The 50,906-nt window shown below is 59.7% G+C and carries 42 protein-coding genes and 4 tRNA genes; 18 read left to right on the forward strand and 28 right to left on the reverse strand.

Annotation, left to right across the window (positions count from 1 at the left end):
• Positions 1-159 precede the first annotated feature (159 nt).
• The 8 genes from OXI69_13470 to OXI69_13505 all read right to left on the reverse strand — a co-directional run bounded on the left by OXI69_13470 (position 160) and on the right by OXI69_13505 (position 4,801).
• Positions 160-233, reverse strand: a tRNA-Thr gene (locus tag OXI69_13470).
• A 7-nt stretch (positions 234-240) separates the two neighbouring features.
• A tRNA-Gly gene (locus OXI69_13475) sits at positions 241-315 on the reverse strand.
• 18 nt (positions 316-333) lie between these two features.
• A tRNA-Tyr gene (locus tag OXI69_13480) sits at positions 334-422 on the reverse strand.
• A 16-nt stretch (positions 423-438) separates the two neighbouring features.
• A tRNA-Thr gene (locus OXI69_13485) sits at positions 439-514 on the reverse strand.
• A gap of 269 nt (positions 515-783) precedes the next feature.
• Entirely contained in the window at positions 784-1,524 is a 741-nt protein-coding gene (rlmB, locus tag OXI69_13490; GenBank protein MDE2667152.1) for a 23S rRNA (guanosine(2251)-2'-O)-methyltransferase RlmB, read from the reverse strand.
• Positions 1,524-3,038, reverse strand: a complete 1,515-nt coding sequence (gltX, locus tag OXI69_13495; GenBank protein MDE2667153.1) for a glutamate--tRNA ligase — start codon at positions 3,036-3,038, stop codon at positions 1,524-1,526. The genes rlmB and gltX overlap by 1 nt, the downstream gene beginning before the upstream one ends.
• Positions 3,039-3,164: 126 nt before the next feature.
• Positions 3,165-3,866, reverse strand: coding sequence for a 2-C-methyl-D-erythritol 4-phosphate cytidylyltransferase (gene ispD, locus OXI69_13500; protein MDE2667154.1), 702 nt, complete (start codon positions 3,864-3,866; stop codon positions 3,165-3,167).
• Entirely contained in the window at positions 3,863-4,801 is a 939-nt protein-coding gene (locus tag OXI69_13505) for a PIN domain nuclease (protein MDE2667155.1), read from the reverse strand. The genes ispD and OXI69_13505 overlap by 4 nt, the downstream gene beginning before the upstream one ends.
• A gap of 448 nt (positions 4,802-5,249) precedes the next feature.
• On the opposite strand from OXI69_13505, the gene OXI69_13510 reads away from it, so the two are divergent.
• The 4 genes from OXI69_13510 to OXI69_13525 all read left to right on the forward strand — a co-directional run bounded on the left by OXI69_13510 (position 5,250) and on the right by OXI69_13525 (position 11,789).
• Positions 5,250-7,691 carry a DUF1592 domain-containing protein gene (locus OXI69_13510; protein MDE2667156.1) on the forward strand — a complete coding sequence of 814 codons (2,442 nt, stop codon included), beginning with the start codon at positions 5,250-5,252 and terminating at the stop codon, positions 7,689-7,691.
• Complete coding sequence (locus OXI69_13515; GenBank protein ID MDE2667157.1) at positions 7,688-9,031, forward strand: DUF1552 domain-containing protein; 1,344 nt, start codon at positions 7,688-7,690, stop codon at positions 9,029-9,031. Before OXI69_13510 ends, OXI69_13515 begins: the two co-directional genes overlap by 4 nt.
• 61 nt (positions 9,032-9,092) lie before the next feature.
• A complete protein-coding gene (locus OXI69_13520) occupies positions 9,093-10,172 on the forward strand; it encodes a hypothetical protein (protein MDE2667158.1) in 1,080 nt (359 codons plus the stop codon).
• A gap of 102 nt (positions 10,173-10,274) precedes the next feature.
• On the forward strand, positions 10,275-11,789 hold the full coding sequence (locus OXI69_13525; GenBank protein MDE2667159.1) for a DUF3179 domain-containing protein: 1,515 nt from the start codon (positions 10,275-10,277) through the stop codon (positions 11,787-11,789).
• Between the two features lie 246 nt (positions 11,790-12,035).
• On the opposite strand, the gene OXI69_13530 is transcribed toward OXI69_13525, so the two are convergent.
• Positions 12,036-13,286: an amidohydrolase family protein gene (locus tag OXI69_13530; GenBank protein MDE2667160.1), complete on the reverse strand. Its 1,251-nt coding sequence runs from the start codon at positions 13,284-13,286 to the stop codon at positions 12,036-12,038.
• Positions 13,287-13,451: 165 nt separating this feature from the next.
• On the opposite strand from OXI69_13530, the gene OXI69_13535 reads away from it, so the two are divergent.
• Positions 13,452-14,390 (forward strand): phytanoyl-CoA dioxygenase family protein, encoded by a 939-nt coding sequence (locus OXI69_13535; protein ID MDE2667161.1) that lies wholly within the window; start codon positions 13,452-13,454, stop codon positions 14,388-14,390.
• Between the two features lie 21 nt (positions 14,391-14,411).
• Here OXI69_13535 and OXI69_13540 read toward each other — a convergent pair whose 3' ends face one another.
• Complete coding sequence (locus OXI69_13540) at positions 14,412-14,963, reverse strand: hypothetical protein (protein ID MDE2667162.1); 552 nt, start codon at positions 14,961-14,963, stop codon at positions 14,412-14,414.
• 699 nt (positions 14,964-15,662) lie between these two features.
• On the opposite strand from OXI69_13540, the gene OXI69_13545 reads away from it, so the two are divergent.
• From OXI69_13545 to OXI69_13565, 5 genes are all read left to right on the forward strand, one after another.
• Positions 15,663-17,027: an Nramp family divalent metal transporter gene (locus tag OXI69_13545; GenBank protein ID MDE2667163.1), complete on the forward strand. Its 1,365-nt coding sequence runs from the start codon at positions 15,663-15,665 to the stop codon at positions 17,025-17,027.
• Positions 17,028-17,212: 185 nt separating this feature from the next.
• Complete coding sequence (locus tag OXI69_13550) at positions 17,213-17,443, forward strand: addiction module antitoxin (protein ID MDE2667164.1); 231 nt, start codon at positions 17,213-17,215, stop codon at positions 17,441-17,443.
• Positions 17,430-17,750: a type II toxin-antitoxin system PemK/MazF family toxin gene (locus OXI69_13555; protein ID MDE2667165.1), complete on the forward strand. Its 321-nt coding sequence runs from the start codon at positions 17,430-17,432 to the stop codon at positions 17,748-17,750. Before OXI69_13550 ends, OXI69_13555 begins: the two co-directional genes overlap by 14 nt.
• Before the next feature lie 585 nt (positions 17,751-18,335).
• Positions 18,336-20,072, forward strand: a complete 1,737-nt coding sequence (locus tag OXI69_13560) for an AAA family ATPase (GenBank protein ID MDE2667166.1) — start codon at positions 18,336-18,338, stop codon at positions 20,070-20,072.
• An 11-nt stretch (positions 20,073-20,083) separates the two neighbouring features.
• Entirely contained in the window at positions 20,084-21,007 is a 924-nt protein-coding gene (locus OXI69_13565) for a TIGR01777 family oxidoreductase (protein MDE2667167.1), read from the forward strand.
• 13 nt (positions 21,008-21,020) lie between these two features.
• On the opposite strand, the gene OXI69_13570 is transcribed toward OXI69_13565, so the two are convergent.
• The 8 genes from OXI69_13570 to OXI69_13605 all read right to left on the reverse strand — a co-directional run bounded on the left by OXI69_13570 (position 21,021) and on the right by OXI69_13605 (position 29,888).
• Positions 21,021-22,217, reverse strand: coding sequence for a pyridoxal phosphate-dependent aminotransferase (locus OXI69_13570; protein ID MDE2667168.1), 1,197 nt, complete (start codon positions 22,215-22,217; stop codon positions 21,021-21,023).
• Between the two features lie 198 nt (positions 22,218-22,415).
• Positions 22,416-22,940, reverse strand: a complete 525-nt coding sequence (locus OXI69_13575) for a peroxiredoxin (protein MDE2667169.1) — start codon at positions 22,938-22,940, stop codon at positions 22,416-22,418.
• Between the two features lie 138 nt (positions 22,941-23,078).
• Positions 23,079-23,450 (reverse strand): rhodanese-like domain-containing protein, encoded by a 372-nt coding sequence (locus OXI69_13580; protein MDE2667170.1) that lies wholly within the window; start codon positions 23,448-23,450, stop codon positions 23,079-23,081.
• Positions 23,451-23,540: 90 nt separating this feature from the next.
• Positions 23,541-24,380, reverse strand: a complete 840-nt coding sequence (gene ttcA / locus OXI69_13585) for a tRNA 2-thiocytidine(32) synthetase TtcA (GenBank protein MDE2667171.1) — start codon at positions 24,378-24,380, stop codon at positions 23,541-23,543.
• 28 nt (positions 24,381-24,408) lie between these two features.
• On the reverse strand, positions 24,409-25,506 hold the full coding sequence (gene mqnC / locus OXI69_13590) for a dehypoxanthine futalosine cyclase (GenBank protein ID MDE2667172.1): 1,098 nt from the start codon (positions 25,504-25,506) through the stop codon (positions 24,409-24,411).
• 8 nt (positions 25,507-25,514) lie between these two features.
• Positions 25,515-27,374 (reverse strand): M28 family peptidase, encoded by a 1,860-nt coding sequence (locus OXI69_13595; GenBank protein ID MDE2667173.1) that lies wholly within the window; start codon positions 27,372-27,374, stop codon positions 25,515-25,517.
• A 75-nt stretch (positions 27,375-27,449) separates the two neighbouring features.
• Complete coding sequence (locus OXI69_13600; GenBank protein MDE2667174.1) at positions 27,450-28,499, reverse strand: FAD:protein FMN transferase; 1,050 nt, start codon at positions 28,497-28,499, stop codon at positions 27,450-27,452.
• A gap of 9 nt (positions 28,500-28,508) precedes the next feature.
• A complete protein-coding gene (locus tag OXI69_13605) occupies positions 28,509-29,888 on the reverse strand; it encodes a Gfo/Idh/MocA family oxidoreductase (GenBank protein ID MDE2667175.1) in 1,380 nt (459 codons plus the stop codon).
• 146 nt (positions 29,889-30,034) lie between these two features.
• On the opposite strand from OXI69_13605, the gene OXI69_13610 reads away from it, so the two are divergent.
• Positions 30,035-31,210 carry a M20/M25/M40 family metallo-hydrolase gene (locus OXI69_13610; GenBank protein MDE2667176.1) on the forward strand — a complete coding sequence of 392 codons (1,176 nt, stop codon included), beginning with the start codon at positions 30,035-30,037 and terminating at the stop codon, positions 31,208-31,210.
• On the opposite strand, the gene OXI69_13615 is transcribed toward OXI69_13610, so the two are convergent.
• The 9 genes from OXI69_13615 to kdsB all read right to left on the reverse strand — a co-directional run bounded on the left by OXI69_13615 (position 31,207) and on the right by kdsB (position 42,475).
• Positions 31,207-32,181 (reverse strand): polyprenyl synthetase family protein, encoded by a 975-nt coding sequence (locus OXI69_13615; GenBank protein ID MDE2667177.1) that lies wholly within the window; start codon positions 32,179-32,181, stop codon positions 31,207-31,209. The two genes, OXI69_13610 and OXI69_13615, sit on opposite strands and share 4 nt — an antisense overlap.
• Complete coding sequence (locus tag OXI69_13620) at positions 32,182-33,009, reverse strand: TatD family hydrolase (protein MDE2667178.1); 828 nt, start codon at positions 33,007-33,009, stop codon at positions 32,182-32,184.
• Positions 33,009-33,659 (reverse strand): VTT domain-containing protein, encoded by a 651-nt coding sequence (locus tag OXI69_13625; protein MDE2667179.1) that lies wholly within the window; start codon positions 33,657-33,659, stop codon positions 33,009-33,011. Before OXI69_13625 ends, OXI69_13620 begins: the two co-directional genes overlap by 1 nt.
• Positions 33,660-33,672: 13 nt before the next feature.
• On the reverse strand, positions 33,673-35,682 hold the full coding sequence (gene metG, locus OXI69_13630; protein ID MDE2667180.1) for a methionine--tRNA ligase: 2,010 nt from the start codon (positions 35,680-35,682) through the stop codon (positions 33,673-33,675).
• A gap of 34 nt (positions 35,683-35,716) precedes the next feature.
• Positions 35,717-36,925 (reverse strand): nickel pincer cofactor biosynthesis protein LarC, encoded by a 1,209-nt coding sequence (larC, locus tag OXI69_13635; protein MDE2667181.1) that lies wholly within the window; start codon positions 36,923-36,925, stop codon positions 35,717-35,719.
• Positions 36,926-37,169: 244 nt separating this feature from the next.
• Positions 37,170-38,339: a radical SAM family heme chaperone HemW gene (hemW, locus tag OXI69_13640; GenBank protein MDE2667182.1), complete on the reverse strand. Its 1,170-nt coding sequence runs from the start codon at positions 38,337-38,339 to the stop codon at positions 37,170-37,172.
• A 10-nt stretch (positions 38,340-38,349) separates the two neighbouring features.
• On the reverse strand, positions 38,350-40,044 hold the full coding sequence (gene bshC / locus OXI69_13645) for a bacillithiol biosynthesis cysteine-adding enzyme BshC (protein MDE2667183.1): 1,695 nt from the start codon (positions 40,042-40,044) through the stop codon (positions 38,350-38,352).
• Entirely contained in the window at positions 39,998-41,659 is a 1,662-nt protein-coding gene (locus tag OXI69_13650; protein ID MDE2667184.1) for a CTP synthase, read from the reverse strand. The genes bshC and OXI69_13650 overlap by 47 nt, the downstream gene beginning before the upstream one ends.
• 54 nt (positions 41,660-41,713) lie before the next feature.
• Complete coding sequence (gene kdsB / locus OXI69_13655; protein MDE2667185.1) at positions 41,714-42,475, reverse strand: 3-deoxy-manno-octulosonate cytidylyltransferase; 762 nt, start codon at positions 42,473-42,475, stop codon at positions 41,714-41,716.
• Positions 42,476-42,947: 472 nt separating this feature from the next.
• Here kdsB and OXI69_13660 point away from each other — a divergent pair, with 472 nt between their 5' ends.
• Genes OXI69_13660 through OXI69_13670 form a run of 3 tightly spaced genes read left to right on the forward strand, consistent with a single transcriptional unit; the run spans position 42,948 to position 45,020 of the window.
• Positions 42,948-43,817, forward strand: coding sequence for a VWA domain-containing protein (locus OXI69_13660; protein MDE2667186.1), 870 nt, complete (start codon positions 42,948-42,950; stop codon positions 43,815-43,817).
• A gap of 4 nt (positions 43,818-43,821) precedes the next feature.
• Positions 43,822-44,769 (forward strand): VWA domain-containing protein, encoded by a 948-nt coding sequence (locus OXI69_13665; GenBank protein MDE2667187.1) that lies wholly within the window; start codon positions 43,822-43,824, stop codon positions 44,767-44,769.
• A 20-nt stretch (positions 44,770-44,789) separates the two neighbouring features.
• Positions 44,790-45,020, forward strand: coding sequence for a hypothetical protein (locus OXI69_13670; protein MDE2667188.1), 231 nt, complete (start codon positions 44,790-44,792; stop codon positions 45,018-45,020).
• Between the two features lie 196 nt (positions 45,021-45,216).
• On the opposite strand, the gene dtd is transcribed toward OXI69_13670, so the two are convergent.
• Entirely contained in the window at positions 45,217-45,666 is a 450-nt protein-coding gene (dtd, locus tag OXI69_13675) for a D-aminoacyl-tRNA deacylase (GenBank protein ID MDE2667189.1), read from the reverse strand.
• A gap of 113 nt (positions 45,667-45,779) precedes the next feature.
• Here dtd and OXI69_13680 point away from each other — a divergent pair, with 113 nt between their 5' ends.
• The 4 genes from OXI69_13680 (at position 45,780) to OXI69_13695 (ending at position 50,765) form a co-directional block, all read left to right on the forward strand.
• Complete coding sequence (locus OXI69_13680) at positions 45,780-47,459, forward strand: methylmalonyl-CoA mutase family protein (protein ID MDE2667190.1); 1,680 nt, start codon at positions 45,780-45,782, stop codon at positions 47,457-47,459.
• Between the two features lie 55 nt (positions 47,460-47,514).
• Positions 47,515-47,922 carry a cobalamin B12-binding domain-containing protein gene (locus OXI69_13685; GenBank protein MDE2667191.1) on the forward strand — a complete coding sequence of 136 codons (408 nt, stop codon included), beginning with the start codon at positions 47,515-47,517 and terminating at the stop codon, positions 47,920-47,922.
• Positions 47,923-48,046: 124 nt separating this feature from the next.
• The gene (locus tag OXI69_13690) at positions 48,047-49,030 is read left to right on the forward strand and encodes a VWA domain-containing protein (protein ID MDE2667192.1); all 984 of its coding nucleotides are present in this window, start codon (positions 48,047-48,049) and stop codon (positions 49,028-49,030) included.
• 223 nt (positions 49,031-49,253) lie between these two features.
• Complete coding sequence (locus OXI69_13695; protein MDE2667193.1) at positions 49,254-50,765, forward strand: sodium:solute symporter family protein; 1,512 nt, start codon at positions 49,254-49,256, stop codon at positions 50,763-50,765.
• The last annotated feature ends 141 nt before the right edge of the window (positions 50,766-50,906 follow it).

Genomic DNA, 50,906 nt, shown 5'->3' on the forward strand with positions numbered 1-50,906 from the left:
GATCGTCCCGATGTTGATGTGCGGCTTGCTTCGATCGAATTTCTCCTTCGCCATCTCTTACTCTCCTTGCATGCACGGGACAAGCCTCAGGAGCCATCCCAACATGAACGTGAAATCGGACCTCTTTCGGGTGTAGACGGAATGTTCAACGGAAGGCAGAGCCCACGACCAGGCTTGAACTGGTGACCTCGTCCTTACCAAGGACGCGCTCGTACCATCTGAGCTACGTGGGCATAACTCTGGAGCGGGAGACGGGGCTCGAACCCGCGACCAACAGCTTGGAAGGCTGTGACTCTACCACTGAGTTACTCCCGCCTCTAGCTTCAATCAATGTGGTGGAGAGAGGAGGATTCGAACCTCCGTAGCTCGCAAGGAGCGGCAGATTTACAGTCTGCTGCCATTAACCACTCGGCCATCTCTCCCAACGAACCCAATCGCTGGAGCTGGCGAAGGGACTTGAACCCCCGACCCTCTGATTACAAATCAGATGCTCTACCAACTGAGCTACGCCAGCCCGTTGGCAAACACCCAAACATAGCAAAAAGACACTCCCCGCGCAAGAACAAATACCGGAGGCGCTTGCAAATTTCGGCAGCGGGATCGTTGCCCGGAATGGCCACAATAGGCACAAAAACACAAATGGTGCCATTTGTGCTTTTTGTGTTTAGACAGCATTTTTTAACCAGGTCGAACCCAATATTGAGAAAGGCAGAACATCACGTTTACCGGCAAGATGAGCTGCCCCGCTGCCAATATTGCAATAAGCTCACCGGGCTATCCGTTTCAATTGCTTTGGCTGCGCCTTCGCTGACGGATGGCCTCGTAAAGCACAATACCGGCAGCAACCGACACGTTTAGCGACCGGATGGGCCCCGGGGTGGGAATCGAAGCCAGAAAATCGCATTTTTCCCGCACCAGCCGCCTCAACCCCGCTCCTTCGTTCCCCAGAACCAGTGCTGTGGCCACGGTTAAATCCAGATCCTGACAGCCGAGAGGCTGACCCGTTTCCACGCCTGCAACCCATATTCCTTTCGTCTTGAGTCGATCGATGGCTCTGGCGAGATTGCTCACGCGAGCGATGGACAGGTATTCCAGTCCACCCGCTGCCGCTTTGGAGACGGTGGCCGACACTCCAGCGGCATGGTCCTTGGTGACAATCACCCCATCCACCCCGGCGGCCGCGCAGCACCTCAAGACGGCGCCCAGGTTTCGCGGATCCTCGACCGAATCCAATGCGACCACCAGAGGCGCCGCCCCCAAACCGTCCAGGAGATCTTCCAACTCGACGTAGGGCCGGGCGGCACAGACCGCCACCACTCCCTGGTGGTTGGCCCCGCCCACGCGCTGATCCAGAAGGTTACGCGGTTCAAACCGGATGGCGTATCCCCGGCGCCTGGCAAGCTGGAGGATGGCCTTGAGTCCCGGACTGCCGGCATCCCGCGCCACAAAGAGGCACGAAACCGGTCTGGCGCCGGATCTCAGACACTCTCTCACCGGATGGATGCCGTAGATCAGTTGCTCCATCAAACAGTCGGTATCAGTCCCTGGGAAAGCATGGCGCTATGAAACTCGTCGACCCTGGCCCGACAGTCTTTGACTCGATGGGGCAACTCGAGCTGACTGCCCCCCTCGAATATGGGCACCAGCTTGTCCAGCTCCGGCCCTGAATCCTTGCCCGTCAGCGCCACCCGAATGGGATGAAAAAGCTTTCTCCCTTTTTGACCGCTGGCCGCCTTCACGCTCCGCACGATGGACGACCACTCCCGGACCACGTCGCACTCCTCATGAGAAAGCTGATTTCGGAGTTCGTCAACGACTCTTGCGGCCCCGGGCAGGGACAGCACCTGGCGTACTCCCTCATCCCGAACGGCCTTTTCCGCCTCAAAAGACCATAACTGGGGAGCCTTTTGGGAAATCTGGCTCAAGTGGTCCAGCCCGGGCAGAAAGGCCTCGACCACCAGTCCTACCCATTGGCGTACCGCGGAATCCACCTCTTTCAACAGTCCCTCCTGCCTCAGACAGGCAATGGCCCACTCGACAGCACGGGAGGGCTCGTATTCTTTCAGGTAGTGCCGGTTGAAAAAATACAGCTTTTGGATGTCGAAAACGGCCGAACTCTTCGACACTCGCTCGATGTCGAAGCTTGCAACCAGCTCTTCCGGCGAGAGGATTTCATCCTGGTCTTCTCCGGGCGCCCATCCCAGAAGGGTCAGGTAGTTTAGCAAGGCCTCCGGAAGAACTCCCAGATCCAGAAAATGTTGCAGCGAAGTTGCCCCGTGTCTCTTCGAAAGACGGTTTCGGTCGGGACCGAGAATGGTCGACAAATGAGCGAAGACCGGCAGGGGCCATCCCAGGGCCTCGTATATCAGAACCTGTCGAGGGGTGTTGGACAGGTGGTCGTCGCCCCGCACGACATGGCTGATCTTCATCGAGCCATCGTCCACAACCACCGCGTAGTTATAGGTGGGCATTCCGTTGGACCGGACCAGAATGGGGTCTCCCAAGACGGCGCTGTCGAACTTCATCTCGCCATGGACCAGATCCTGAAAGAAAACGCTGCCGGAACGGACCCTCAGGCGAATCACCGACGGATGCGAATCCTTCAGCCGTTGAGCCACCTCCCCGGCAGAAAGATTCCGGCAGGTTCCAGGATACTTCCAGGCGACTCCCGCCCGCCGTGCCTCCCGGGCCTGCCGCCCCAATTCCTCCTCACTGCAAAAACAGCGGTAGGCGGACCCGTTCTCCAACAGGGACTCGGAATGACGTGCATAAATTGCCGTGCGGCTGCTTTGACGATAGGGGCCGAACGGCCCGCCGCAATCCGGCCCCTCCTGCCAATCCAGGCCCAGCCACTTCAGATTTCGGCAAATAAGATCCTCAAAACGACTATCGGAACGAGCCCGGTCGGTGTCTTCGATTCGAATGACAAGGGTGCCTCCATACTTTTTCGCGAACAGCCAGTTGAAGACGGCGGTCCGGGCGTTTCCGACGTGCAGTTCACCGGTCGGGCTCGGAGCAAAGCGTAGACGATTGGGCATTATTGACCCACCCGCTGGAAAGCCGACAGGTTGGAAGTTTCGGGATCAGGAAGCGCCACGGATGGTTGGAATGTCGCAAGCTTCCCATGGGCTAACGCCCACGGCAAGCTGCTGCTGCCTCGCTGCTCAACTCCCAGCTCCCGGGCTGGCAGACTGCCGGACGAAGAGCTCGGCCAGCGGCAGATCGGCAGGTTTGGTGATCTTGATGTTCCGCTCGCTACCCAGCAGCACCGTTACCGGATAACCCAGACGCTCTACGAGACAGGACTCGTCGCTTGCGTAATAGTGGTCGGCACGGGCCCTTTCGAACGCTTCCTCGAGTATGTGGTAGCGAAAGGCTTGCGGAGTCTGAACCATGACAATTTTTTCACGCGGCAAAGTGGCCACCACCTGCTGTCGTTCAACTTGCTTGACCGTATCGATGCAGGGGAGGGCCACGATGGCGCTGCCCTTCTCAGCCGCCGCATCAATGACGGCCTCAATCATGTCCACCTCCACAAAGGGCCTGACACCGTCGTGAACCACCACGATATCGGTGCCGGAATCAAGAGCCCTGAAGGCGTTGTAGACCGATTCCTGGCGATGAGCTCCGCCCGCCACCAAGTGGGCAAACTCCGACAGACCCCGCTGCTCCAACTCCTGGCGGAATACGGGCATGTCCGACTCTCGGAGCGAGACGCAGGCATTCAGCACCCGGGTGCAGGCCGCGAACTTTTCCAGTGTATGGATGAGGACCGAACCGTCCCCCAGCGGAATGAACTGTTTGGGGCTGGGCGACTTCATCCGCGTCCCCACTCCCGCCGCCGGAATGATGGCAGCCACATTCATGGTCCAACGGCTTCCATCTTGTGAGAACGGTCGTGGTAGCGACCGAATATCATCTTGCCGGCCGTGGTCTGCAGGACGCTGGTGACCGAGGTGTCAATGGTCTTTCCGATCATCTTTCTGGCGTTGTCCACCACCACCATGGTGCCGTCGTCGAGGTAGGCCACCCCCTGGTTGTACTCCTTGCCCTCCTTGAGAATGAATACCTTCATGACCTCGCCGGGCAGGACGACCGGCTTGAGCGAGTTGGCCAGCTCATTGATGTTCAACACGGGAACATCTTGCAATTGAGCTATCTTGTTGAGGTTGAAGTCGTTGGTAACAATCTTGGCTTCCAGTTCCTTGGCCAGCTCGATGAGCTTCAAATCCACTTCCCGAATCTGGGGAAAGTCCTTCTCCAGGATCTGCACCTCAATCCCGGCCATTTTCTGTATCCGCTGGAGAATATCCAGACCGCGCCGTCCCCGATTCCGCTTCAGGGAATCCGCGGAATCGGCTACCTGCTGGAGCTCTCGCAGCACGAACTGGGGAATGAGCAGAATCCCGTCTATGAAGCCGGTCTCACAGACGTCAGCCACGCGTCCGTCGATGATCACGCTGGTATCCAGGATCTTGTAGTTCTTCCCGCTGCGTCTCTCTCCGGCAAAAAACCCGCCCAAAGCCGACAGGTTGAGGAGATCTCCCTTGTTGGCTCCCATCACCAGGCCGACGTAGCCCATGAAGAGGAACAGTCCAATTTGAAGAAACGACTTGGTTTGAGGGTCAATGGTAGTCTCGACCAGCATGATGCCGATCATGGCGGCTCCGCCGATGCCCATAATGGACCCGATGGCTGCACCGATGAGCTGCTTCAACGAGGTCTTTCTCAGGCGGACCTCGAAAATGATGATCGCCGCGGAAGTCACCGCACCGACGACCGCCGCCAGAGGCTTGGTCAAATCAAAAGGCTGGAAGTAGTAACAACTGAAAATGAAAACCGCACAAAACACTACCCGAATAAAGGTTGTCTCCAACAAATGGTCTCACCCCCTTCGAATCAGGACAGAACGCCCGCAACTTGGCTGGGAAAAGCCTTGATACTTGAAACGACAAATGACAAGGGAGTCACTGGCACAGGCAGGCTTTCGGCGAGAAGAAGCTCGGAGGAAACATCAACAGGCTGCCTGCCGACGTTGGTCATTTTGGAACCCCATTTCATTCGCGGCGACACCGAATCAGCTTGCCGAATCGACGAATGCCATGGGCGTTGCAGGAAGCCACATCCTGCACGGGTGCAGTATACCACTGTCCCTTTGCCTCATTCAACCGCAGCGACGTTTCGCCGGGAAGGTCTTGTCCCAGCAAGCTCAAACACTTATACTCGATGCGATCTGATTCTAGTTGAGCATGCTCGCGGTGACCCTCACCCTCTTTAGCCCCGAAGTTCGTCTCAAGGCGATTCCGGCGGCAGCCGGTCTTGGACGGCGTCCTGGGTGCCTGCCGTTTCTACTGGCGTTTCTGGCCCTTGTCGGATCCCCTTCCCTTCAGGCTTCCACCTTCGAGGGGGAGGTGAAACCCTTCCTGGCCGAACACTGCCTGCAATGCCACAACGCCAACCTCAGTACCGCCGAAATCAACCTGAGCGGCTTCGACCCCGAGCATCCGGTCCGCGATCGGCAGGACCTGTGGCAGTCCGTGTTGCGGGAGCTTCGCACCGGTCGCATGCCTCCGCCGGGAAATCCACGTCCGACCGTCGCGCAATTGAGGGAAGTGGAACGGTGGATCGAAGCCCGGCTCGAGGAAGAGGCTGCCAGCGTGGCTCCCAGCCCCGGAAGGGTTACGGCCCGGCGGCTCAACCGCAGTGAGTACGACAATACGATTCGGGACTGGTTGGGCCTCGATCTCGGTTTGTCGGAGGACTTTCCAATCGATGATACCGGTTACGGCTTCGACAACATCGGGGATGTGCTCTCGCTCTCTCCGCTGCTGATGGAAAAATACCTGGCGGCTGCCGAAGAGATTGCCGGTCGGGCCGTGGTGGTTCGGCGAAAAATCAAGCCGGTGCTGGCCCGTTACCTGGCCTCCCGAAGCCAGGCTCCCCCCTCTATCCCGGAAGGCACCCACACCGTTCCTTACTCGCTCGAAGGCAGGCTTCTCGCCCAACATTCCTTCCCCTCTCCGGGAGAGTACGAACTGCGGGTGCGGGTTGTGGACAGAAGGAGATCGCCGCCGGCCGAAGCCGGACAGTGGATACCTGCCGAGCTGCCTTCGGCCACCCTGTCCCTCCTGCTTGACGACAGGCCCCTTCAGACCTTTCACATTGCAACCGACGCATACCACAGGGGCACCTTCGACATTCGCATCAGGGTCGACTCGGGCGCGCATCGGCTGGAGGCGTCGCCCCGGTTGGATTCCGAGTCACTGGGCACCGCGCTCAACCACGCGGTTTTCGAGCACAGGGTGGAGCCCCCCCCGGAACGCCTGGTCTATGCCGATTCCATGGAAATCCTGGGTCCGTTCCAGGTGAAGCCAAAGCCCCTGACCGACAGCCATCGCCGGGTCCTGATCTGCGGGCATGACCCGGGGAAACACCTGGCGGGCTGCACCGATTCGATTCTGCGGAACCTGGCGCTGCGAGCCTACCGCCGGCCGGCAACCGAGCAGGAGATCGACCGATTGCGGGGGCTGGCAGCCTCGGCTCAAAGGCAAGGGGAACCCCTGGAACGCGGAATCCAGATGGCTCTCCAGGCCGTCCTGGTGTCACCCCATTTCCTCTTCCGACTTGAATTCGATCCGGAGGACGACCCTGCCGGCTCGGCCCACCCCCTGGGGCCCTATGAGCTCGCCTCTCGTCTTTCCTACTTTCTCTGGAGCAGCCTTCCGGACGACGAGCTGTTCGGTTTGGCCCAAAGAGCCGAACTTGACGATCCTCGAGTCCTGAGACAACAGGTGGAACGGATGCTCAAGGATCCCAGGTCCGAGGCCCTGGTGGAAAACTTTGCCGGGCAATGGCTGCAACTACGGAATCTGGAGAGCGCCCAACCCGACCCTGACCGGTTTCCTGACTTTGATGAACCGTTGCGGGAGGCCATGCGTCGCGAAACGGAGCTCTTCTTCCGTTCGATCCTGGAGGAAGACCGCAGCCTGATCGATTTTCTGGACGCCGACTACACCTTCCTCAACCAGCGACTGGCTCGACACTACGGGCATTCAGGCGTCGAAGGCCCGCACTTCCGGAGGATTGAGATTGCCGGTGAACAGCGTGGAGGACTGATTGCTCAAGCCAGCATATTGACGGTTTCCTCCTACCCGACTCGTACTTCCCCGGTCTTGCGAGGCAAATGGATCCTGGAAACCCTGCTGGGCACCCCACCTCCGCCGCCCCCCGAGATGGAGACACTCGAGGAGGAACCAAACGGTGCGCACATGACACTCCGGGAGCGGCTGGAGAAGCACCGGAGCCAGCCGGCCTGCGCCGCCTGCCACCTGAAGATGGACGCCCTGGGCTTCGGATTGGAAAACTATGATGCTGTGGGAGCCTGGCGGACGGATGACGGCGGGGTTCCGGTGGACACCGCCGGAGAGTTGCCGGGTGGACGCTCCTTTCAGGGACCGAAGGATCTCAAGGCGCTGCTGGCCGACACGGAGCGCGATGCATTCGTTCGCTGTCTCACCGAAAAAATGTTAACCTACGCCCTGGGAAGAGGCCTGGAACCCTACGACAAGCCTGCGGTGGACCGGATCTGCCTGGAGTTGGAAAACAACGGCTTCAGATTCAGCCAACTGGTCCAATCGATCGTCGAGAGCCTGCCGTTCCAAATGAGGACCACCAACGGAGGAGGATCATGACGCCACGACATCTTCCACGCCGAACCTTTCTGCGTGGGATGGGAGTAGCCATCGGACTTCCCTGGCTGGATGCCATGGTGCCCGCCTTTGCAGCCAAGGTGCCGGTCTCGGCCGATTCACCGACCCGCCTGGCCTTTGTCTATGTTCCCAACGGGATCATCATGTCCGACTGGACGCCGGCCAGCGAGGGTTCCGACTTCGAACTGCCGTCCATCCTTCAGCCTCTGAAAGATTACCGGGACGACTGTCTGTGGCTCAGCGGACTGACCCACAACAACGGCCGTGCCCTCGGCGACGGTCCGGGCGACCATGCGCGGGCCGCGGCTTCCTATCTCACCGGAGTCCATCCCAGGAAGACCCAGGGAGCGGATATCCGAAACGGCATCTCGGTAGACCAGATTGCGGCTCAGGCCGTCGGTGGCCAGACCCGGTTTGCCTCTCTGGAATTGGGGCTTGAACATACCCGACTGGTCGGCAATTGCGATTCCGGCTACAGTTGCGCCTACAACAACAGCATTTCCTGGCGCAGCCCCACCAGTCCCATGCCGCCCGAGGTCAGTCCGCGCTCGATCTTCAATCGCCTCTTCGGCGCCCCTCGGGATGCGGACCAGACCCGCAAAACCAGCGCCAAGGACCGGGCCAGCATTCTGGACCTGGTCCAGGACGAGACGCGCAGTCTCTTCAATCGCCTGGGTCCGGTGGACCGGCGCAAGCTGGACGAATACCTGTTTGCTGTCCGCGACATCGAGAAACGGATCGAGTCGCTCGAGAACGCACCGGCCGCGCTGGTGCCGGACATGGACATACCCGCAGGCATCCCCATCGATTTTGCAGAGCACCTGCGGCTCCTGTTCGATCTGCAGACGGTGGCGTTCCGGACGGACCTGACCCGCATAACGACTCTGATGATGGGGCGGGAAGGCAGCAATCGCACCTACCGGGAGATTGGCGTGTCCAATGCTCACCACGGACTCACTCACCACCAGGGGAACCAGTCCAAGATCGAGCAGATCATCAGGATCAATCGCTACCACACGCAACAGTTTGCCTACTGGCTGGGACAACTCAAGTCGATTCCCGACGGCGACGGCAGCCTGCTGGACAGCCTGATGATTGTCTACGGCAGCGGTCTCAGCGACGGCAACGAACACCTGCATCACGACCTGCCGGTGATGGTCGCCGGACGGGGTTCGGGCAGTCTCCATCCCGGCCGCCACATCCGCTATCCCGACGAGACCCCGTTGACCAACCTTTACATGACCCTGCTGAGCCACATGGGCATCCATCCCGAATCGATCGGCGACAGCAACGGCCAACTAAAGCTTCTGTCGGAGATTTGATCCTGGTCCACCGGTGGCGAATTCCGCACTCAACAGATTCCGAGCCGTGACCGGGAGCGCCGTGGTTATCACGCTCCTGGCCGTCAGCGCGCCAATGCACGCCGAAACCCTCTTCAACGGCCGTCCTTCCCTGATTCTGGAGGGCCGGGCCGCTCGGTTGGTGGTGGATCTCGGGGGAGGTTCATTGGTGGACTTCCGCCTGAGCGGTCACTCCGTCAACCCTCTCCAGTGGGACCCGGGGGAATCGGTGGTCTTGAAGCCCCTGGGCCACTTTCTCTGCCTGGATCGCTGGGGCGCGCCCTCGGAAGCCGAAGAACGCAACGGAATGTTCTTTCACGGGGAGGCCAGCCGCGTGGAGTGGACGGTTCTGGAGGGACCGGCTCGCAAGGGTGGCGCCGTGGAAGCGACTATGTCGGCCCTGCTTCCCATGGCTGGACTCGAGGTCTTGCGGACCGTTCGCCTGTCCGACTCGTCGGCGAGCTGCATCGTCTCCGAAAGCGTCACCAACAGAAACAAGCTGGGTCGTATCTACAACATGGTCCAGCACCCGACGATCGGCCCCCCGTTCCTGGACGAGGGCACTCTGGTCGACAGCAACGCACGCAAGGGCTTCATGCAGACCAGCCCCCTGCCCAATCCGGAGGAGCCGGCGGTTTATTGGCCCCAGGCGCTCAAGCAGGGCCAACCCCTGTCGCTGCGCCGACTGGCGGACGACTCCGACCCCAACGTGGTCTCTTTCGTCTTTGACGAGGACCTTGGCTGGATCACCGCCAGCAGCCCCTCGCAAGGGTTGCTGATCGGGTACCTGTGGAGCACTGCGGAATACCCCTGGCTCAACATCTGGCGCCACTCGGAGAACGGCAAACCGCAAGCGCGGGGCCTGGAGTTCGGAACCAGCGGACTGCACCACCCCTTCCCCATCCTGGTCGAGAAGGGCAGGATCTTCGGTCGACCGCTCTACGTCCACCTGGACGCCGGTCAGACCACGGTGCGGTCTTATCTGGCCTTCCTGTTCAAGATCCCCGAAGATTACCGGGGGGTCGCCGGCCTGACCTGGCGGGACCGTCGCCTGGTCATCCGTGAGCTGGGAGGAAACAGTGACCGGGACCTGAGCATGACGACCGGAGATTTCGCTCCCTGAAGAGGTGCCGGCCCGTTCTCGCGGACTCGGCAATCCCACCGGCCAACCTGTTTCCTCAAAAAGGCCGTCTGAATACCTGGGCGGATGCCGAAGGCGGGCCCGATGAGCCGTTGGTCCGCCCCTGTCCTCTTCTCCGGCCAGACCACTTCCGCCGGCGGGATCATGAGCGCACCCTGGAAAACCAAAATCCCCGAGAGAACTCAGTGCTGCCCCGGGAAAACCCGTAGGCTGCTGTCCTGCCTGCCGGGGCCGGCCCTTGTTCTGGCGGCTCTCACCCTGATACCGAGCCAGGCCGCGCCGCCCCAGGACGACACCGATGACTATCCTCCCCTGGAGTTATTCTTTCAGGCGGGAGCCGTCGAGGACGCCGATGCCAAACCCGCCCTGGAGGCCATCAGCCGCTCCTGGCGAGACACCTATACCGCCATGCTGGTCGAACTGAGCGGTCCCACCTATCCGGAAATCAAGAGTCGGCTCTTTCGCTTCCTCACCAAGCAGACCGGCCAATTCTTCGGACAGGACAGCCAGCGCTGGTTGAGGTGGGTCTGGAAGCAACCCTACGCACCCCATCCTGAATACCTCATCTTCAAGCGATCCTTCTACAAGATCATCGATCCCCGCATGGTCAAGTTCTTCCCGCCGGCTGCCCGCTCCCTGGTCCGGCTGGACGAGGTGCAGTGGGGAGGGGTGAAGGTCAACGGCATTCCTCCCCTGGACCACCCCGAGAATATTCCGGCCAGTGAGGCCGACTACCTCAAGGACAGCCACGTCGTTTTCGGTCTATCGGTGGGGGGCAGTGCTCGGGCCTACCCCAAGCGGATTCTGGCCTGGCACGAGATGGCGCTGGACAAATTGGGCGGCACCGGGATTACCCTGGTCTACTGCACGCTCTGCGGCACCGCCATTCCCTACAAGAGCGTCGTCGGGGGGCGGCACCGGACCTTCGGCACCAGCGGACTGGTCTATCGGGCCAACAAGCTGATGTTCGACCACGAGTCCAACAGTCTGTGGTCCACCCTGCTGGGAACGCCCGTGATCGGCAAACTGGCGGGATCCGGTCTCAAGCTGGAGTCGCTTCCCATCGTGACCACCCGCTGGGGAGAATGGCGGAAAAAACACCCCGACACCACCGTCCTGTCTCTGGACACGGGGCATGAGCGTGACTACAGGGAGGGTCAAGCCTACAAGCAATATTTTTCCACCGATTCGCTGATGTTCCAGGTGGCCGAGAGGGACAAGCGCCTGAGAAACAAGGCTGAAATCCTGGGGATCGTGCTCTCCCCCTATTCCCCCGACGGCAAGGAGCAGCCACTGGCGGTCAGCTCGAGATTCCTGAAGAAGAATCGGGTGTTCCGGACCGGGCTGGCCGGTCACTCACTGACCATCCTGACGACCCGGGCCGGCGCCAACCGTGTCTTCAAGACCGGAAAGGAAAGGTTCCAGCGGCTGTTGCGGGATGACCGGGTGGTCGACGACAGCGGAAAAACCTGGAAAATGAAGGAAGACGGCCTGATTTCCGAGGAAAACCCCGACCGGGTATTGCCTCGAGTCCCGGCCTTTCGCGCCTTTTGGTTCGGCTGGTTCGCCCAATACCCCGAGACCCGGCTGATCAAGTAAACTAGCCCGCATTTCTCACCAGGCCGCTGAGCCTACGGTAGTTACGTATTCGTGTTTAACATCCTGCGGCGCTTTGTATGGAGTCTTCAGCCTACACACGGTGCTGGGCGCGCCCTGGCTTGTCCTTTTCCCCTCAGCGCATCCATGCTCGCTCGACCGTAGTGACCGCTACGCTCTTCGCTCCCGAGCACGCGCTGAGGGGAAAATGCCTGCGCCATGATCACGCCCCCTGGTGAGAAACGCGGGCTAATCGGGGGGATGTGGGTCTCGCACCTCCAGGAGGTCCCAGGCCGCTCTCTGCCTGGCGATGGCCGACGAATTGGGCCATTGGGCCGGCGAGGTGATTCGTCCCGGCACTCCCGCTCGCCACACGGCCCGAGCACGGAGGCGCTGTCGGACTCGACGCAGTTGCGATTGGCAGTCCTCCAATTCGGTGTCGACCCCATCCAGCGAGAGCACCGTCACATCCGCCTCCCTCCCGACTGCCAGGCTTCCGATGCGGTCCTCCCAGCCGATGGCCCTGGCCGGCTCGATGGTGGTCCGGCCAATGACTTCCGCCAGCGGCAGACCCAGGTGAAGCAGCTTGGTCATGACGGTCGGCAAGTCGTAGGCCGGGCCTTCGCAGGTTCCGCTGTGGAGGTCGCTGCTGATGGTGTCGGGCCAAAAGCCCTGCTGAAAGCTCAGCTCGGCAACCGTCCAGTTGAAGGATCCCTGCCCAAAACCCACGTCGAATAACACGCCCCTTTCCCGCGCCGCTCGCACCGCGGGATCCAAATGCCCGTCCGAGCGGACGATGGTGCTGCGAAATCCATGGTAGGTGTGGGTATAGATGTCACCCGCGGCCATCTTGCCCGGGCAGTCCGCCAGGCTCACCGTAGAGAGAGTGTGGTGAACCATCAGCGGAAGCCGGACCGCACGAGCCGCGGCCAAGGCCCGGCGATAGGCTTCGGCTTCGTTGCGCCCCTCATCGGCCAGCGAGGCCGAGAGACGGACCTTGACTCCCGCAATCAGGTCTCGATTGGCGTTCACGCAGTCGATGCAGCCCTGAAGGTCGGCCAGGTCCAGCAGATCCAGCTCTCCCGGCGTGGCCTTGTCACCGCCCAGCTTGGCGAATGCCAGCCCGGCGCAGGAGATGTTGAGCAGCGCCAGCAGGCGTGTCCGGCTGGGCCGGCAGGCATAGATTCGAAAGCCTTCAAAAGTGCTGCAGCCGGCACTGCCGGTATCGAGTGCGGTCGTCACCCCTCGACCCAGGCAGTAGTGGTCCACGTCGATGCCCAGCGGGGTGACGTGCTCGTAACCATGCATGTGCAGATCGATCAGGCCGGGAACCACCAGCAAACCCCCGGCATCGAATCGCTGGTCGGAGGTTTCCGCCCGTGCCGACCGCGTCAACAGGGAAATGCGGCCATCCCGGATACACAGGTCCAATTGAGCGTCCACCCGATTGGCCGGGTCCACCACCCGGCCTCCGGCGATGATCCAGTCGTGATGCGCCATGGGAACTCCCTCGGAGAAAACCCGAGGCCCACCTGGAATAGGTGTTTTCCCCGGGTGGAATTAACAGTAAGATTCGACTGGGTTCAGGGGATCCCGGGCTCCCCTGGCCGTGCATCCGGCAATGAGAGCATCCCGGCTCGCATTCCTGACCCATTCGGCGGCGACATGAAAAAAGCGATCGATCTCGAGGCGGCCATCAGACATCTCGACCAGGAGGGATACGTGGTGCTCGAAGGTGTCCTGGACCGAAAGCGGCTGCAGCGGATTCGAGGGGAAGTCGACCGGCTCTTCGAGCAGGAACAGCGGCAGCCATTCGACCCGGGTGACGGTCCCGGGGGATCCGACGACGACGCCATCGAAGCCTTCATCTCGGAGAGCTACACCGCCTCCGAGGCCGAAGTGGCTCGAATCATGAAGAGGATTCGCCACACGCGCGCGCTCAACGGGAACACCTCCTGGCCGGTGCCCCCCAACCAGGTCATGAAGCTCTTCTTTCACCTCCCGCTGCTCTTCGATCAGGATCGGTCTCAACGCATCATGAATCTGCCGGCCAAGTCGAATACGGCACTGCAGTTGGTTGAAGAACCCCATGTCCTGAAACTGGTCCGGGGGGTCCTGGGCGAGGACTGCGTGCTCTCGGATCTGAGCGCCACCAGCATCGGCGCCCATGCCACCGAGGGGGGAGCCTGGCACGTGGATGTGCCCCTGGGTCAACTGGCCGAACCCCTGCCCGATTTCCCCTTGACCGTCCAGAATGCCTGGATGCTGGACGATTTCACCGCCGAAAACGGCGCCACCCGGGTCGTGCCTCGAAGCCACAAGTTGAGGAAGAAGCCCGTCTGGGCCCCCCAACAGGAACAGCAGGAAGCGATCCTGACCGCGCCCGCGGGGTCGGTGGCCGTTTGGCTGTCCAATACCTGGCACCGCTCGGGTCCCAACACCACCGACCGTCCCCGCCGGGCATTGCTCGGCTACTATTCCCGTTCCTGGGTCAAACCCTTCAGCGACTACCGCACCTGTTTTTCCAAGCGGAAACTGGATGAACTCTCCCCTACCCTGAGATACCTGCTGGGCTTCTCCGCCAACGGGATCGTGCGGGGATGACCGGGTTGAGCCCGCATTTCCTCAATTCCGGCTCTCGGCCGGTTCCATCGCGAAAACACGGTCGTAGGATTTCAGGGCGACTCCACCAAGCCTTTCCGCCATGCGCCGGAAGGCCTGCCTGCGAAGACCCCAGCGATCATCCCGCGCCACCTGCTCCAGCCAGTCGCACAGGTGGACTCGGCACAGGTCGTCAAAGTCCTCTTTGGAGAGCTCGATCTCCTGCTGCAGGAAACGATCCTTGAGAATGTAGGGCTCCTGTCCCCGCGCGACGCTCTCGTCCAGGGATTGCCGCAACAGGCAACAGTTGAGATAGACCAGTCTCTCGGCCCGTTCTCCGATGAGGTCACGCACCTCACCCCGGCGTTCCAGGGGCAAGGTGAAATCCTGGAACAGCTCGGTGCCGTAGATCGAATGAAACATGCCGGCATCGCACAGTTCCTGGCTGCAACCCCAGGACTGCAGGTCCCGGTAGACCCCGGCGCCATGCGCCAGATAGGTATTTTCGGAATGCCCGATTTCCGCGGCTCCCAGTTCCTTGAAATAGTCGGCAAACCTCCTCATCCTCTCACTCATGGAAACCCTCCTCGGATCGATGGGAAAAAGCGCGCCACCAAGTTTGCAACCAGCCTACTTTACACCAGAGAGACCGGCCGACCCACATCCTTGTCTGCAACACCGCTGTTTCGCCCCTTATGAGTCGCCCCGACGTGTGGGACGGCGGCGTGGATAGGTGATCGTTGAATAGTGGGTAGTGGATGGTTATTTGATCGACACGTTAAGCATATTTGAAACAAACGACTGCGCCTAGTGGCTGGAAACCGATTCAAAGTCGAGCATGTGCAGATTTTTTATTCACATCGATGCACAGGATATACAGGATTCTTTTCAGGAAACGGCCAGCTTTTCATGCCGGGAATCCACAAAACCGCACCGGATCATCGCCTGAGCTGGCTTCTCGTGCTGGAAGCTCTCGTCGGGCTAGTCCTGTTAATCCTGTGCATCCTGTGCATCGATGTTCATCAGGTAGAAAATCGTGCCAACGGAACAGGGTCCTTGTTCCCGGCAGGCTATGAAGATTCGTTGTTCAACCCTCGAATGATCTCCACGGCAGGGCAGGGACGGCACTTTCCTGAATCACCTCTGGTGTCACCCTGTATGATCCGCACGGCAGAGCGGGGCGTGATCCTCAGGCTCCGCGCCGGCCCTGGCCGAGGTTGGGAATTGGCACTATGTCCTTGAAGTAGCACGCACCCTCAAAGTAGCATCGGTCCCATGGCTGACGATCCACGCAATCCCTATCGACTGCATCCCGATTCCGTTCTGAAGCCTCCCAAACGCTTTTTTTCCATTCTCAGCCACATCGGTCCCGGGCTGATTCTGACCAGCACTATCGTGGGATCGGGGGAGCTGATCGCAACCACCGTTCTGGGCGCCGAGAACGGGTACACCCTGCTCTGGCTGATCCTGGTGAGCTGCGTCGTCAAGATCGTGGTCCAGAACGAGTTGGGACGCTACGCCATCGGGACGGGCGAGACCACCCTGGAGGCCTTCGACAAGCTTCCCGGACCTCGATGGCGGGTTTCCTGGGTGGTCTGGCTCTGGTTCCTGGTGGTGCTGCTGGGACTGTTCTCCATCGGAGGCATGCTGGGAGGCATCTCCGAGGTCCTCAACACGCTGATTCCCGGTGTCTCCTTCAACACCTGGTTGTGGTTCCTCAACCTCTTCACCATCGGATTGCTGGTCGTCGGCCGCTACTCGCTGATCGAACGGGTGGCGGTAGCCATGGTGGTGACCTTTACGCTACTGACCGTCGGCTGCGCCTACCTGCTTTCCAAGGACCCGCAATACTTTTCCTGGGCCAGAGTTCTGGAGGGCCTCTCCTTTCAACCCCCGCAAGGGGGCATGAGCACGGCGGTTACCGTCTTCGGTGCCACCGGCGTGGGAGCCATCGAACTGATCGCCTACCCCTACTGGTGTATCGAGAAGGGCTACGCCCGCTTCACCGGAATTCGGGAGAGGTCCCAGGCCTGGAAAGCCAGGGCCGACGGTTGGATCAAGGTAATGGGAACCGACGTTCTCAGCGCCTGTGTGATCTACACCTTTGCCACCGTGGCCTTTTATTTCCTGGGCGCGGGCGTCCTTTCCGGGATGGGCCTGGTGCCCCAGGGTCTCGACATGGTCAGAACCCTCTCTCACATGTTCACTCAGACCCTGGGAAACTGGTCCTTCTACCTCTTCCTGATAGGCTCGATGGCCGTACTCTACTCGACCGTCTTCTCCGGAATCGCCGCACTGAGTCGCATGCTGGCCGACTTTGCGGGCATGCTGGGCCTCTACCGCAAAGACGACTATGCCGCCAGGTTAAGGGTCATTCGACTCCTGGTGGTGGGGCTGCCGCTGATTCCCACCCTGCTGTTCCTGTACCTGCAGGAGCCGGTGCTCATGATCAAGGTCAGCGGAATCAGCCAGGCCCTGCTGCTGCCCGGCATCGGCTTTGCCATGCTCTACCTCGGCAAGACCTATCTGCCGCGCGAGATTGCACCCAAGAACTGGGTCACCGCCGCCCTCTGGGCAACCACGCTGGTCATGGCCCTCCTGATGGGCTACTCGGTGGTCCTGGCCGTGCTCCGCTGGTGAAAATCTCTGACGTGAGATTGCGACACCGCTCGGATGCGGCGGCAATGTTGCAGACACGGGCCCACAAGTCGTCCGATCCGGTAAGAAGTCCGCCGGCCTTGCGAGAGTTGACGATTGGTCAAGCCGGTTGCGTCTCTCCTGATCCAACTGTTAATATACGTGCATCATACGTGTAGGAAATGAATATGCAAAAGAAATTGACAATCACCATAGACGAAGACGTGTACGCAGGTCTCTACCAGGTCGTGGGCAAACGCAAGATCAGCCGGTTCATCGAGTCGTTGGTCAGGCCTCACGTCATGTATGGCGATATTCGGGAAGGTTATCGTCAAATGGCTGCGGACACCGAACGAGAAACCGAAGCGATGGAGTGGATGGAGGGTACGGCTGAGGACGTTAGCGATGAAGCGAGGTGAAGCCTGGTGGGTGAGATTCGGACCATCCGTTGGCGGAGAAATCCGCAAGCGGAGGCCTGCCGTTGTCGTGACCAACGACGTGGCTATCTCCTACCTGAACAGGGTTCAGGTTGTACCCTTGACGACCCAAGTAAGCAGGGTCTACCCCGGCGAGGCCCTCGTTGTCATCAACGATAGACCGCATAAAGCCATGGCCGATCAGTTGACTACCGTGAGCAAGGCACGAATCGGAGCTTTCTTTGGAGAATTATCCGACGGCGACGTTGAAAATTTGGACGCGGCCGTGAGGCTCCATTTGGGCCTGTAATTCATCAGCACATGAGAATCACACTCGAAATCGACGACCCGATCCTCCGGAAACTGGAGCAACTCAAGTAGAAGGAAGGCAAATCCATGGGGCGGCTCGTGTCTGATCTGCTGGCGCAGGCCTTGCGGGACAACGCGAGGCCTGCCGCAGGACCTCCTCCCGTTTGGATCTCAAGGCCAATGGGCGCCAGCGTCGACCTCTCCGACAAAGTGGCGCTGAACCGGGATTTGGTTCGATGACTTCAGAGAACAACCGTTTGCAGGCAAAATGACCACGAGCTACTCCCTCGACGTCAATAGATTTGACTATCTCGACAATCAGCCCCCCCTGCATGACCACTGACCGGCAAGAGACTGGAATCTACGAAGACTCCTTCCCTGGATAATCGGTGCGGCATTGCAGTTGCCTCCAAGAGCCGGCCCGGGAAACATCTCTTCAAGTGAACCGCTCTGGAATGTGCGGAATTCCAGGTCGTAGGCATCGTTCCTAATCCATCGAAAATCCTGTATCCTTTCCTCGCTACCGATCGGGCTAAATGCCACTGGGAATCTCTATCACGGTTGCCAGTTCTGAAGTCTACTTCCGATGCTCACCAAGCTCACCATCCGCAACTTCAAGCGTTTTGGCGAGGTAGAGATCGAACTGGGCAATCCAGTGGTCTTTATCGGCCCCAACAACTCAGGGAAAACCTCCGCCATGCAGGCCTTGGCCTTATGGGACGTTGGGCTCAGGCGTTGGAACGAAAAACGGTCAGGCAAGACCACACCGGAGAAGCGCCCGGGAGTAACGATCAACCGCCGAGATCTGATTGCGGTACCCGTACCGGGCGCAAATCTCTTGTGGCGGGACCTGCACGTGCGGGAGGGTCGCAGGGACCGCGACCGACTCCAAACCCTGAACGTGCGAATCGATATTGTAGTCGAGGGGGTTACCGAGGACAGATCCTGGACCTGTGGCCTGGAATTCGACTTTGCCAATGAAGAATCCTTCTATTGCAGGCCCTTGCGACGTACAACTGGAAAGAATCCCGAACGCATGCCGGTTCCTGAGGAAGCGGGAACCGTTCAGATTGCATTCCTACCCCCAATGTCCGGGCTTGCCGCCACCGAGACTCGGCTTGACCAGGGAGCGATAAATGTGCGGATCGGTGAGGGACGCACAGCCGAAGTGCTGCGCAATCTGTGCTATCAGGTTGAAACTGATAAGCCCGAGTTGTGGCAAGAGATTGTCACGCACATCCACGATCTATTCGGTTCCAAATTGGCTTCCCCGAAACACATTGCAGCACGTGGCGAGATTGTAATGACGTATCAGGAGAATGACGTACAGCTGGACCTGTCGTCGTCGGGGCGCGGGCTGCAGCAGACCCTCCTCCTGCTTGCCTACATGTACGCAAACCCTGGTTCGGTCCTCCTCTTGGATGAGCCCGATGCCCACCTGGAGATCCTTCGCCAACGCCAAATCTACGGTTTGCTCATTGATGTCGCTGGAACCACAGGAAGCCAGATCATTGCCGCCAGTCACTCGGAGGTGCTGCTTACAGAGGCGGCAGGGAAACATATGGTTGTTGCCTTCGTCGGGCAACCGCATCGAATCGACGACCGCGGGAGTCAGGTCTTGAAAGCACTCAGAGAGATTGGGTACGAGCAATATACCCAAGCTGAACAAACGGGTTGGGTGCTATACCTCGAGGGTCCGACCGATCTTTCGATCCTGCAAGCATTCGCTGACCGGTTGAAGCATGAAGCGGCCATCCGTGCACTGAAACGGCCGTTTGTGTATTACGTCGGCAACAATCCAACAAGGGCTCAGCATCACTTCCACGGACTGCGAGAAGCAATTCCCGATCTTCGAGGGGTAGTGCTCTTCGACCGTTTCCAACCCTCAGCGCCTGACGTCGCCCCCGTTGAGTGCTTGATGTGGAACCGACGGGAAATCGACAACTATCTGTGCTCCCAGTCTGCTCTGGAAATCTATGCACGGGCATCGACGCCAGGCAAAGTGGGTCCCTTGTTTACAATGGCGGAAGCCGACAGACGGCTCAAAGCGATGAACGAAGCCATTCGGGAAATCGAAGGAGCACTGAAAAAATTAGGCAGAGAGTCTCCCTGGTCTCCTGAACTCAAAACGAGCGACGAGTTCCTGAGGCCCTTGTTTGACGCCTATTTTCAGAAGCTTGAACTTCCCAACCTGATGGCTAAGAGGGACTATTATGAATTAGCCGACCATGTTCCCGACAACGAGATTGATCCCGAGATATCCGAGAAATTGGACGTCATCGCGCAAGTTGCGCAGAGCGCGGAAGCCGCCCAAGTGAATTGAGGAGGCAAACCATGAAAATCCTAGTTTCAGGTTCCAGCGGGCTGGTCGGCTCGGCCCTGTTGCCGGTACTGAGATCGGCTGGACACGAAGTCATCAGGTTGGTGCGGAGTTCGTCGGCACCGTCAGGTCCAGGGGATTCCACGGTTCAATGGAATCCTGAAACGGGAGAGTTGGATGGCAGTCGGCTCGAGGGTATCGAAGCCGTGGTGCACCTGGCGGGCGAGAACATCGCCGCCCGGCGCTGGACGGCGGCGCAGAAAGCCAGGATCCGGGACAGCCGTGTCCAGGGAACGGCGCTGCTGAGCGACCGATTGGCCAACCTCGCCCAGCCTCCGGCAACCCTGGTGGCCGCCTCGGCCATCGGTTTTTACGGGGACCGCGGAGACGAGCTGCTCAACGAAGACAGCTCTTCCGGCAACGACTTTCTGTCGGAGGTCTGCCGCCAATGGGAGGCTGCCTCCCTCCCCGCGGCGGAAAAGGGTATTCGGGTCGTCCGGTTGCGGCTGGGTATCGTGCTGTCTCCTCGCGGCGGCGCACTGGCCAAGATGTTGCCGCCCTACAAGCTTGGTGCCGGCGGCAAGATCGGCGCCGGTCAACAGTACATGAGCTGGATCGCCCTGGATGACGCCGTCGGAGCTCTTTGCCAGGCGCTGACGGACTCGAACCTCAGCGGACCCGTCAACGCAGTCGCCCCAAACGCCGCCACCAACCTGGAATTCACCAAGACCCTGGGAAAGGTGTTGTCTCGCCCCACCCTGTTTCCCATGCCTGCCTTTGCGGCTCGCATCGCCTTTGGGGAGATGGCCGAGGCCCTGCTGTTGTCCAGCACGAGGGTGGAACCGCAACGGCTGGCGGGCACCGGCTACGCCTTCCAATACCCGACCCTGGAGGCCGCCCTGCGCCACCTCCTGGACAAGCCCGCCCGAGGCGGCTGAGTCAAACTCATCCTCAGGAATCCTGCCGCCTTTTCCATTCCTGGATCCCCTCGCAGAGCGCCTTCAGGGACCGGTCCAGCAACTCGTGTTGCAGGGCGAAGGTCAGGACCAGGTGGGCCGGGGCCATGTCGTAGAAATAACCGGGATGCACCAGGACACCCGACTCCCGGAGAAGATCGATACAGAGGGCCTCCTCGTCGACCTCCGCCCCTCCCACCTTCAGGGTGAGATGGAATCCGCCCCGCGGCAAGGTGAAGTCAACGCCCGGACATTGGGAAAGCACGTTGCCGGCAATGTGGCGACTGCGCTGAAGCCACCCCCGACAGTCTGACGTAAATGCCTCCCGGCTCTCAAGGATGCCGCTGACCATGTGCTGGACGAGGTCGTTGACCGGCAGAAAGGTGTCCGAGATGAGTTCCATCACTTCCAGGGACCTTCGAACCCGGGCTTGACGGCCGCTCGGCAATACCCATCCCAGCTTGAGTCCAGGCAGACCCACCATCTTGGAAAATCCATTGAGGGTGAACACCAGCGGGGAGGGAGTGGCCGCGGGGCGCGGCAAGGCTTCCAGGTCGTAGAGAAACTCGCTGAAAACCTCGTCGGCGAGGATCGGCAAGTCGTGCCTGCAGGCGATGGCCGCCAGCTCTTCCAGGGACTGCATGCCCGCTACCATGCCAGTGGGGTTGTGGGGTGAGATCAGTACCAGCGCACGGGTTCGAGTACTGATCTGAGACTCCAGGTGGTCGAGATCGATCTCCCATCCCCGCGATTCCTGCAGCCGGTAATACCTCAACTGGAGTCCCGCCAACTGGGCGATGGACTCGAACAGAGGGTAGGACGGACGGGGGCAGAGGATCTCCTCTCCCGGATTTGCCAGCAGCTTGAAGCAGTAGAAATAGGAAAGGCTGGTCCCGGGCGTGATGAGGACCTGCTCGGCCGTGGCAGGAATGCCGGCCGCCCGATAGAAGTCGGCAATGGCCTCCCGGGCGGATGGCAGTCCCAGGGGATCGGGACGATAGATCCGCGCCTGAGGGGCCGCGTCTGCCAGGATGGCTTGCAGCCGCTCTGGGGGAAAGACCCAACCCTGTTCGGCCAGGTTGGTGGAAATCAGGTCAAGGATGGTTTGTCCGGAGGCGGCGGCCTTCTCGTACTCCGTGTAGAGGCGATTGGGTTTTGCCGCCAAATGGTCGGCCAGGTTGGAGAACCGCATGGGCAGGTTTGGCGGGAGGGCCCGCGGTTACCGGGAAGGCCCGCCCTGCCGCGACTCGGAAAAATCACCTCGGTCCCTGCCCGATGGAGCTGCTGGCTCTGCCTCAGCCTGCAGGCCTTGTTTCAGCCCGCACCCGGTCGGGCGCTTTGGGACGTGGCGGCGGGCCCATCGGAAACCCTTGTCGCCACCCAGAGGCAGCTACTGGACTTTCAGCTCCTTGAGCTTGGCAACCGCGTCCTCGGCGGCCGTGGACGCCCTGACCTGACGATCCACGTAAAGGATCTTCCCGTCCTTTCCGATGTAGAAGGTCCATCGTTCCGGCAGGTTCCGGTTTTCGTGGACGACGCCGTAAGCCCGGGCTGTCTCTTTGCCGGAATCGCTCAATATGGGATAGTCCGCCTTGAGAGATTCGGCGAACCGGCGGTTTTCGTCAGCGGTGTCGCAGCTTGCAGTGAAGTAGGCAACGTTCAGGGATCGCAAGGCTTGGCCATTCTCACGGAATGACCGGCACTCGGCCGTTCACCCCCCTGTGAAGGCCTTGGGAAACCAGGCCAGCACCACCACCTGCTTGCCCTTGAACTGCTTCAGACTGTATGTCTTCCCGTCCGACCCCGGAAGCGAAAAATCGGGCGCTACATCTCCGGGCTTCAGGTCGGCCGCCAGGGACTGGCCCCAGGTGAGAGCCAACAACAATACCAGCACCATGGAGATCTTCATCGACATTGGAGTCTCTCCTTATTCAACGGTTTGGAACTTTCCATCAAGACCCGACCGGGCTTGAGGCTAAACCAGACTGTCTTCAGGTTCATCGTCATGCATCCTGGACTCGGCCCCATGCGGCGATGCAGCGGGATTTTCGGGCTAGGCTCCGGTGATCGGATTCCCCGAGGCCACCCACTCCTTGTAGCCTCCCGCCAGGGAAAACACGTTTCGGTAACCCATGCGCTGCAAGGCATCAGCGGACAACGCCGATCGGTACCCCCCGCCACAATAGAGAACGATCTCTTCGTCGGCGTCCGGCACCAGCGCTTCGATGTCCCTTTCGATAATCCCCTTCCCCAGATGGACGGCGCCCTCCGCACGGCCCCGGGTCCACTCGTGATCTTCGCGGATGTCGATAAAGTGGAAGGAATGCCCCTTTTGCAGCTTCTCCCGAACCGAGGCCACCGTAACCTCTCGAATCCGGGACTTGGAATCGTTGACGAGCTGCAAGAAACCGTTTGAGTGCTGCATTTCGCTTTTCCCTCGTAACAGTGCCCGTAAACCGGGGGCAGAAGTCCCTTCAAAAGCGGGCCCTGTTCCCGTCTCACCGGGATCTTGCCCCTACACTGCTTCCAACGCCATTTCCACCGAACCGGGATTCCCGGCCAGTTCTCCGAAATCAAACAGATTGGCATCCATCAGGTGCGAAGGGATCACATGTTTGAGAGCGGCCAGCATGGAATCCCCGACTCCCGGATTCTCCGCCTGCAGCCGGGAGATCAACTCCTTGACCTTCTGGCGCTTGAGATCGGGCTGAGAGCCGCAGAGGTCACAGGGAATGATGGGATAGCGCATGAGAGATGCGAAGCGGGCGATATCCACCTCGCGACAATAGGCCAGCGGCCGGATGACGGTGTTGCGTCCATCGTCGCTTCTCAAAATGGGAGGCATGGACTTCAACACTCCCCCGTAAAACAGGTTCAGAAGCAGTGTCTCCACCATGTCGTCGGCGTGGTGGCCCAAGGCGATCTTGTCGCACTCCATCTCGACGGCGGCGTTGTAGAGGATGCCCCGACGCAGGCGTGAACAGAGCGAGCAGGTGGTGCCGCCCTCCGGAATGTGAGACTGAACGATGGAATAGGTATCCTTGGCCAGAATGCGGTACTCCTGTCCCAGGCGTTGCAGATACTCGGGCAGCACCTCGGCGGGAAACCCCGGCTGCCTCTGGTCCAGATTGACGGCCACCATTGAAAAGGACACCGGTGCCCGCTTCTGCAGGTCTCTCAGCAGCGTCAACAGGGCGTGGCTGTCCTTGCCCCCGCTCAGGCAGACCATGATCCGGTCGCCCTCCGAGATCATGGAAAAATCGGCGATGACCTCGCCTACCCTTCTCAGCAGCCTCCGTTTCAGCCGAGGCAGATCCCCGCTGGAGGATCCTGAAGCAGACGGCCGGGGCGCCACTCCCAGCGTCCTCTGCTCGGGAAGCGTGTCATAGAGTTTCAACGGTCTCCTCCAAGCGCACGTAGTCCGCCCTTCGCTTTACCGGCTGGAACCCCTCAGCCAGGATGGCCTCACGCAATATGTCTTCCGTAGCCCGGTGATGGGCGCCGGCCGGGGTGATCACGTTCTCTTCGATCATGATGCTGCCCATGTCGTTGGCTCCATGGTGGAGCCCCTGTCTGCCCACCTCAACCCCTTGGGTCAACCACGAAACCTGGATATTGGGGACATTGGACAGACAAATCCTGGCCAGCGCCAACCAGCGCAGATACTCCTCGCTCGACTCCCGATCGGGGACCTTGCGACTGATCTTGGTGTTGTCGGGCTGCAGTGTCCAGGGAATGAAGGCCACAAAGCCCCCGGTCCGCCGCTGCAGCTCGTAGATGCGCTCCAGGTGCTCGATGCGGTGCTCCAGGGTTTCCCCCATGCCGAACATCATGGTGGCCGTGCTCGGCAGTCCCAGACCGTGGGCTACCTCCATCACCTCCAGCCACTCGCCGGTGTTGCACTTGTTGGTGTTCTTTTTCCTGACCTCATCCACCAGGATCTCTGCCCCGCCCCCCGGAATCGAATCCAGTCCAGCGGCCTTCAGCCTGAGCAGCACTTCCCGGGTATCCATGTGGAAGATCCGGGTAAAGGCATGGATCTCCGGCGGAGAGAAGCAGTGGAGGTGGATCCGGTACCTCCGCTTCAGCTCACTCAGGAGCCGCTCGTACCACTCCAGCGGCAGATCTGGATGGAGCCCTCCCTGCATGAGAATGCCGCTGCCGCCAAGCTCGAGGGTCTCCTCGACTTTTTCAAAAATCTGCTGGTGGCTCAGCACGTAACCTTCGCTGGAACCGGGCGGTCGATAAAAGGCGCAAAAGGTGCAGACAGCCGAGCAGATGTTGCTGTAGTTGATGTTGCGATCCACGATGTAAGTGACGATGTTGTCGGAATGCAACTGCCGACGGATGCGATCTGCCACCTCCTGCAATTGTTCGAGGGAAGCCCGCTTGGCCAATAGGGCATAAGCCCCTGGACTCAGCCGTTCTTCCTGAGCCCGGCTCAGGGTTTCCTGCACGTTCATGGTCGTAAAATGGTCCACTACTGAGGTTACCGTCCTTCCAGAGTGGCCGTGAATTGCAGTTTCTCGCCCTCACGCACCACTGAAATCTCTACTTCATCCCCCGGCCGATGTTCCTGCAGGAGGTAGGTCAGATCGTAAATGTTGGTGATCTTTTTCCCCGACCACCCCACCATGAGATCGCCGGATCGCAATCCGCACTTGGCCGCCGGGCTTCCCTCTCTCACGCCGGTAAGCCGTACCCCCTCGACCTCCTCGCCATAGTCGGGAATGATTCCCAGCGTAACTCTGAATCCCGTTCTACCCGATTCCGGTTGGGCGCCGGCAGTTTTCTGGAAGGCAGGCGGCTGGTCCATACTGCAGATGGACCGGGCGGTCTGAAGGATGAACTCTACGACCCGGGCGGTCGCGGCCGCCTCGATTTTATCATAGTCATCACTGGGCTTATGGTAGTCCCCATGGACTCCAGTGAAGAAAAAGAGCACCGGAATATCCCGGCTGTAAAAAGAGGAGTGATCGCTGGGTCCGAACCCTCCGTCACGAAATTTGAGCTCCAGGTTCGCATCCTGGTTCAGTTGAGTCAGCAGGTCCTTCCAGCCCGGCGAACTCCCGGTGCCGCCGACGATCAATCGCTTGCCCTCCATGCGTCCGATCATGTCCATGTTGATCATGGCAATGGTCTTGTCCAGGGGCACGACCGGATGGTTGACGTAATGCCGAGAACCGAGCAGGCCCTGCTCTTCGGCGCTGAAGGCCAGAAACAGGAGGCTGCGGCTTGGTTGGTCCTTGCGGTAGGACAGCGCCCCTGCCAGTTCCAGCAGTCCGGCCGTCCCCGAAGCGTTGTCGTCGGCGCCGTTGTGGACCTCGCTTCCCGGCTTGGCCGCCAGCGAGCTCACTTCGCCCATTCCAAGATGGTCGAAGTGAGCCCCGATCGCCAGCACTTCCTCCGCCAGTTCACCGGCGCCTTTCAGGAACCCCACCACGTTGCGGGCTGAACGGGTCTCCTTGACCAGGTCGGCATGGAATTTCAGGCGGACACCCGGCATTTCCACGGCATTGCCCTTTCGGCTTCGGGCGGCCCGTTCCAGGTCCTCCAGTTTCAATCCGGCTTTGGCCAGGATACGGCGGGCAGCGGGACGACTGATGGCCAGGGCGGCGATCCCCGAATCGGCGAAAGAGCGGTCGAACCTGAGCTTGGAGAGCGAACTCTTGGAAAAATCTTCCGAGTCATCCACGAAGACGATGCCCGTGGCGCCCTGCTCCCTGGCCGTTCTGGCCTTGAACCTCAAGGCATGGTAGCGCCCGAATTGACCGTGGGGATCATCTCCCTCGGGTCCGTAGCGCGACACGAAGACGAATTTCCCCTTCACATCCGATTTACGATAGTCGTCGTACTGGAGCGACTGCGCGGAAATGCCGAAGCCCGCAAAGTGGGCCGCGCCCTCGAACTCCCCGCTCAACGAGAACGAAACCGGTGTGAAGTCGCTGCCCGGCTCCAGAACGCTCCTTCCAACCGTCTGACTCGAGGAGCCAGCCGTCCCCCATGCCACCTCCAGGGAATTTGCGGAGCCCAACCGCACCCCGGAGACGAAGGAGAACTCCTGAAAGTAGCTCCCCTCGTCACCCAGGGGCGACAGGTTCCGCCGGGAAAACTGCTCCGCAATGTAATGCGCTGCTTTCTCCGCTCCCGGGCTTCCGGCAAGTCGTCCTTCCAGCTCATCGGAGGCCAGATATCGGATGTGCGGCATCAGTCCTTCGGAGCTGATGGCGCCGGAGGCCGTTGCCGGTATGGCGGAACGGAAATGCCAGTTGCCGATCGGCACCAGAATGGCAGGTACCAGCAAAATGGCCCACACGAGACAGTTTTTTCGGTCGAATGATATTTTCATCGTCGGTTTCGGAAATCGATCTCGCCGCGTATAGCGGCAACCATGGAGGACTCCCGGATGGCCCTGGATCCGAACTCAGTCGGTGGACTCGGACGTCTGAGCCGGGGGAACTGACAGCATTTTCCAGCCTTTCTTCTTCAGGGGCAGGAAGTAGTAGGCTTGAACCCGGGGAAATCTCTTCAGGTAGCCTTGAGCTTTCTTCGGGCCCATTACAAAAAGCGCATTGTCCAGGGCATCCCCCTCCGTCCCGGTTCCTGCCACCACGGCCACGCTGAGCAGGCCCTGGACGGGACGTCCGCTTCTGGGGTCCATGATATGGGAATAGGTCACGCCCTCGAAACTAAAGGAATTCTCATAGCTGCCTGAAATTGACAAGCACTGATTCTCGAGTGGGACGGTGAGGGCGCTCCTTCGGGGGTCGCGCGGAAAGGCCGGGTCCCGGACCTTGATTTTCCAGGCGGTCTTTCCGGGAGGAGTGCCCAACCCGAAAACCGTGCTGCCGCCCGCGCTCACCAGAGCGCTTTCGATTCGGTTTTCTCTCAGGAGGCTCACTACCCGGTCCACCGCATACCCCTTGGCAATGCCTCCCAGGTCGAGAGCCATACCGTCCCGGCTGAACCGGACGGTACGCCGGTCGGGATCGAGGCTGAGCTTGCGGTAACCCACCTTCTGCAGCGCCCTGCGAAGCTCGGTCTCGGGCGGCAGGCGACCCTGGCCTCCGAAAAATCCCCAAGCCCTCATCAACGGCTGCACGGTTACGTCGAAGGTCCCCTGGGATTGCCGGCTGAACGCCAGGCACCTTTGCAGGAAGTCAAACAGTTCCGGCTCCACCCGGACCGGTTCCCGACCCGCCCGCCGGTTGATGAATGAGACGGCGCTGTGCCGCTTGTAGACACTCATCAGGCGGTCGATGCGGTCCACCTCAGCGAAGGCGCTCTCCGCCACCAGCGGCAGGTCCTCCCGGCCGGCTCCGTAAAGCTGAATCCTGTAAGTGGTGCCCATGGAGGCATGACTGCCGCGGTAGAGGGCCACTGCCGGATCCGAACCGGGGGCGCCGAGGCTGCATAAAAGGGTCGGTGTCCCCACCAGGAACACCAGTATCTGCGCCAGGCATTTTGTCGCCATTGCGGGGCACTAAACCTTTTGGGTGATCAGCTTCTGTTCCGGCTCACCGGGATGAGACTCCGGCCAGGTCACCCTTTCCTTGCGGTCCATGGCCCGATTGGCATAGATCACCGCCCGGGAGTCGGCGGCGCCCACGTCCAGATCGGCCAGCGGCTTCCTGCCCTGGCGGATGCACTCGAAGAAATGCTCATCCTCGGCCTGAATGGGATTGCGCTCGCGCTCGACCTCGATCACGCCCAGCTCGAGCAGCCAGCGGCGGGCATGCTCGACTTCGCGAGCCACGAATCCCCGGGACTCGACAGGAGGCTCCGACGTTATGGGAACCCCTCTGGCCTTCTCAAGGATGGTGGCTCCCGCCATCCAGTCCAGCTCCTTCGGAATGCTCGAGGACCCTTCGGCGGCAGGAGCCCCCCGAGCCAGTTTCTGAGGATAGAAGGTGGCTCTGGGATCGTTGCGTCCCAGTGTAATTTCTATGGTCCCCCGATCTCCCAAAATGGTTTCCGAAAATTCCAGGTGCCGGTTATGACCGATGGCGCTGAATAGAAACTTTTGTCCCCGGGGATACCCGTAAATCACGGCCACGTTGTCGTAGATCTCGCGGCCATCCTTCCAGTAGTCGTTGCCGCCGACCCCGGTGACGCTGACCGGCTCCGACTCGAAGGCCCAATTGGCGACGTCCGCCATGTGTGACCCCAGTTCCGCCATCAGGCCTCCCGAGTACTCCCGGTACATCCTCCAGTTGATGCTTCGTTCCAGCTCGGGATCGGGAACGGGTCGGCGCCAACTGGTATTTCGGTGCCACTGGGCCCGGATGGTCATCACCCGACCCAGCACCCCGGTGTGAATCATGCGCATGGCATTGCGGTAGACCCCGCTGTAGCGCCGCTGAAGCCCTACCTGCAAAACCAGTTCGGGGTGGCGGCGTTTGGCCTCGTAGACCTTCGGAATCTCCTCTTCCTCTTTCATCAGGCACTTCTCAACGAAGACGTGCTTTCCGGCGCTCAAGGCCTCCAGCAGCATGGGAACGTGCAGATGGTAGGGGGTGGTGATGAACACCGCCTCGACGTCCTTGCGCTCCAGCACGCGCCGGTAGTCGCCCGCCTCGGTATCGGGCCGACCGCCAATCTCCTGGACCCCCTTGGCCAGGTTGGGTGGGTAGGTGTCGCACAGGACGGCGCACCTCCCGGACTTCAGGGTGCTCAGGTTCCTCAAGTGGTTTCTCCCCTGAGAGCCGGTGCCGATCAGGGCGTAAACCACGGGCGAATCCAGGTTCCGGGCTGAAATAAACGCAGGAGCCGCGGTCTGAGAGGCCGTTGCGGCCGCGGCGGCCATGGAGTTCTTCAGAAAGCGGCGGCGGTCGATGGACGAATGATGCCGGCGGTCAGACATTCAATTCCCCCTTTTGAGTGCAGGCCCGGAGCGATCGAGCCGATCGAGGAAGCACCGTGGCGCCACCCTGACTTACCTGCAACACGGGCAATCACAGTGTATTCCCTTTCACACCGAAACCAAAGCATAGCCGGTATAATCGCACCGTGACTTCACTGCAACAGACCTTCAATCGTTCGCTGGACATACTCTTCGAACTGATCCGGATTGAATCGGTCAACCCTACCCTGGTGTCCGGAGGGGCCGGAGAGCAAGCCATCGCCGAACATCTTTCCGGCCTGCTGAAAAGCGAGGGCATCCGTAGCGAACTGCAGCCGGTCGCCCCGGGCCGATTCAACGTGTTGGCCACGGTGCAAGGGTCGAGCCCCGGACCCAGAGTGCTCCTCAACGGACACCTGGACACGGTGAGCATTGCCGGGATGAAACAACCCCTGGTGCCGGTTCTCAACGAGGGGCGAGTCTATGGACGGGGGGCGCAGGACATGAAGGGCGGGCTGGCCGCAGCGGTCGCGGCCCTGTTGGCGTTGTCCCGGCACAGGCAAGACTGGAAGGGCGAGGTCGTGCTGGCAGCCGTGGCCGACGAGGAGGACTTGAGCCTGGGAACCATCCGGTTTCTGGAGCGTTGGCCGCGGGACAGACCCTTCGATTTCGCGCTGGTGCTGGAACCGACCGATCTTCAGGTGGCCACGGCCCACAAGGGGTTTGCCTGGGTTGAAGTCACGACTTACGGGAAGGCAGCCCACGGCAGCCGGCCGGCCGACGGCGTGGATGCCATCCGCCTGATGGGCCAGGTCCTGGGCCACCTGGACCGACTGGACCGAGATCTGCAGAGCCATCCCCTTCACCGTCTCTTGGGATCGGGCTCGCTGCACGCCTCTCTGATCCAGGGCGGCCGTCAATGGAGCAGCTACCCAGACCGCTGCCGATTGAAATACGAGCGAAGGACCGTTCCGCCTGAAACCCGGGAGACGGTCGAAACCGAATTTCGACACATCCTTCAGACTTGCCGCCAGCAGGATCCTCACTTCCGCGGGGAGGCCTCGCTGGTCTGCGCGCGAGAACCCTTTGAAGCCGACCCCGAACAGGTGGTCCTGCAGCGTTTCTATCGCACCGCCCAATCCCAAAGGCCCCGGGAGGTTGGGTGGGGCAGCGTTTCATTCTGGACCGACGCTGCCCTGTTGGCGGCCGCCGCGATCCCGACTCTGGTCTTCGGTCCTCGAGGGGCCGGGCTGCATTCCCTGGAAGAATACGTGGAAGCTGAGGACCTCGGCGACTGCGCCGAGATCATCTATCGTTTCGTGACCCAAGCCCATGCCAACTAGCGGTCGCGGTCCAGAATCATTCGGGGGATGGCCTGCAGTGCCTGCCGGTAGGGGGAGGCGGGGAAACATTCCATGGCTGATTCAGCTCTCGCGGCGAACTCCTCTGCACGTTTCCGAGCTTTCTCCAGGACACGGTACCGTGTCACGATGGCAAGGATTTCCTCCTTGGAGACCGAGCGAAACGCCTTCTCCCGAAGGACCGTCTCGATCTTGCGGGACTCAGCCCGATCGCAGGTCTGAAGGGCGTACACCAGCGGCAACGTCATTTTGCCCTCCTTCAGGTCGCTTCCCACCGGCTTGCCCAGAACCCGTTGGGAAGAGCTCAAGTCGAGGATGTCGTCGGTGACCTGGAAGACCAGCCCCAGACTCAGGCCAAATTCACCCAATGCCCGTTCCTGCTCATCGCTCACTTTACCCAGCAACCCTCCGATTCTGGCGCAGCCGGAAAACAGATGAGCTGTCTTGCGCCGGGCGATATCCAGCACCTGCTGCTCGCTGACCTTGGGACTTCCATCCAGGGAAAGCTGAATCAATTCCCCCTCCACCATTCTTTGGGTCAAGTCGATCAGGATGTCCAGAATGCGAAAGTTACGTTCCTGCAGCGCCACGTAGAAGGACTGCATGTAGAGCCAATCGCCGACAAGCACCGTGACTTGATTGCCCCATTTGTGGTTGGCGCTGGAGCGCCCCCGGCGAACCCTTGCCCCATCGATGATGTCGTCATGAACCAGAGTGGCAGTGTGAATGAACTCGACGACGGCAGCCAGCTTGATGGCCGACCGGTTGACCTGGCCGCAGAGCTTGGTGCAGAGCAGCAGCAGGCTGGGACGAATGCGCTTTCCGCCACCTTCCTGCAGGTATTTGCCGATCTCCTCGATGGTGCCAACCGAAGAATGGCGCTGGCGCGCAAACTCCCCCTCGACCTGCCGCAATTCGTCTTTGACCAGTTGGAAAATCTCTCGAGGCTGCACTCAAACCCTTCCGGTAACTGATTTGGATAGGCCTTGATCGGACCGGGACCCGGACGCCGGGTGGAATAGCCGCTGATAGTTCTCCGTCGTACACTTGGCGACGGTATCCAGGCTGACCTGCTTGACCTCTGCCAAGACCCTGGCCGTTTCCACCACAAAGGCCGGTTCGCTGCGTCTTCCGCGGAAAGGAACCGGAGCCAGATAGGGAGCATCCGTCTCGATCAATAGCCGGTCCATGGGCACGGCCTGGGCCACCTGGCGGATGTCCTGGGCCTTGGGAAAGGTCAACAGTCCCGAAAACGAGATGTGAAATCCCATCTCCAGACAGTTTCGGGCCATGGCCAGGCTGCCGCTGAAACAGTGCATCACACCAGCCGAACCGCCACTTGCGTAGTGCTCGCCCAGAATCTCCAGTGTCCGGGCTTCGGCCTCCCTGGTGTGAATCACGACCGGTAGACCCACCTCCCGAGCCAGAGCCAGTTGGCGGGAAAATACCTCCTCCTGCTCTTCTGGTGGGGAATTGTGATAGTGGAAGTCCAATCCGATTTCTCCCCACGCAACCAGTCTGCCCGACTGCGCCAGACGGACGAGATAGTCCAGACTCAGCTCCGAGGCCAGGCGCGCCTCGTGCGGATGTATGCCCGCAGCCACATCCAGGTCATTCTCACGTTCTCCCAGCAGAACCGCCTTCTCGGTTTTGACCGGATCCACCCCGTCCCCGATGACCAGCACGCGTTCTATCAAAGCTGCACGGGCTCGATCCAGAACCGAGGGGAGGTCCGATTGAAACTCGGCTTCCGCCAGATGGGCATGGGAATCAATGAACATCAGCTTGGTGGCGATTTCCCGGCTCTTTCCCTGATCCGGTGTCGCGCCCATTCAAAGAGAATAGGCGTAATCGACAGGAAAACGATCAGCAGGACCACCTTTTCCAGGTTGTCGCGAATCCAGGCCACCTGACCCAGGTAATAGCCGGCCAGGACCATCGACACCACCCAAAAGATACCACCAAACACATTGAAGGCGGCAAAGCGAGGGTAGGACATCTGTCCAATGCCCGCCACAACCGGCGCAAAGGTTCGGGCGAAGGGCACGAAGCGGGCCAGAACGATCGCCTTGCCTCCGTGCTTCTCGTAGAACTCCCGGGCGTAATGGAGGTGCTTCCTGCGAAACCAGAAGCTGTCTTCCCTCTTGTAGAGAGCCACCCCGGTTCGGTGGCCGATGGCATAACCCACGGCATCACCGACGATGGCCATCACACTCAGCAGAATCATCAGTTTGGTGACGTCGAAGAATCCTCTTGCGGCCACCAGGCCCGCCAGGAACAGCAGGGAGTCTCCTGGCAGGAAAAAACCGATAAACAAGCCGGTTTCGGCAAACACGATGGCCGCCAGCACCAGGTAACCACCCGATCGAATCAGGTCGGTCAGCTTGTCCGGGTTGTAGAGACTTTCGAAAAACTCGAGTATCGCTTCCAAGAAACCCCTAGCCCTATTTCAGGCGAGCCCCGTTGGGAACCTCCTCCAGAAAGGTTGCCAACACCGGTCTGTCTTCCTTTCCTACCGACGCCGCCAGCAGCATTCCGTTGGATTCCAGTCCCCGCAGCTTGCGCGGCTGCAGGTTGGCCACCACTATGATCTTCTTTCCAACCAGACTCTCGGCGGGATAGGCGTGGGCGATTCCAGCCACAATCTGACGGGTTTCCCGTCCCAGATCCACGCTCAGCCGCAGGAGGCGGTCGGCGCCCTTGACCTTTTCGGCCTCAACCACCTGGCCCACCCGCAGATCGACCTTGACAAAGTCTTCAATGGAGATGGTCTTGCCGTCGGCGGGTGACGGAGCCGAAGTCTTGGCGGAAGCCGGCCCCTGTGCGGCCTCCTTTCGGACCGGCGAAGGCTTTTTCTTGTCCCGGCTGACAGTGGACTGCTTCTGCCCGCCGCCGGAGTCGAAAAGCGAGTCCAGCACAGCCTTCCTGTCCAGGCGCGGGAAAACGGCCGTGATTTCACCCAACTTGTTTCCCGACAACTCCCGGCTCCATTGCAACCGGTCCAGCCGTTGAAGGTTCAACGCTTCCCGTTGCCCCAACTGTTTCCAGACCTTGAGGCAACTGGCCGGCAACACCGGAGCCAGCAGGACAGTGACGATCCGGACCACTTCGGCACAGGTATGGAGAATGGTCGCCAGGCGGGGCCGCTGGGCCTCGTCTCCCGCCAAGGTCCAGGGAGCGCACACATTGATGTACTTGTTGGTGCGGGAAAGCAATTCCCAAACCGCCTCCAGGGCTCTGCTGAAGGCCAACCGGTCCATATGGCCTTGATAGGCCTCAATGGTGGCCACGGCATGTTTCTTCAGTTCGTCCTCCAGCGACGAAGGCTCAGCAGAGGGGGGCGGAACGGTGTCGCCGAAATTCCTGGAGATCAGAGCCAAGGTCCGGGAGACCAGGTTGCCCAAATCGTTGGCCAGATCGCTGTTGGTCCTCTGAATCATGGCCTGGTAGGAAAAGTTGCCGTCAGCTCCAAAGGGGATCTCTCGCAGCAGAAAATACCGGACCGCATCCGGACCGAAATGATTGAGCAGCAGATGGGGATTGATGACGTTGCCGCGAGACTTGGACATCTTCGCTTCGTCCTTGAGCCACCAGCCGTGGGCATGGACACGTTCGGGAAGCGGGAGGCCGGCTGCCGACAGGAAGGCCGGCCAATAGACGGTGTGAAAGCGAATGATGTCCTTTCCTACCAATTGAACCTGGGCCGGCCAGTACTTGCGGAACTGGTCCTGCTCCTTGCTGTTCCCGAATCCGATTCCCGAGAGGTACCCCACCAGGGCGTCAAACCAGACGTAGATCACGTGGTTGTCGGCGACGGGAACGGGAATGCCCCACTTGACCGAGGTCCGACTGACGGACAGGTCCTTGAGGCCATCGCTGACGAAGCGAATCACTTCGTTGCGACGAGAGGGCGGGTTGATGAACTCGGGGTGTTTTTCGTAGTGATCCAGAAGCTGCTTCTGAAAGGCAGACAGCTTGAAGAAATAGCTCTCCTCGGTGACGCGCTCGGTAGGGCGCTGGCAGACGTCGCAGTCGGGAGCCGATTCCGCTTCGGGGGCAAACAGGTTGCAGGGAATGCAGTACCAGCCCGAATACTCGCCCTTGTAAATGAAACCGTTGTCGAAGGCGCGCTGAAACACCTCGGTTGCCGCAGCGTAGTGGCTCTTGCTGGTGGTCCGAATGAAACAATCGTAATCCACCCCGAATCGCGACCACAACTTTCGATAGGCTCCCGCGTTGCGATCGGCCAGCACCTCAGGCGACACCCGGTGGGTTGCGGCGGCTCGCTCGATGTTCTGGCCATGCTCATCGGTGCCGGTGAGAAAGCACACGTCACAGCCTTGCATTCGCTTGTAGCGGCTCAAGCAATCGGCCACCAGGGTGGTATAGGTGTGTCCCAGATGCGGTCGGGCATTCACGTAGTAGAGAGGGGTGGTGATGTAGAAGGTATCCATTGAAGTCGCGGGCCGCAGGCTGCTGACGTCCTTTCTAACCCATCTGTTTTCCCTGCTGCTTGAGGAACTCTTGAACCACCTGCCGCTGCACCCTCTTGAAGGGCACCTTGTGGCGATGGGCCAGGACCTTGCATTCCTCATACTCGGGAGAAAAACTGACGATTCTGCCGTCCATGCGGGCCACTTTGACAGACACCTTGCCCAGTGGACCTTCCACCGGCTCAACCGTTCTCTCCAACACCTGTCGATGGCATTGATGATAGCGAAGGCCCAGGGTGGTGGTTTCCTCGAACAGCACCTTGCAGACTCCATCCAGAAGCTCCGATGGAAGGATTACGGTCAGAAGGATTCCCGGACGGTTTTTTTTCATCTGGACTGGGCAGGTGAACACGTCATGCACTCCCAGTTCAAACAGCTTCCCTTGAACATATCCGATAATCTCGGGGCTCATGTCGTCGATGTTGGCTTCCAGAACCCACACCTTGGAGTCCGAGGAAGCTGAATCGGCATCGAACCCACGGCCGCTCGACACTCTGAGCACGTTGGCCCCTTCCTTGTGATCCCGACTGCCGGCCCCGTACCCGATTCTCTCCACCCGAAAGCCCGGCAATTCCCCGAAACTCCGGCAAATGGTGGTCAGGATAGCCGCTCCCGTCGGCGTGACCAGTTCCCCTTCGATCCGGTTGGTGTAGACGGGAACTCCCTTGAGCAGCTCCGCCGTAGCCGGTGCGGGAACGGGCATGGTCCCGTGGGCGCAGTCTACCGTCCCCCAGCCCACGTTGAGCGCGGAGGCCAGACACCGGGGCGCGCCCAACCAGTGCAATCCGACAAAGGCCCCAACAATATCGACGATGGCATCCACGGCTCCCACTTCGTGAAAGTGAACCTTTTCCACGGTGGTGCCGTGCACCTTGGCCTCGGCTTCGGCAAGCCGGAGAAAGGCCCGGCAGGCATTGCCCTGGACCCAGGCATCCAGAGTGCTGCTGCGGATGATCTTCTCGATGGTCGAGTAGTGTCGGTGATGATGCTCTTCGCCGGTTACCACGTCGTATTTGGTCGCCAGCACCCCCGCCTTTTTGACGCGGTACGATTTGAGCTGGAAGTTCCTGACGTTCAACTTTTCCAACTCGCCGGCGAGATGCTCCGGCGGGAGTCCCAGATCCACCAGCGCTCCCAGAATCATGTCTCCGCTGATTCCCGAGAAGCAGTCGAAATAAAGAGTGTCGCTACTTTGAATTCCCACCTGTCTTGCCTCCACCGACCTGTCCGGCGCCTCTTTCCCGGCCGGTCAATCTGTCGCACGGACCATGGCGCTGCCACACTCAGGAATGGCGGCAACCCAAATTCTGAGACAGAACACTAGGCCCGGATTTGGCCGTTTGTCAAGGTGAACCCTCCCGCCTTCAGGTCACCGATGAATCATCCTGTAATGCGGGCTCGGGAAGCGACCGGTTCGACATGGAAGTCTTTGGAGTTGAGTCCTGTTCCTACTGCATGAACTGGACAAAGACTTCGTTGGAAAACAGCCGCCCTCTGGCGGTCAGCCTCAAACGGTCTCCTTTGATTTCGATCAGCTCCCCCTGGGCCAACTGGCTCAATTCCCGGCCGAAACGCTCCCGCAGGTCAAACCCGAATTTTCGGCGACAGCGCCACAGATCCAGGCCGGCATTCAGCCGCAGACCCAGAAAGATCACCTCCTCCAGATGCTGCCTGGGAGTGATCTCGGATCGAAATGTCGTGGCAGGTTTTCCACCCTCCAGCAGCTCGACGTAGCGGACGGGGTCCCGCTCATTGCCCCAGCGCTCCCCTGCCCAGTAGGAATGGGCGCCACATCCGAAACCGATGAAGGGTTGATCGGTCCAGTACTTCAGATTGTGTCGCGACTGCCTGCCCGGCTTGCAGAAGTTCGAGATTTCATACTGCTTCCAGCCGGCGCTTCCCAGCCGTTCCACCGATTCCTGGTACCAATCGGCAACCGCTTCCTCGTCCGGCAAGGAGGCACCGGCCAATCCCTCTCTCTTCCCCAGGTGTGCATCTTCGTGGATCTCCAGCAGATACAGGGAGAGGTGCTCCGGCGAGAGAGCAACCACCCGGATCAGGTTCTCCTGCCAATCGTCCCCCGTCTGGTCCGGCAGACCGGCAATCAGGTCGACGCTCAAGTTGTCAATCCCTTTGCGGCGACACATCTCCACGGTTGAGATCGAATCCACCACACTGTGAGACCGGCCGACCTTCTTCAGCAGGTGGTCCTGGAAAGTCTGGACTCCAAGGCTGATGCGATTGACACCTGCTTCCCGGTAGCAGTCCAGCTTGTCCTCCGTCACGGTGCCGGGATTGACCTCCAGGGTAATCTCGGGGAAAGCAGCGAGCGAGAAGGTATTCCGAATCCACTCCAGGGTTTTCACAATCTCTTGCCCATCCACCAGGGACGGGGTGCCGCCACCCACGAATATGGTATCGATCACCCGATCGGAGACACCGTTTCCGTTTGCATTCATCCTCTGCAAGAGCCGCGCCTGCGCTTCCATTTCCCGCCGCAGCGCCCCGAAATAGGGCCTGACCAAACTCCCGGAGAATACTCCCGAAGCGAAATGGCAGTAGCTGCACTTTGACAGGCAGAAGGGAACATGGATGTAGAGTCCCAGGCCATTCGACATCAAGCAACTCTCACAAATAAAGCAATTTGTGGTCCGGATTGGAAGGGTCGACGGAGTCGTGCAGCTCTTCCAGGAATTCCGGTCCGTAGCGCGACAGAAAGTAGAAAATATTGATATGACGTTCCTGAAGTCCCCCCGAGGGACAGAGCGTGCTCAAAAGGCTGTCGACCTGTCGAGTCAGAATCTCCTGCTGGCGGGACTCGGCTCCCACGAACTTGGCTCGAAGGTTCTCCAACTGGTAATGGATTTTCTTGCGCACGGTCCCCAGTGCGCCAACCAGTGTGGGATCTACCGACTTCAGGGGCTCTTCCATCTCACCGAGGCGACTGTCGATGGCTCTTTCGAGCCGATCGAACCTGTTGCCGACCTCCTGGTTGACGGTCCTTTCCACGATCAGTTGCAGCAGTGCCTGGCTCCCTCGAAACAAGTCGCAGAATTCCAGCCGGTATTTGGCCAGCAACTTTTGCATTTTTTTTTCTACCACCGTAAAGCTGGCACGCGGAACCACCGGGGGCATGACTCTTCCCAGGGCATGATAGAGCGGAGACACCTGGGCATAGTAGGCGACCTCGGATGGTCCGGCAACGTAGGCCAGCGTCGGAAGCAGGAAATCCTGTACAACGGGTCTGAAGAGTACGTTGGGACTTACCTGCTCCGGCGCCCGCTCGATGAGGCCCCGGAGATCCGGCAGCACCTCGGAGCTCCTCCTTAGCGAAAAACCTTCGCGGGTCCCCACCACTCCCCGGCGTTTCCCGTCCTGTTCCCAAAAGAGAAAGCTTGTCCCTGCTTCCCTGCTGACTTGCGGGGGATAGCCGGCGGCGGCCAGTTGTCGGTTGCGGTCTTCAAGCAACTCATCCAGTTTCTCCCAGGTCTCGGCAGCCTGTAGAAAAACCGGCTTGGCCATTTTCTTGAGAGTTGGGTCCCGCGGATCCAGCAGGATGAGTCCATACTCGGAAAGGAGAAAGGAAACCACCTCCGCGAACGCCTCCCCAAAGGTATTCCCCTCCCGATAGATCCGTTTCAATCGGGCGACCAGTACCGGCTTGAATTCGGAATCCGGAAGGCCCTGCAGAAACCGGTCCAGGTAGCCTGCGATCGAAGGACCGAAGGAAATGGGTCCCACCGGCTGTCGATTGCCTTCCGATTCTTGAGCATATTGGACCGATTTCAGAGTCGAGTCAGCCGCCAGGATCCAGGTGCGACCCACTTCCTCGAGATCGTGGTCCTCGGTGGCCATCCAAAATACGGGGACCGCTTCCACGCCCCGGCGTCGATAGGCTTCGACCAGTTTCACGGCGGTCAGGGCTTTGTAAACGGTATAGGCCGGACCGGCAAACAAGCCGACCTGTTGACCGGTAACCACTGCCCGGCAGCGGTCCTCTGTCAAGCGGTCCAGGTTCTCCATGGTTTTGGCGGAAGCGCCCCAGAGCCGATTCTGGCGCTTCAGGCATTCCACCAGGGCCGCGCGATGGGCCAGGCGAGGCCAGGGACCATCAGGTTCGGGCAATCCGAGGAACTCACTGCCGGGAAAACCCGGAAAGAAGGGCCGAACCTTCTCGGGGTGGTATAGGTAATCCGACAGCAGGGCCGGCGCTTTCGGAATCTTCTCGAAACTCAGACCCACCGACTTGGCCATCGTGTGTCCCAGGCAGCTCAGGCTATGTTTGTTGGAGGGGTGGTTGGCTCTCGAGCGCGGCTTCCGCATGCTGCTTCGGCCTCCCGGCGCGGCGATTCCGAAAAGCCGCTCCGACGAAGGCCCTGAAGAGAGGGTGAGAGACCAGGGGTTTGGACTTGAACTCCGGATGGAACTGGCAGCCGACGAACCAGGGATGATTCTCTATTTCGACCACTTCCGCAAAGCTGTTGTCCGGGGAGTACCCCACTACCTTCATGCCATTGGCAGCCAGCGTCTCCTCATATTCCCGGTTGAATTCGTAGCGGTGGCGGTGGCGCTCCGAGATCTCGGTTTGACCATAGGCCTGAACCGTCTGCGACTCGGAATCGAGGATGCAGGGATAGGCTCCCAGGCGCATGGTGCCGCCCAGATCATCGATGCCTCTCAGTTCTCTCAACTTGTATATGACACGATGGGGTGTGGCCGGATTGAATTCGGAACTATGGGCTTCTTCCAGTCCGCAAGCGTTGCGGGCGAATTCAATCACCGAGCACTGCATTCCCAAACAAATGCCGAAAAAGGGCACTTTCCGAGTTCGAGCAAAGTTGATGGCACGAATCATCCCGGAGATTCCCCGCTTGCCGAAGCCTCCGGGAACCAGAATGCCGTCGAACGGAGTCAACTGTTCAACCCAACTGTCTCCCTCGACACCTTCAGCTTCGATCCAATGGATTTCCGTCTTGAGATGGTGAAACAGCCCTGCGTGTATCAAGGCCTCCTTGAGACTCTTGTAGGACTCCTCGAACTCGACATATTTGCCGACCACGCCGATTTTCACCAAATCCGAAGGATGCTTGATGCGCTCTACCAATTCCCGCCACCGGGTCATGTCGCAATCTCTGATCGGCAATTCCAATTGCTTGAGAACTATCTCGTCCAGACCCTCCGCGGCCAAGGTGAGGGGAACTTCGTAGACTGATTCCACGTCTCTGGCGGTGATGACGGCATCCTCCGCCACCGAACAAAAGAGGGCGATTTTTGCCTTCAACCCCTTGGAGAGAAATCGTTCGGTCCTGCACAGCAGAATGTCGGGTTGAATGCCGATGGCTCTCAATTCCTTGACGCTGTGCTGAGTGGGTTTGGTCTTGAGCTCGCCGGCGGCATTGATATAAGGAACCAGGGTCAGATGAACGAAAAGGGAGTTGGGACGTCCAAGATCCTGCCGCAACTGCCGGATCGCCTCCAGGAAGGGCAGTGACTCGATATCGCCGACGGTTCCACCGATCTCGACAATGCTGACGTCCACCTCGGTGGCCACCTTCTTGATGGCAGCCTTGATCTCGTTGGTGATATGGGGAATCACTTGAATCGTCTTTCCCAGATAATCTCCCCGCCGCTCCTTCTGAATCACCGATTCATAAATCCTGCCGGTGGTCAGGTTGTGGTCTTGAGTCAACTTGCTGTCGGTGAAGCGCTCGTAGTGCCCCAGGTCCAGGTCCGTTTCGGCTCCGTCGTCGGTGACGAATACTTCTCCGTGCTGGTAGGGGCTCATGGTGCCGGGGTCCACGTTGAGGTAGGGATCGAACTTCTGCAGACTGACTCGATACCCCCGGCTTTCCAGCAGGCGGCCGATCGAGGCCGCCGCCAACCCCTTCCCCAAAGATGAGACGACTCCACCAGTCACAAAGATGAACTTGGCCGTCATGCCGACTCCTTTCCTTGCACTTTGCCTCTCCCGGAATGGACTCTTTCCGGACGATCAGTCTGCCCTGCTCCCCGGGAGCTTGCCTTGAACGGCAAGCTCATTGATTCGAACCAGGTCTTCAGGCGTGTCCACCGCGACCCCATGGTATTCGTACGGCACCACTCTTATCCGATATCCGTTATACAGGAAACGGAGTTGCTCCAGATCCTCCACGTCCTCCAGCCAGCAATCCGACAGATCGGGCAGGATTTCGAGGAATTTCCTGCGGTAGGCGTAGATTCCCACATGCTTGAATACGGCCGCCTGTTCCCCTTCGCTACGTCCTTGCCGCCTCAAATGGGGAATGGAAGACCGAGAAAAGTAAAGGGCGTCCCCATTGCGATCCGTGACCACCTTGACTACGTTGGGATCGGATATCTCCTCAGCTTCGGCGGGACATTTCAGTGTCGAGATCATCAGGCTCGGATCGGAGCGGAAGGGATCGATGACGGCTTCGATACAACCGGGATCCATCATGGGCTCGTCCCCCTGAAGGTTGACGACCACGTCGACCTCCAGATTCCCTCCTACCTCCGCCACCCTCTCGGTTCCCGACCGGTGCGTCGCGGAAGTCATGCAAACCGTGCCCCCAAAGACCTCAACCGCCTTTACGATGCGCTCGTCATCGGTGGCCACGATGACCTCGGTAATCCCCCGAGTGGCCGAAGCCCGCTCGTAGACGTGCTGAATCATGGGTTTTCGGGCAATTTTTGCGAGGGGTTTTCCGGGAAACCGTATCGACTGAAAACGGGCGGGAATGACTACGACAGCCTTCAGATCATTTTTGGTCAAAGCCTGATCGGAGTCTGACGATGAGGGGCCTGGCCGCAACCAGGCCGTTAGAAGGATTCCCCGTATCTTTGTTGAAAACCGGGCAGAGATCAAGTCCTAAATTGGGGGATCCCCCGCTTGAGTGGATCGCCGTCCGCAGGCCAATACAGCCGGCCGACATTCGAGGCAAGGCCACCTCCGGGAAAGTACGGCAGCGCTCGATTCCGTTCCACCCCCGGATTCGAGCCGGACAGGGCTCCGCCGTCCTTCACTGGTCCTTTACTTTTCCCCGGGCTTGGGGCACACTGACACCGGGCTTCATGTAGACAGATAACCTACCCAAAGCCTTCATGAGCCGGAGCAGTGCTCCATGAAAGGACGAGGCTTTCCCGTGGCTGCTCTCTTCCGCACAACCGCCGGATTGATCGGTCTTGGACTTTTTCTCGCCTGTTCCTCATTGTGCTTGGCACAAGGCAGATTGTCGGGAGACTCTTCTTCGGAGAACGGATTTTCCTCGCTGAAGATCGACGTGGATCTTGTTCTGGTCAGCGCCACCGTCACCGATCACAGCCGCCGCTTCGTTACCGGATTGGAAAGGCAGCACTTCCGCATCTTCGAAGACAAGATCGAGCAGGAGATCAAGCACTTCAGCAACGAGGATGTGCCGACCTCCATCGGGCTGTTATTCGATGTCAGCAGCAGCATGGGAGACAAGATTGCCCGTGCCAGAGACGCGGCCGTGGCCTTCCTCAAGACCAGCAATCCGGCCGACGAGTACCTGTTGATCGCCTTCGCCGACCGGCCCTCGGTGGAGGAGGATTTCACTTCCGACATCAGCGAGATTCAAAACCGCCTGGTTCACAAGAGAGCCAAGGGTTCGACAACGCTTTACGACGCCATCTACCTGGCCCTGGAAAAGATGAAGCAGGCCAACCACTCCAAGAAGGCTATCCTGCTCATTACCGACGGCGAGGACACCCGCAGCCGCTATTCCCTCATCAATGTGCGAAATGCCGTCAAGGAAGCCGACGTGCAAATTTTCGCGATCGGCATTGTCAATTCCTATTATTCCGACTTGGCCCGTGGCCGCTCCGGACGGGGAATCTTGGAACAGATCACGGAGATTACCGGGGGGCGAGCCTACTTCCCCAATTCCGTTTACGAGCTCGAGGACATCTGCACCAAGATTGCCATCGAGCTCAAGAACCAGTACATCCTGGGCTATTCCTCCACCAATCGGGCCAAGGACGGCCGCTGGCGCAAAATCAAAGTCAAGATGAAGACGCCCAAAGGGCTCCATTCGCTATCGGTCCGGACCAAGACCGGTTACTACGGTCCCCAGGGATGATCCGATGAATTCGGCCTTTGGAAGAATCCTTCTGGCGGCGCTGCTGCTTCTGCTGAGTACCCAGATCATGGCTCAGCGGCAAACCCGGAAAGCCAGGGGCGACTTTACGCTCAAGGTGGACGTGGATCTGAGACTGCTCCACGTCACCGTCTTCGACTGGAAGGAACAGTTGGTAAAAGGGCTGAAGCAGGACAATTTCGAAGTCTACGAAGACAAGATTCAACAGGAGATTTCCCTCTTCAAGGTAGAGGACATACCGGTATCGCTGGGCCTGGTGATCGACAACAGCGGAAGCATGCGGGGCAAACGCAACCGGGTCAATGAAGCCGCCATCACCTTCGCCAAGACCAGCAACCCGGAAGACGAAATCTTCCTCATCAACTTCAACGACCAGGTCTTCCTGGACCAGGACTTCACCCAGAACCTCGATGATCTGACGGATGCTCTGGATCACATCGATGCCCGGGGCGGCACTGCCCTCTATGACGCCATCTACCTGGCCTTGGAGCACATTCGGGAAGGACAGGAAGAAAAGAAGGCCGTACTGGTCATAACCGATGGCCTGGACCGCGACAGCCGCTACCGGTTCGACTCGGTGTTGGAATTTGCCCGGGAGTCCTACGCCAGCATTTACCTGATTGGACTGTTCGACAAACTATCGGAGCGGCCCCGGAGAGCGAGAAAAGCCGCCAAGCTCCTGCAAGAGCTCTCCGTGGAAACGGGGGGAAAGTACTTCTTTCCTGAATCGGTGGACGAGGTGCATGCCATCTGCACCGAGGTGGCCCACGAAATCCGCAATCAGTACACCTTGGGCTACAAGCCCACCAACCTGAACCGGGATGGAACCTGGAGAGACGTTACCGTAAGGGTGCTGGGATCCCCTAAACCCAAGGGCAAACGAAAGTGGATCGCCAGGACCAAACGGGGCTACTACGCCCCTACCGAGAGTTAGATTTCAGCGTGAGGGTTTCCATGCCGTCCGGCTTGCGTCAGATGAGACTGATCGAGGTCCTGGTTGTGGCGCTGGTGGCGGTCTGCTCCGCCATTGTCTTTGACACCTCCAACTTCTCCAAACCGGCCGACACCAAAAAGACCAACAAGTCCTGCGTCTATTGTCACACCCAATCCGGTTCCAAGGATTTGACCGAAGCCGGCAAATACTACCGCGACAAGGGCACCCTGGACGGCTACAACAAGAAATAGGGGGAGAAGCCTGCGAGCCCAGACCTCTTGAATCGAATCAGCCTCGACGGATTGCCCAAGTATCGTAGTTTCCGATTGCAGATTGTGGATTGTAGACCTTGGATCTGAAGTGAGATCAGCAGTTACAACCCCCCAATCGACGATCAGCAATCCGCAATCGACGATTCATTGCTTGTCGGCTTGAGGCACGGCCTGATTAGAAGCTCTTGGAACTGTCCAGCAGGAGTGTCACCGGGCCGTCGTTGATGGACCGAATCCTCATCGTTTCCCGGAATACTCCTGTCTGGACCGTGATCCGATGCTGCCGGCAGCGTTCCACGAAGGATTGGTAGAGGCGATTGGCGGCTTCCGGGGGCGCCGCCATTGAGAACGAAGGTCGGCGGCCCCTACGGCAATCGCCATAGAGCGTGAACTGCGAGACAATCAAGAGCGCCCCACCGACCTCTTTCAGGGACCGGTTCATTTTGCCGCTGTCATCCTCGAAGATCCTCAACCCCAACACTTTGTCCACCAGGTATTCGGTGTCGGCCGGACCGTCTCCGTCCTTCACGGCAAGGTAGAGCAGCAATCCCCTGCCGATCTGTCCGACCATCTCCTCACCCACCGTCACCGACGCCTCAAGTACTCGTTGCACCACGACACGCATCGGTTTCTCCTTCTCCTTGGGATTACGAAAACGGAGCCAGGCGAAATCGTTGACACCTTCGGGGGCCTCTTTTACTATCACGCAATCTCGTTCCAGGCAAACGGGGCAACCTCATGGGCAGGACACCGACCGGTCAGACCCGGCTCAACAAATCGAAGCGTCGCTGGGTGGAGGAGACGCTCGCCCCTTCATGGAAGCGGTTCCCTCCGAGGCTGCCTGAGTTCACCAGCATCTCGGGACACCCCATCCAGCCTCTCTACGGTCCCGACGACCTGGAGGACTTCGACCCCGAACAGGAGTTGGGGTTCCCCGGAGAACCGCCCTACACCCGGGGCATTCATCCCAGCATGTACCGCGGCCGGCTCTGGACCATGCGGCAATTCAGCGGCTTCGGCACGGCCCAGGACACCAACAGGCGCTTTCTTTACCTGCTCCGGCAAGGACAAACCGGACTTTCGGTTGCTTTCGACCTGCCCACTCTCATGGGTCTCGACTCGGACCACCCGACGGCTTCGGGTGAGATCGGCAAATGCGGCGTGGCCGTCGATACGCTGGCGGACATGGAAGTTCTCTTCCGGGACATCGACCTGGAAACCATCAGCACGTCCATGACCATCAATTGCCCGGCTGCCGTCATCTGGGCCATGTTTCTGGCTCATGCCGAGAAAAGCGGCTTCAGTTGGGCCAAGCTGCGGGGCACCCTGCAGAACGACATCCTGAAGGAATACATTGCTCAGAAGGAGTGGATCTATCCGCCTCACCCTTCCATGCGGTTGGTTACCGACACCATTGCTTTCGCAACCCGAAGCGTCCCCCAGTGGAACAGCGTCTCGATCAGCGGCTATCACATACGGGAAGCCGGTTCCACGGCCCTGCAGGAGTTGGCCTTCACCCTGCGCGACGGCATCGAGTACGTGGAAGCAGCCGTTCGGGCTGGACTTGAGGTCGACGACTTCGCGCCGCGGTTGTCCTTCTTTTTCAATGCCCACAACGATTTCTTCGAAGAAATCGCCAAATATCGAGCAGCTCGCAAGGTGTGGTGCCGGGTGATGAAGGAGCGCTTTGGCTGTAGAGACCCGCGATCCAGCATGCTCCGATTCCATGCCCAGACCGCGGGGTGTTCCCTGACAGCCCAACAGCCCCACAACAACATTGTTCGCACCGCCATCCAGGCCTTGGCTGCCATCCTGGGCGGAACTCAGTCCCTGCACACCAACTCCATGGATGAAACCTACGCCTTGCCCACCGAGCAGGCCGCCACCATCGCTCTCAGAAGCCAGCAGATCCTGGCCACGGAAAGCGAAGTGGCAAACACCGTCGACCCCATGGCCGGATCCTATTTCGTCGAAAAGCTGACCCTTGAATTGGAAAAAGGGTGCTGGGACTATTTCGAGAAAATTGACGCCATGGGCGGAATGGTAGCGGCCATTGAGCGCTGCTATCCCCAGAAAGAAATTCTGGACGCCGCCTACCGCTATCAGCAGGCGGTGGAACGGGGTGAGAAGGTTATCGTGGGCGTGAACCGATTCGCCGTCGATGAGGAACAGCCGATCGACACTCTCGCCATCGAATCCGGGGTAGCCGACAAGCAGTTGGACAGCCTCCACCGTGTCAAGGCCAGCCGCGACGAGAGGGCTGTGCGACGGTCGCTGGCGGAGCTGCGCCGGGCTGCTGCCACCGATGAGAACCTCATGCCCTTCCTTCTGTCTTGTGTCAAGGCTTACGCGACCCTGGGAGAAGTCTGCGAGGAGATGAAACAGGTGTTCGGTACTTACGAGGAGCCTGTCTTTTAGGTCGAAACGGTAGCCGCCGACATGTGGGAGCCCGATGTCGAGCCCAATCCCAGCCATGAGTGAGAAGCCCATACGGGTCCTGGTGGCCAAGCCCGGCCTGGACGGCCACGACCGCGGGGCCAAGATCATCGCCCGGGCGCTTCGAGACGCCGGGATGGAAGTGATCTACAGCGGTCTTCGCCAGTCTCCCGAGCAGATCGTCAACGCAGCCCTGCAGGAAGACGTGCACTGCATCGGACTCTCCATACTCTCGGGTGCCCACAATGTGATTCTTCCCCGCATCACCGGACTGTTGCGGGAAAAGAAGCTGGACGACGTGCTGGTGGTCGCCGGAGGCATTATCCCCGATCAGGACATCCCCAAGCTGAAGGCGGGAGGGATCTCTGAAATCTTCCTGCCCGGAACCTCTACTCAGACGATCATCAAGTACATCAAGGAAAACTGCGGGGCAGCGTCGGATTAGCCGGTGAATTTCTCAGCAAAACAGCAACTTTCCTTCAAACCCTGCCATCACACCCCAAGGGTTGACCCTCGGAATTCCGGTCGGTAGAATCGCGGCTAAGGCATCAGGCAGGAGGTTTCCAGCGATGAAGATGGATGGGCATGCGGGCAGGTTTCTGTTTTTCATGGGAGTGTTTCTCTTGGGCGCGTCCGTCACTGCGGATCAGATCCGCGCTCAGAGTCTCCCCGTCAATCCCACGCTCAAGAAGAAGATCAGGGACGACGTCGACAACCTGGTGGTAAACGTTGAACTCGTCAACGTCCTGTTCACCGTCACCGATCGCAAGGGACGCCTGATCACCGATCTGCAAAGGCCCAACTTCAAGTTGTACGAAGACAACAAACTGCAGGAAATTACCAATTTTTCTCGCGAAACCGATCTCCCACTGACCATTGCCGTTCTGATTGACACCAGCACGAGCATCACCGACCGATTCAAGTTCGAGCAGGAGGCGGCAATCGAGTTTCTTTTTCAGACCCTGAGGCCCCGCAAGGACAAGGCTCTGCTGATTACGTTCGACTCTGCCATTGAGCTGGTTCAGGATTTCACCGACGACCCCCAATTGCTGGCGCGGTCCATCCGGCGCATACGACCCGGTGGAGGAACCAAGCTACTGGACAGCATCTTCCTCACTTGCCAGGAAAAGCTGAAAGCCGAACCGGGCAGCACCAGAAAGATCATCATTCTCATCAGCGATGGAGACGACAATCTCAGCATACAAAACCTGGCCTCAACCTTGGAGATGGTCCACCGTTCAGATGTCTCGATCTACGCCGTCAGCACCAACTCCAGCGGTTTCTTCAGCATCAAGGCGCCCAAGTCGGACAAGCTCCTCCGGCGCCTGGCGCGGGAAACGGGAGGGCGAGCCTTCTTCCCCTTCAAATCGGAGGAATTAAGCGAAAGCTTCGCCAATATCGGCACCGAACTTCGCAGCCAGTACTCTCTCGCCTATCGATCCTCGAATACCGCACGAGACGGTTCTTTTCGCTCCATCAAGATCAAGACCAACCGCAAGAGGCTGAAGGTGAAATCCCGCAAGGGATACTACGCCTCCCGGAGTTCCGGCTAGGTTGGAATCCTGCCCGAATCTCATCCGCTTCCCTTCCCTTTCTCCCCACCGGATCGACTGCGGGCCAGCGGTGCATTCCGAAGGCTTGGGTTGACCCGGGCTGCTTGCGCCTGTCCCGGGAACCTGCTATGTTGGAATCCCCTGTCAACTCATCCTGCTCTCCCTCGAACAGGTGCTTGAGACCGAGTTCCGGTTTCGATCTCACTCAGAATACAAAGGACCCATGATCGGTTTCAGCCTGGTGGATTGGAGCATCATCCTTGCCTACCTGGGCGCCACCATGGCTGCCGGCCTGGCCGTGCGGCGTTACGTCGGCAGAGTGGAGGATTTCATCCTGGCCGGTCGCGGCATGGATGTCTACCTGGGAGTAGCCTCCCTGGCGGCAACCGAGTTCGGAATTATCACTGCCATGTACACGGCCGAGCTTGGATACAAGAACGGATTTGCGGGCGCCACCCCCGGGATTCTGATGGCTGCCGCAATGCTGGTGGTAGGTCTCACGGGTTTCGTCATCAAGCCTTTGCGGGACTCGGAAGCCTACACCATTCCAGAATTGCTGGACCGACGGTTTGGCCCGCGGGTCCGCTGGCTGGCCGGCCTGGTGATCGTGCTGGGGGGAGTTCTCAACATGGGGGTCTTTTTTCGAGCCGGAGGCGAGTTTCTGGTGATCATGACCGGAATCCCCCAAGGCTATCTGGAAATCACCATGACGGTTCTGGTAATTCTGGTTCTGATCTACACGGTGCTTGGGGGAATGATCTCGGTCCTGATCACGGACTATCTGCAGTTTCTGGTGATGGGGATAGGACTGGTCACCGTTTCCTTATTGGTGGTGATCCAGGTGGGATGGGAGCAGGTGGTGTCGGCCGTTGAAAGAGAGCACGGGGCGGGAGGGTTCAACCCCTTTACCAGCGAGGGTATGGGCCCAGCCTACGTTGCCTGGCAGGCCCTCAATCAACTGGCTGTCGTCGTCACTTGGCAAACCGTGATTCAGCGTGTCCTCTCGGCCCGAGACAGTCGGACTGCCCGACGGGTGTATACGCGGACCAGCTTCTACTTCGTGGGGCGCTTCCTGATCCCTGCCTTTTGGGGTATGGCCGCCCTGGCCGCGCTGGGAGCCGACTATCCTCCGTCGGCTTCGCTGCAAGCCATGCCCACCTTTCTGTCCTCTCTGCTCCCTTCGGGATTGGTGGGACTGGTAATCGCCGCCATGCTGGCGGCCGAGATGTCGACCGATTCCAGCTATCTGTTGACCTGGAGCAGCATTCTCTACAACGACCTGATCTGTTCTGTCCGCCGCCAACCCTTCAGCGAGAAATCGGGACTTTTCCTGAACCGTTGCATCGTGCTGGGTATCGCCGGATTCCTGCTGCTCTATGGACTCTGGTATCAAGCTCCCGGAAGAGTTTGGGACTACTTGTCCATCACGGCCAACATCTATCTGTCCAGCATCTTCGTGCTGCTGGTGGCCTGCTGTTACTGGAAGGGCGCGCGCGCCGCGGGCGGAATCGGAGCCATCGTAGGCGGGGCGCTTCCCCCTCTGGCATTCCTGCTGCTCAGCCAAGTCCAGCTTCCGGCGGTTGAAGGCAGCCATCCCTTCGCTCCTTGGTCAACGGTCGCGCAGTGGCTGAGCCGAAGCGAGGTCAGCGGATTGCTCTCCTTTGCTCTTGCCGCCAGCGGCATGATTCTGGGGTCTTGGATGGCACGCAGAAGGGAGGAGAAGCAACTTGCCTGAAACACGGCTGTTTCGCCCTGTATCAGCCGCGCCGTCGCACGGTCAGGAGTCGAGCCTTGCCCCCCACCGCATCAGCCTTCGCCATCCGGCTCGGCTTCTGCGACTCCCCCTCAAGGGGGGAGTGATAGAGTTCTACTGGAA

The sequence above is a fragment of the Acidobacteriota bacterium genome (assembly GCA_028875575.1).
Taxonomy (GTDB): Bacteria; Acidobacteriota; Terriglobia; order Versatilivoradales; family Versatilivoraceae; genus Versatilivorator.

What these genes read in the sequence shown, in the direction of transcription:
- OXI69_13685 (MDE2667191.1), top strand. Translation starts at nt 47,515, where the DNA reads ATGAGTGAGAAGCCCATACGGGTCCTGGTGGCCAAGCCCGGCCTGGAC.
- OXI69_13670 (MDE2667188.1), top strand. Translation starts at nt 44,790, where the DNA reads ATGCCGTCCGGCTTGCGTCAGATGAGACTGATCGAGGTCCTGGTTGTG.
- OXI69_13510 (MDE2667156.1), top strand. Translation starts at nt 5,250, where the DNA reads ATGCTCGCGGTGACCCTCACCCTCTTTAGCCCCGAAGTTCGTCTCAAG.
- OXI69_13565 (MDE2667167.1), top strand. Translation starts at nt 20,084, where the DNA reads ATGAAAATCCTAGTTTCAGGTTCCAGCGGGCTGGTCGGCTCGGCCCTG.
- OXI69_13555 (MDE2667165.1), top strand. Translation starts at nt 17,430, where the DNA reads ATGAAGCGAGGTGAAGCCTGGTGGGTGAGATTCGGACCATCCGTTGGC.
- OXI69_13680 (MDE2667190.1), top strand. Translation starts at nt 45,780, where the DNA reads ATGGGCAGGACACCGACCGGTCAGACCCGGCTCAACAAATCGAAGCGT.
- gltX (MDE2667153.1), bottom strand. Translation starts at nt 3,038, where the DNA reads ATGCCCAATCGTCTACGCTTTGCTCCGAGCCCGACCGGTGAACTGCAC.
- bshC (MDE2667183.1), bottom strand. Translation starts at nt 40,044, where the DNA reads ATGCGGAAGCCGCGCTCGAGAGCCAACCACCCCTCCAACAAACATAGC.
- OXI69_13690 (MDE2667192.1), top strand. Translation starts at nt 48,047, where the DNA reads ATGAAGATGGATGGGCATGCGGGCAGGTTTCTGTTTTTCATGGGAGTG.
- OXI69_13665 (MDE2667187.1), top strand. Translation starts at nt 43,822, where the DNA reads ATGAATTCGGCCTTTGGAAGAATCCTTCTGGCGGCGCTGCTGCTTCTG.
- OXI69_13530 (MDE2667160.1), bottom strand. Translation starts at nt 13,286, where the DNA reads ATGGCGCATCACGACTGGATCATCGCCGGAGGCCGGGTGGTGGACCCG.
- OXI69_13535 (MDE2667161.1), top strand. Translation starts at nt 13,452, where the DNA reads ATGAAAAAAGCGATCGATCTCGAGGCGGCCATCAGACATCTCGACCAG.
- OXI69_13560 (MDE2667166.1), top strand. Translation starts at nt 18,336, where the DNA reads ATGCTCACCAAGCTCACCATCCGCAACTTCAAGCGTTTTGGCGAGGTA.
- OXI69_13570 (MDE2667168.1), bottom strand. Translation starts at nt 22,217, where the DNA reads ATGCGGTTCTCCAACCTGGCCGACCATTTGGCGGCAAAACCCAATCGC.
- OXI69_13695 (MDE2667193.1), top strand. Translation starts at nt 49,254, where the DNA reads ATGATCGGTTTCAGCCTGGTGGATTGGAGCATCATCCTTGCCTACCTG.
- metG (MDE2667180.1), bottom strand. Translation starts at nt 35,682, where the DNA reads ATGGATACCTTCTACATCACCACCCCTCTCTACTACGTGAATGCCCGA.
- OXI69_13545 (MDE2667163.1), top strand. Translation starts at nt 15,663, where the DNA reads ATGGCTGACGATCCACGCAATCCCTATCGACTGCATCCCGATTCCGTT.
- OXI69_13525 (MDE2667159.1), top strand. Translation starts at nt 10,275, where the DNA reads ATGAGCCGTTGGTCCGCCCCTGTCCTCTTCTCCGGCCAGACCACTTCC.
- OXI69_13580 (MDE2667170.1), bottom strand. Translation starts at nt 23,450, where the DNA reads ATGCAGCACTCAAACGGTTTCTTGCAGCTCGTCAACGATTCCAAGTCC.
- OXI69_13515 (MDE2667157.1), top strand. Translation starts at nt 7,688, where the DNA reads ATGACGCCACGACATCTTCCACGCCGAACCTTTCTGCGTGGGATGGGA.
- rlmB (MDE2667152.1), bottom strand. Translation starts at nt 1,524, where the DNA reads ATGGAGCAACTGATCTACGGCATCCATCCGGTGAGAGAGTGTCTGAGA.
- OXI69_13650 (MDE2667184.1), bottom strand. Translation starts at nt 41,659, where the DNA reads ATGACGGCCAAGTTCATCTTTGTGACTGGTGGAGTCGTCTCATCTTTG.
- dtd (MDE2667189.1), bottom strand. Translation starts at nt 45,666, where the DNA reads ATGCGTGTCGTGGTGCAACGAGTACTTGAGGCGTCGGTGACGGTGGGT.
- hemW (MDE2667182.1), bottom strand. Translation starts at nt 38,339, where the DNA reads ATGTCGAATGGCCTGGGACTCTACATCCATGTTCCCTTCTGCCTGTCA.
- OXI69_13605 (MDE2667175.1), bottom strand. Translation starts at nt 29,888, where the DNA reads ATGTCTGACCGCCGGCATCATTCGTCCATCGACCGCCGCCGCTTTCTG.
- ispD (MDE2667154.1), bottom strand. Translation starts at nt 3,866, where the DNA reads ATGAATGTGGCTGCCATCATTCCGGCGGCGGGAGTGGGGACGCGGATG.
- OXI69_13595 (MDE2667173.1), bottom strand. Translation starts at nt 27,374, where the DNA reads ATGAAAATATCATTCGACCGAAAAAACTGTCTCGTGTGGGCCATTTTG.
- OXI69_13600 (MDE2667174.1), bottom strand. Translation starts at nt 28,499, where the DNA reads ATGGCGACAAAATGCCTGGCGCAGATACTGGTGTTCCTGGTGGGGACA.
- OXI69_13620 (MDE2667178.1), bottom strand. Translation starts at nt 33,009, where the DNA reads ATGTTCATTGATTCCCATGCCCATCTGGCGGAAGCCGAGTTTCAATCG.
- OXI69_13550 (MDE2667164.1), top strand. Translation starts at nt 17,213, where the DNA reads ATGCAAAAGAAATTGACAATCACCATAGACGAAGACGTGTACGCAGGT.
- OXI69_13540 (MDE2667162.1), bottom strand. Translation starts at nt 14,963, where the DNA reads ATGAGTGAGAGGATGAGGAGGTTTGCCGACTATTTCAAGGAACTGGGA.